Raw genomic sequence first — 55,918 nt, 5'->3', positions numbered from 1 at the left:
CGTGGGGGTGGCCTACGACGACGGGCGCCGGGGGACGGTCCGCTGCGACACGGCGGTGTTCACCGGGGACTGGATCCCCGAGCACGAACTGGCCCGGACGGGCGGGGTGCCGCTGGACCCGGCCACCCGGGGGTCGGCGGTCGACGGGTCCTTCCGTACCGCCACGACGGGGGTCTTCGCGGCGGGCGACGTCCTGCGGGGCGTGGAGTCGGCCGCCACGGCCGCGGCGGAGGGGCGCGCGGCGGCGGAGGCGGTGCTGCGGCGGCTGGCGGGCGAGCCGTGGTCGACGGGAGGGGTGCCGGTGGTGGCCGAGTCGCCGCTGAGGTGGGTGCTCCCCCACCGGATCGCGGACCCGCTCCCCGACCGGACCACGGACGGGTCGGACCGGCGGGCCGGCGACGGACCGGCCGCCCGGCCGGTCCTCGTGCGCGCGGAGACATCGCTGGAGAGCCCGGTGTTCCGCGTCGTCCAGGACGGGCGGCTCCTGCACCGGGTGGCGGTGCGGGGGGCGGTGGCGCCGTGGCGTTCCGTGCGGCTGTCCCCGGCGTGGACGCGGGACGTCGACCCGGCGGGCGGTCCGGTGGTGGTGGGGGTGGGGGCCTAGGGCGTGTTTCGCAGCCAGGCGTTCGCGGCCAGACGGGACTTTCGCAACGCGCCCTGGGCGTGTTGCGGAGCCAAGGCCCTTCGCCCTGCGCCTCGGAGGGCCGGTGCCGGGAGCCTCCGGCGTCAGAGGCCTGGTCCACTGGCATGTGCGACGGGCCGTTGACCACCCTCCCCGCACCCCTCATGCTCATGCCAGGAATCCCGTCTTCCGACACGGAGGTGTCATGGTCAGGCGCGCGATCAGATCCCTGCTCTCCCTCGTCCTACTGGTGGTCGCCGCGCTCGCGGGCACAGTGGCCACCGCGGGCACGGCGCACGCGGACGAGTGCTACACCTGGGGCCGCACACTGTCCTCCGGCATGTCCGGCGCGGACGTGACCCAGCTCCAGATCCGGGTCGCGGGCTACCCCGGCTACGGCGCCGTCCTCGGCGTCGACGGCTCCTACGGGCCGGCGACGAAGGCCGCCGTCACCCGCTTCCAGCAGGCGTACGGGCTCGGCGCGGACGGCGTCGCCGGCCCCGCGACCTTCGCCAAGCTGTACGCGCTCCAGGACGCCGACTGCACCCCCGTCCACTTCACCTACGCCGAACTCAACAAGTGCAACGGCGACTTCTCCGGCGGAGCCGTCAGCGCCGCCACCGCCAGGGCGAACGCCCTGCGCGCGATGTGGAAGCTGGAGGCGCTGCGCCACGCGCTCGGCGACGTGCCGATCTCGGTGAGCAGCGGGTTCCGCTCGAAGGCCTGCAACGCGGCCGTCGGCGGCGCCTCGGACAGCCGGCACCTGTACGGCGACGGCATCGACCTCACCGGGTCGCCGTCCCTGTGCACCCTGGCCAAGCAGGCGCGCAACCACGGCTTCAACGGCATCCTCGGCCCCGGCTACCCGGGCCACGGCGACCACGCGCACGTCGACACCCGGTCCGCGCGCTTCTGGTCGGCGAGCGGCTGCGGTATCTGACCGTTTCGGCCACACTGGGCGGCATGCCGGACAAGCGCAGTGCTGGACTCCTCCTCTTCCGCAGGACGCCGGAGCGTGGCGTCGAGGTGCTCATCGGCCATATGGGCGGGCCCTTCTGGGCGTCGAAGGACGTCTCGGCCTGGTCGATCCCGAAGGGCGAGTACGGTCCCGAGGAATCCCCCGAGGCCGCCGCCCACCGCGAGTTCGAGGAGGAGCTGGGCCTCCCGGCCCCGGACGGCGAGCGGATCCCGCTCGGCGAGGCGCGCCAGCGGAACGGAAAGACCGTCACGGTCTGGGCGGTCGAGGCGGACCTGGACCCGACCCGGGTCGTGCCGGGGACGTTCACCATGGAGTGGCCGCGCGGTTCGGGCGTCCAGCGGGAGTTCCCGGAGATCGACCGGGTCGGCTGGTTCACCCCCGCGGCGGCCGCTCCGCTGCTGGTGGCGGGGCAGCGGGTGTTCCTGGACCGCCTCGCCGCGCACCTCGACGGGCGGGGCGGACCCCCGTTGTCAGACCCATAGGAGAGGGTGGGAGTGCCAACCTGTCGAGAGGGAGCCCGACATGACCACCACCCCCGCCCGTGAGCGCGCCGCCGCCCAGGCGTACCTCCGTCTGCTGGAGTCCACCCAGGCGGTCCTGACCGACCCGCACCTCGCGCCGTACGCCGGGGTGATGCTCACCCACCCCATGGCGGAGGCCGACGCGGCCCTGCGCGCCGCGGGCCTGTCGGGCAACGAGGCCCACCTCCTCCACCTGGTCTCCGCGCTCCGCACCTCGCCGACACCGGCGGACCGCGGCCGGGGCTAGAACCCTCGGGGCCCGCTGCGGTCAGACCGGCCGGACCGGGAGGGTGCGGACGCTGTTGCCGACGAAGCTCGCGTGGCGGGGGAGGTCCGGCTCGGGGGTGGCGAGGGTGAGGTCGGGGAAGCGGGTGAAGAGGGACCGGAGGGCGATCGTGGCCTCCATGCGGGCGAGGGGGGCGCCCAGGCAGTAGTGGGGCCCGTGGCCCAGGGAGAGGTGCTTCGCCGCCGGTGCGCGGGTGAGGTCGAAGCGGCCGGCGTCCGGGCCGTGGGCCTTCTCGTCGCGCCCTGCCGCCGAGTAACCCGCCAGGACGGGTGTGCCCTTCGGGATCAGCGTGCCGTCGACGGTGAGGTCGCGGGTGGGGTAGCGGAACGGGAAGTAGCTCACCGGGCTGTCCCACCGCAGGGTCTCCTCGACCGCGTCCGCCCAGGCGGCCCGCCCGTCCAGGAGCAGGGCGAGCTGGTCCCGGTGCGCGCACAGGGCGCGGACGGCGTTGGTGATGAGGTTCAGGGTGGTCTCGTGCCCCGCGATGATCATCAGGATCAGGGTGCCGATGAGTTCGGGCTGGCTCAGCCGGTCGCCGCCGTCGTCGCGGGCGGCGATCAGGGCGCTGGTCAGGTCGTCGCCGGGTCGCGCCGTCCGGGCGGCGGCGACGGCGGCGAGGACCTCGACCAGCTCGCGGTTGGCCGCCAGGGCCTGCTCGGGGCCGATGTCGGTGGCGACGACCTGGTTGGAGAGGTGGTGCAGCCTGTCCCGGTACTCCGCGTCCACGCCGAGGAGTTCGCAGATCACCCCGAGGGGCAGCGGCAGGGCGTAGTGGCGGCGCAGATCGGCGACGCCGCCACCCTCCCGGGCGGCGGCCGCGAGCCCGTCGAGGAGTCCGGCGGTGACCGCCTCGACCCGGGGACGCAGCGCCTCCACGCGGCGCGCGGTGAACGCCTTGCCGACGAGGCCCCGCAGCCGCCGGTGGTCGGCGCCGTCGGCGGTGGTCATCCCCTGGACGGTGGCGAAGGTGCGCAGCGGCCACCCGTCCGGTATGCGCCCGTCGGCGAGGGCGGTGAAGTGGCGTGCGTCCTTGGCGACTTCGGGGTGGGAGAGGAAGTCGCGCAGCGCGTCGTGACCGAGGACGGCCATCCCCTCGACGCCGCCGGGCAGCAGCACCGGGGCCACGGCTCCCTGGGTGAGCAGCCGGGCGTTGGCGGCGTGCGGGCAGCCCCCGGCGGGGTCGAGGGGGTGGGGCGTGACGTTCACGGGGCACTCCTGACGGCGAGGCGGGCCGAACCGGCGTCCGAACGGTCAGAGCTGCAGAAGAGGCAGAGCTGCCGAACGGTCAGATCCTACGGTCGGCACCGCGTTCACCGAGAGGGGTCTGCGCGCTCAGCGGCCGGCTGCGCAGACCGCGGCGGGGAGGAGCCCGGCTGACCTGCCCGCGCTCAGGGAACCCCCGGGAGCCTCTCCTGTCCCCAAGCCGGGCTCAGCATCAGAGGTTTGTGTACTGGGCGGCGTACTGCTCGCTGGGCGGGACGATGGTGATGACGTCGATCAGTACACCGTCCGGTGCGGTGATGATGAAGTGGCGCTGGCCGAACTCTTCCGTACGCAGCGGCAGCACGACGGGCAGGCCCGCCTCGACCACGAGCCGCTGGTGCTCGGAGTCGACGTCGTCCACCTCGAAGTTCAGCAGCAGGCCCCCCTGGAGCGCGGCCCGGTGGCCTTCGGGGACGGTCGGGTGGGCGTGGTCGAGGAGGGCCAGTTCGTACTGCGGGGCGTCGGGGCGGCGCAGGCTGACGTACCAGTCCGCCTCGAAGGTCACGTCGAACCCGAGGTGGCGGGTGTAGAAGTCGCGGGACGCCGCCACGTCCCGGCTGGCGAGCACCGGGTAGAAGCCACCGAGCTTCGTCCTGGGCGTGGTCGTGGGCTCTTCGGTCATGACACTCCTCCAGCTCCAGTTCACATACCCTGGGTATGCGAATCGTGGCGTTAGCATACCCTCGGTATGCGGAAGAGAAAGGGCGGTGGGCTCGATGGCGGTCAGCCGGGCGGAGCAGCGGGCGGCCACGCGGCAGGCGCTGCTGGCCGAAGGGCGGCGGCAGTTCGCCGCCGACGGGTACCACCACGTGGTGCTGGCCGAGGTGGCGCGGGCCGCCGGGCTCACCAAGGGGGCCGCCTATCACCACTTCGACAGCAAGGCAGGGCTCTTCCGGGCTGTCGTCGGCGAGATCCAGCAGCAACTGGGAGAGCGGGTCGCGGCCGCGGCCGAGCGGCACGAAGACCTCTGGGAGCAGCTCCAGGCCGGCTGCCGGGCCTTCCTGGCCGCGGGAACCGATCCTGCGGTGCGACAGATCCTGCTGGTCGACGCGCCGACCGTGCTGGGCTGGGACGAGTGGCGGGCCATGGACGAGAAGTCCTCCGCCCGGCATCTCGCGGAGGCGCTGACGGCGCTCGCCGCGGCCGGGGTCATCGCCGATCAGCCGGTGGAGCCCCTGGCCCGGTTGCTCTCGGGGGCGATGAACGAGGCCGCGCTCTGGATCGCGCAGGGCGGGGACCCGCAGGCCGGGGAGCAGGCACTCGACCGGCTCCTGGCGGGGCTGCGCGCCCCGGCCTGACCTCTCCTGCGGGCGCATTGGCACCACGCGCGCCCGTGAGGGGCGGGGAAGAGCGGGCGCCGGGTACCGTCTGCCGGCCGACCGGCTGCCGCGCATGGAACGGCCGTCGCCGGATACACGTAGGCAACTGGCTTGAAAGCAGGGGTGGTCGGACCGGCCGCCCCCTTCCGTCCGGAGGAAGGCGAGACGTCATGCCGCTGACATTCCGCAAGAGCTTCAGGATCCTGCCCGGCGTCCGGCTCAACATCAACCGCAAGTCGTGGTCAATCACCACCGGGGGCGGCAAGCACGGCCCCCGGCACACCCACAGCAGCACCGGACGCCGCACCACCTCGATGGACCTGCCCGGCCCCTTCGGCTGGCGCAGGACCAAGCGCGGCTGAGCCGCGAGGTGCGCGGCGCGTCCAGGAGCCCCCGGCCGGGCGAGGCCGGGGGCTCTTCGGCGCGCGCTACGAGCCCGGTGCGGGCTCCCGGCGCGGGCGGCGGCCCAAGAGTTCGGCCAGGCCGCGGCGGGTGGCGGCGATGACGACCCGGTCGCCGGGTGCGAGGAGCCGGCCGGGGTGGAGCTGCCAGACCAGCCCGGCTCCCGGGCGGCCGAGCGGCGCGGAGCCGGTGGCGAGGGCGATCACCCGCCAGGCACCGGGCCGGAACGCCTCGGCGACCGTACGGCCGTCCAGGAGCGCGTTCCCCGCCACGTCCACGGCCGCGAAGAGCAGCACCCGGCGCTCCACCGGGATGGCGCCCAGGATCTGGCGGCCCATCATGGCCCCGGCGAAGGCCGGTGCGGCCAGGTGCGAGACGCTGCGGCTGCGGGTGAGGGCGTCCGGGTGGGCGGCGCGCAGGGTGCGGTAGACGGCGGTGGCGAAGTCGTCGTCGTACAGGCGCAGGGCGACGCGCAAGTCGGCCTTGACCGCGCGGGCGGAGAGCGCGGCCTCCAGGTTGGTGATGTCGACGCTGGTCAGGGCGAGCAGGGCGTGGGCGCGGTGGATGCGGGCGGCTTCCAGGACGCCCTCCTCGGTGACGTCTCCGATGACGGTCGGGACGCGCAGCCGGCGGGCCAGCGCCACGCCGCGCGCCTCGGGGTCGGACTCGACGCACACCACCGGGATGTTCAGTCGGCGCAGCCGGGCGAGGACCCGCGTGCCCACCTTGCCGAGTCCCAGGAGCACCACATGGCCGGACAGGGTCCGGGGCGGGCGGCGCAGCGAGGTCGCCGAGCGGAAGGTGCCGAGGGCTTCGAGGAGTCCGGCGATCAGGACGGGCAGCAGGAGCAGGCCGAGGAGTCCGGCGAGGAGCTGCAGCACCTGACGGCTGGTGGTCTCGTCGACGGCGGGGTCGCCGATGGCGAAGAGGTCCAGGAGCGTCAGGTAGGCGGCGTGCAGGGGGTGGTGGCGGGTGGTGAGCCAGGTGGCGAGGGCGATCGCGACGACGGCGGCGGTCACACCGGCGAGCGACCAGCGCAGCCGGCGGGAGAAGAGCGAGGCCACGGGCAGCGCGGAGGCGCCGAACCTGTTCGCCGAGAGGGTCGGTCCGGCGTACGTGACCGCCTCCAGGGCGACGGTGCCCCGGCCGGGCGCCGCCGCGACGGCCCGGTCGTCGGGCAGGAGCTGCGGGCCCGCGTCGCCGCTGCGCTCCGAGCCCTCGCAGCCGGCCGGGTCGTTGGTGGTCGCCGACAGCAGGGCGAGGGTGCACAGGCCGGGGTCGGCGACCTCGCCACGGGCCGGCGGCGTGCGTTCGACGGCGTGGAGGAGGAGACCGCCGGCCTGGACGACCTTGCTGGTGCCGGCGATCGCGGTGGCCGCGAGCGCGGGGGCGGCCGTGTCGGCGTCGGAGAGCACGGTCGTCGCGGCGTCGAGCAGCTTGGGGTCCGGGCAGGGCTCGACGACGGCCCCGGCCTGGTCGAGAAGGGTCTCCAGGTGCTGGCCGAGCTTGCGGTTGTAGAGCCGGATCACCAGTCGCAGGCGGGGATTGAGGCGGCGAGCGGCGAGCGCGGCGCGGATGTTGGTCTCGTCGTCGTCGTACACGAGGGCGAGGGCGGCCGCCTGTTCGACGCCCGCGTCCACGAGAACGGCGTCGTCCACCTCGGCCGTCTCCACGAGCCGTATCGATCGCGTGGGCGCCGCGCCCCGCTGCTCCCCCACGGCGCCCCGGGTGACGGCCGCGGTCACCCGGCCGAACAGCGCCTGGGCGATCCCCGGCCGGCCGGCCGACGGCCGCTCGGGCTCCCGCGGCGCGGGGACGAGCAGGGTGATCCGCTCGCCGTAGACGTCGTGCAGCTCCGCCGCGAGCCGGTGGGCGAGCACGTCGTCACCGCAGACGATCATGTGCCCGGCGACCACGGCCCGCTGCTGCCGCGGTGCGGACGCCCCCGCGGCGACGGGACCGCCGGTCCCCTGCGCCTCGGCGGGTTCCGGTGGAACGGGGCTGCTCTGATACGAAGGTGATGCCACGTCACCAGCATGCCCTGCCCCGCTGACACCGCTTCCCCGGGCCCCAGGCGGCGGTCTTCTTCAGGGCCTCTTCAGCGGAGCAGCGTGACGGGACCGCTCCCATGGGCCGTGATCACGAGCCGGACCCGGTCCCGGGCGCCCGAGTCGAGGGGGCCCTAGACGTGGTCGTCCTCGTCGAAGGTGGTCAGGACGAGGACGCGGGCCGTCGTCGGACCGGCGGTGATCAGGGGCGTGGCCTCGATGCCGCGCAGGGCCTCCCGCGGTTCCGCCGGCCCTGTCCGGACGACCCGGATCCGCACCCCGGCCTGGATGGCGATGATCCTGCCCCGCGGGGTTCGTACGCCGGTCGGCTCACTCCGACTGCGGGTGACGGTCAGGCTTCCTACGGTGGCTGAATGATCGTCACGTCCGCTGTCCGTCATGCCGCCGCCGGTGTCGCGGCGCTGCTGTTCGTGCTGCCGGCCCCCACCGCCACGGCCTCCTCCCTCACGGAACCCACGCCTCCCACCGCGCGTTTCGTCGACGCGGGCTTGCTGGACCGCGCCGGGACGCAGGTCCGGCCGTTGCGGGGGGCGCCCGAGTTGCCGGACTCGTCCGCGCGGTCGTGGCTGGTGGCCGATGCCGCCACCGGAGAGGTGCTCGCGGCGCGGAACGCCCATCGCCGGTTGCCGCCGGCCAGCACCCTGAAGGCGCTGTTCGCCCTCACCGCGCTGCCGCATCTCGAGCCCGAACGGCGGCACACGGTCGACGCGTGGGAGTTGGAGGGGATCGGGCAGGGCAGCAGCCTGGTCGGCGTCCGGCCCGGTTACACGTACAAGGTGTCGGATCTGTGGAACGGCGTCTTCCTCAGCTCGGGGAACGACGCCGTCCACGTGCTGGCGGCGATGAGCGGCGGCTGGGAGTCGATGGCCCGGCAGATGCAGGAGAAGGCGCGGGCTCTGGGCGCGCGCGACACGCACGTGGTGTCGCCGGACGGCTACGACGCACCGGGGCAGGTGTCCTCGGCGTACGATCTGGCGCTCTTCGGCCGCGCCGGGCTCCAGGACCCGGCCTTCGTCCGCTACTGCTCGACGCCGTACGCCGACTTCCCCTCGGGGTCGTGGTCGTACGGCATCCGGAACACGAACCGGCTGCTGACCGGGGCGGACGGGGTGGCGCGCTACCCGGGGCTCATCGGCATCAAGAACGGTTACACCAGCGGCGCGGGGAACACCCTGATCGCCGCCGCCCGCCGGGGCACCCGGACGCTGGTGGTGTCGGTGATGAACCCCAGCTCGGGCGGGCACTCCGTGTACGAGGAGGCCAGGTCGCTGTTCGACTGGGGCTTCGACGCCGCGGGCCGGGTCCAGGCCGTCGGCACCCTGGCCCCGGCGCCGGTGCGCGCACAGCGGCATCCGTCGCCCGAGACCGGACCGGCCGCCGCCGCGGCGGGCCCGGCCCCGCACGGCTACAAGAAGGCCGACGCGGCGAAGGAGGCCACAGCGGCGAAGGCCCCGGCGCGCCGGCCGGTGCCCGTGTCGGAGCGGGTCGCCGCCCTGACCGAGCCGCGCCCCGCCGAACGGGGAAACCCCGGACCGGAGGAGAACTCGCCGCACGGGTCCGTTCCCTCCGGCCCCTGGGCGGGTCTCCCGCTGGCCCTGGTGGGTTCGGCCCTCGGTGCGGCGCTCTCGCTGTGGCTGTGGCGGCGTCGGTCGGCCGGCCCGGGCGGTGACGGGCGCGCCTGACGGGCGCCGCCACCCGCTTGGCGCCGCGCTCCTCATCGTCGGGGCGCGGCGCTTACGTCGGTCACCACGGGGACCGGGTCTCGCGGCCCGGCACCGGCGGAACCGGGGTCACTTGCCGAGCGAGCGCTTCAGCTCCGCCTTGTTCATCGAGGACCGGCCGTGGACGTTCCGCTTCTGCGCCTCGGCGTAGAGCTGGTCGTACGTCGGCCCCTCGGCGCCGCTGTGCGAGCGCTTGCCGCCCCGCCGGGAGGACGACATGTCCTGCGTGGACGTCTTGCTCGCCGTCTTGGACTCGCCCGCGCGGGCCCGCTCCTTGTTGACGGTGCGCGCGGCGATCTCCTCGGCGCGCTTCTCGCCCTCACCTCGGTCGAGGGCGCTGTCCTTGATGTGCTCGTACTGCCGTTCCCGCTTCGGGCTCGATCCGCGAGGCATGGTCCGCTCCTTCCCTTCCACCGTCCGCGTGCGGCCTGTCGTGCTCGTCATGGCCGGTCGTCGGGCGGGGCCTGGCGACTCTCGTCGGGCCCCGCCCACGACACTTCTGCCCCTTTCGCCCCTTTTCATTCGCCCGTCTCGTCGAGCGGCCGGCGGAGCGCCGACCGGCCCTCGGACCAGGCGGCGACCAGGTCGTCCCCGAGGCGGTCCTCCAGGAGGCCGGTGGCCCGGATCCCGAAGGCGACGTCGGCCGCCAGATGCGGCTCGTCCTCCAGGAGGCCGTCGACGACCTCTCGCCGGACCAGCTGTTCGTGTACGGCGTCCGCCTCCACGTGCTCCTCGTAGAAGTGCACGGCCGCGGGCCCCGCACCGGCTCGTTCGAGGGCGAGCGCCAGCCGGGAGGAGCCGGGCGAGGAGGTGATCTCGACGGAGGCGAAGTGGCCCACGAGCGCCCCGCGCAGGGCCCGGTGCAGGCCGAAGAGCGACATGAGGTTGACGGTCGCCAGGGTCCGCGCCCCGGCCGACTCGACATAGCGGCCGTAGGTCGTGTCGAGGCCGAGGTCGGTCATCAGCTCCGCGTACAGGCGCGCGTGCATGCGCTCGGCCCGGCCGGAGCCGAACTCGTCGTACTCCACCGCCACCATGGACGCCTTGGCCCGGCCGCGAAGCCGGGGGATCACCCAGGCGTGGGGGTCGGCCTCCTTGAGGTGGTAGACGGAGCGCAGGGCCGCGTACTCCCTGAGCTGCCACAGTTCACCGTGCTCGACGAGGAAGTGGGAGGGGCCGGTGCCGTCCACCGGTTCGACCAGGATCGCGCCGAGGGCGTCGGCGACGTCGTCGGTCGTGCCGCACTCCTCGCGCAGGGCGGCCAGGAAGCGCGCTTCCAGACGGCCCCTCAGCTCCAGCAGGGCCGGATCCCACTCCCGCTCGTCCGCCACGCCGGCGAAGCCGCGGTAGTGGAGTTCGTAGCAGAGATGCAGGGCGAGGTGGAGGTCGTCGCCGTACGGGTCGAGCCGCTCGGTCGCGGCGGCGTCGGGCAGCACCGAGGCGTCGCCGCGCAGGTAGGCGCGCACGCCCTCGGACACCTCGCCGCGGGCGGAGGGCAGCCGGGGCGCGGCCGTGGTCGGCTCCACGGTCGCGGTGGCCGTATCGGTGGCACTGCTCATGTTCTCGTCCTCATCTTTCGCGACCAGCGGATCACCATGCGCAGCAGGCAGGTCAGGGCGACGACCCAGACCACCGCGAACACCCAGATCAGGACGGGCGCCGCGGTCACGACGGCGGAGACGAGCAGGGCGAGGGCCACGGCCCCCAGCAGGGCGGTTCCCCGCACTGCCCAGCGGTCGGGCGACCGGTACGGGCCACGCCACCGGGCCGGTCCGGGCGAGGCGTCCGTGCCGTGACGTCCGTCCGGGCCACGTGAACCCTCCGGGACGGACGGGCGGTCCGGCCGCTCGCCGGGGGCGTCGGTGGAGGGAGTGCGCCCGCCGTCCTCCGCCAGTTCCCTCTCCATCTCGGCCAGGATGCGCCGCTCGCGTGGTGAGAGCCGTACTTCCTCCATCGCCGACACCTCCCAGCGGTCCGGCGCCCCTCCGGTGTCCCAGAGAAACGGCCGGCCCTGCCCGTCATTCCTGCGCACGCGTGCCGTTCCCCGGAAGACCACCGCGCCCTTTCGACGCGGTCGGGCCACCGGATCCCGGCTCTGCCGCCGCGAGTACCCGCGGAACCGCTCTTCAGACACCTCGCCGGTGCTTCTCCGGTACGTCCCCCGGGCGTACACCCCTCTCGGGCCGCGAGGGAACGATCCCGTACAGATCATCAGAAGATCCACCAGAAGGCTCCAAAAGGTAGAATCCTGTGCGGACACCACGATTCCGGTCGACCGTGCGGTGGAGGGAACGAGGGAGCCGTGACGACCAACCCCGCCGCGAAGCCTCCAGGGGCCGGAGAGGCACGGTCCGGCCCCGACAGCGTCGCCAGGCTCACGGCGGAGATCGGGCGGCTGCGGGCCGAACGCGCCCGACGGCACCTCCTCGACCTGGCCACCGGTGTCCTCGCGGTCCAGCTGAACGCCTCCCCCGCGGACGCCGCCGCCCACCTCGACGCCCTGGCCCACGCCACCGGCCTGGACGTCGAAGACCTCGCCGCGGACGTCGTCAACGGCCTGGCCGGCTCCCCGCTCAAGCCGCCGACCGCACCGGGCCACGAGCAGACGGACGCCGGGCACACACCTCCCGAGCGGACGGACGAGGAGCGGGAGGAGGGTGCGGCGCCCGGCCACGAGGCCGGCGCGGCGCCGCCCGTCGCCGCGCGGGAGACCCCGGAGGAGCACGCCGCCCGGATCACGGCGCGCCATCTCGCCGAAGCGCGCCGGGCCCGGCGCGCGGTGTCGGCCGCCGAGACCGCCGACACGGTCGGCGAGGCGGCCCGCACCCTGCTGGAGGGCGGCCTCGCCCCTTACGGTGCGGAGAGCCTCTGGCTCTGGCGACGCGCCGACATGGGATGCCTGCGGCTCGCGGGACACGCCGGGGTGAGCGCGGCCGAGGCCGCGCTGTGGCAGTGGATCCCCCCGGCGGGCCCGCGGCTCTTCCGCGAGGTCCTCGCCGACGGCTCTCCCGCCTGGCTGGACGCGGGGCACGACGACGTCCTGCCGGGCCCGGGCCCGCGCGCCGCCCGGGCGCTGCTGCCGCTGCGCGTGCGCGGTACGACGGCCGGGCTCGCCCTGGTCTGCTGGCCGGGCCCGGTCACCCTGGAGACCCCGCTGCGGCGCGCCCTGATGGGCCTGATGGAGGTGGCGGGCACGGTCCTGGACGCCCAGGAGGCGGCCCCGGCCGCCACTCCCGTACTCGTCGACGTGCTGGACGCGCTGGTCCATCCGGCGATGCTGCTCCACACGCCGTCGGCCGGTGCCCCGCCGTCCGTCGAGCCCGCGCCCACCTCGTCGTCGGCCCCCGCTCCCCCGGCCCCCGGCCCGCCGGCCTCCACCCCACCGACGATCGAGCACCTGAACGAAGAGGCCGTGGAGGCGCTCGGCGCCGCTCCGCCGCGCGAGGACCGCTCCCTCGCCCTCGCCCTTCCCGCGGTCCACGCCGACCTGGCCCATCTCGCGCGCCGCGCCCACCGCAGCGCGCGCGTGCAGCGGGCGGCCCTGCTGCCCGTCACGGACACCGGCCCCAGCGGCTCCCCCCGGCTGTGCGACGTGCGGGTGCTGCCGGCCGGCGCCGAGCGGACGGTCGTGCTCTGGCACACCTCGAACGACCCCGGCCTGGCGACCGGACGCGCGGTGGCCCGGCTGCAGAGCGTGGCCACCTTCCAGGACAGCCTCACCGGCGGCGAGACCATCTGGTCGGAACAGGCGTTCGCGATCTTCGGGATGGCCCGCGACGAGACGCCCGTACCGCTGCTCGGTCTGCGGGGACGGGTCCATCCGGAGGACGGTGTGGCGCTGACCGCGCTGCTCACGACGCTGACCGAACGCCACACCGGCGCGCAGACGGTCCTGCGGGTGCTCCTCGGCGACGGGACGGTCCGTCATGTCCGGGTGGCGGCCGAGCCGCTGCTCGACGGGCGGACCGTCGGCGGCATCGCCGGTGTCTACCAGGACGTGTCCGCCAGCCGGCGCACCGAGGCGGCGCTCAACGCGACCTTCGACCACCTGACGGCCGTCCAGGGCCGTGCGGAGATCCGGCACCGACTGGCGCTCCAGCTCCAGCAGGCGATCGTGCCCGAGGTCCCCGACCTCCAGGAGGTGCCGGGGCTGCTGGTGGCGGCCCGCTACCGGCCGGCCGCCGAGGAGTACCGCGTCGGCGGCGACTGGTACGACGTGCTCCCGCTGCCCGGCGGCAAGGTCCTGGTGGCCGTCGGGGACATCGCGGGCCACGGCATCACGTCCGTCAACGGCATGGTCGCGCTCCGCAACGCCCAGCGCGGGCTCGCCTTCACCGGCAACTCCCCCCGGCACCTGATGCGCTGGCTCAACGAGCTGACGCTGCGCACCACCGACCACCCCACCGCCACGGCCGTCTGCGCGCTGTACGACCCCGAGGACCACGTCATCGTGTGGACGAGCGCCGGGCACCTGCCGCCCCTGCTCATCCGGGAGGGCCGGGCCCGGCTGCTCGACGCCCCGCACGACGTGCTGCTCGGCGCGGTTCCGGCGTACGAGTACAAGGAGCAGCGCACCCGGCTGCGGGCGGGCGACCGGCTGCTGCTGTACACGGACGGTCTGGTCGAGCGCCGCCACGACGGTCTGGACCGAGGGCTCGCGCACCTCGTCAGGGAGGCCGAACGGCAGAGCCGCCACCCGTTGGACCGACTGGTGGACGGGCTGCTGCGAGCGGCCGGCGGGGACACCGACGACGACACGAGCATCGTCGCCGTGCAGGTGCTCTGACGGCGCGCCGACCGATGCGTCAGGCGGTCAGGCGGTCACGTGTTCAAGTGGGGAGCCACTGGCGGACCTTGGTCATGAGTTCGTCCGCGTCGACCGGCTTCGAGACGTAGTCGGCGGCACCGGCCGCCAGGGCCCGGGCGCGGTCGCCGGGCATGGCCTTGGCCGTCACCGCGATGACCGGGAGGTCCGCCCGGCCCGGGAGCTCCCGGATCGCCTCCGTGGCGGCGTAGCCGTCCATGCCGGCCATCATGACGTCCATCAGGACGAGTTCGATCTCGGGGTGGCCGCCCAGCAGGTCGAGACCCGCGCGGCCGCCGTCGGCGCTGAGGACGTGGACTCCGTGGCGCTCCAGCACTTCGGTGAGCGCGAAGACGTTCCGTACGTCGTCGTCGACGACGAGGACGGTCCGGCCTGCCGTGCGGGGGTCGTGCGCGGGGCCGGGGTCGGCTTCGGGCTGCCCGGGGGCGGCCCGGCCGTCGTCGCCGGTGGCCGGTACGGCGTCGGGGTCCGCGGGGCCGCCGAGGCGCGGGTCGGGGAGGAAGAAGGTGAAGACGCTGCCGTGGCCGGGGGTGCTCCGGACGTCGAGGGCGCCGCCGAGGAGCCCGGCCACCTCGCGGCTGATGGAGAGCCCCAGGCCGGTTCCGCCGTAGCTGCGGGCGGTGGTGCCGTCGCCCTGCTGGAAGGCGCCGAAGATGCTCTCGAGCCGCTCGGAGGGGATGCCGGTGCCCGTGTCGCTGACGCGGAAGGCGAGGGCGGCGCCGGCGCCGCGCAGCCGGGGCGGCAGTCGGTCGCCCTCGGCGGTGCCGATGGCCAGCTCGACCCGTCCCTCCTCGGTGAACTTCATGGCGTTGGAGAGCAGGTTGCGCAGGATCTGGCGCAGCCGCGACTCGTCCGTGGTCAGCTCGTCCGGGACGTCGGCGGCCACGGTGACCGCGAACTCCAGCTCGCGTTCGTCGGCGACGGGGCCGAAGGTCGCCTCCAGATAGTCCAGCAGCTGGTGCATGGCGAACGGCTCGGGCCGGATCTCCATCTTGCCCGCCTCGACCTTCGACAGGTCGAGGATGTCGTTGATCAGCTGGAGCAGGTCGGAGCCGGCGGAGTGGATGACCTCGGCGTAGTCGACCTGTTTGGCCGTCAGGTTTCCGTCCGGGTTCTGGGCGAGCAGCCGCGCCAGGATGAGCAGGCTGTTGAGCGGGGTGCGCAGCTCGTGGCTCATGTTGGCGAGGAACTCGGATTTGTACATGGAGGTACGGGAGAGCTGCTGGGCGCGGGCCTCCAGTTCCTGACGGGCCTGTTCGATGACGAGGTTCTTGGACTCGATGTCCTGGTTCCGTTCGGCGAGCAGCGCCGCCTTCTCCTTCAGCTCGGCGTTGGAGCGCTGGAGTTCCTGCTGCCTCTCCTGCAACTCCCGGGAGCTGGTGCGTAGTTCTTCGGTCAGTCGCTGGGACTGGCCGAGCAGCTCGTCGGTGCGGAGGTTGGCCACGAGCGAGCTGACGACGGCTCCCGCGGTGTCCACGAACAGCTCGAGGAAGTCGCGGTGGATGGCGGTGAAGGGGTGGAGCGAGGCGAGCTCCACGGCGCCGAGGACCTGGTCCTCGACGACGATCGGCAGGATGACCAGCATGCCCGGTTCGCCGCGGCCGCCGCCGGAGGCGATGGTGGCGTACCCGGGCGGCACGCGCTCCGCCACGAGGGTGCGCCGGTCGCGTGCGGCCTGGCCGACGAGGGACTGGCCGAGCCGGAAGCTGCGGGGCGGGCCGGCGGGGTCGTCCGGCAGGCCGTACGCGGCCGTCATGACGAGTTCGGTGCCCCGCTCGTCGTGCCGGGCGAGGAAAAAGGCTCCGTACTGCGCGGAGACCAGGGGAGGCACCTCGGTCATGATCAGTTCGGCGATGTCGGGGAGGGCCCGGGTGCCCTGCATACGGGCCGCGATCCGCGCGATGTTGGTCTTGAGCCAGTCCTGGTCCTCGTTGGCCCGGGTGGTGGCGCGGAGCGACTCGACCATGGCGTTGATGTTGTCCCGGAGGTCGCCGACCTCGCCGGGGGCCTCGACGGCGATGGAGCGGGTGAGGTCCCCCTCGGCGACGGCGCTGGTGACCTCGGCGATGGCCCGGACCTGCCGGGTGAGGTTGCCGGCGAGTTCGTTGACGTTCTCGGTGAGTCGTTTCCAGGTGCCCGAGACCCCTTCGACCTCGGCCTGACCGCCGAGCTTGCCCTCCGTTCCGACCTCTCTCGCCACGCGGGTGACCTCGGCGGCGAACGAGGACAGCTGGTCGACCATCGTGTTGATCGTGGTCTTGAGCTCCAGGATCTCGCCGCGCGCGGAGACGTCGATCCGGCTGGTGAGGTCGCCCTGGGCGACGGCGGTGGTGACCTGGGCGATGTTCCGCACCTGGTTGGTGAGGTTGTCGGCCATGGAGTTGACGTTGTCGGTGAGGTCCTTCCAGGTGCCGGACACTCCGCGGACGGTGGCCTGGCCGCCGAGCTTGCCCTCGGTGCCGACCTCGCGGGCGACGCGGGTGACCTCCTCGGCGAAGGAGGAGAGCCGGTCGACCATCGTGTTGATAGTCTCCTTGAGCTCCAGGATCTCGCCGTCCGCGTCGACACGGATCTTGCGGGTGAGGTCGCCGCCCGCGACCGCCGTGGCGACCTGGGCGATGGACCTGACCTGCGAGGTCAGATTGTCGGCCATGGTGTTGACGCCCGACGTCAGCTCCTGCCAGACGCCGTGGACGCGCAGTTCGCGGGCGCGTCCGCCGAGCAGTCCCTGGCCCCCGACCTCGCGGGCCACCCGGGTTACCTCGGAGGTGACCAGCGACAGCTGGCCGACCATGTCGTTGTAGACCACGGCGATCTGCCCCTGGACGCCGCCGGCGGCTTCGGGCAGGCGCACCGACAGGTCGCCGTCCCGGACGGCGGTGAGGCCGGCGAGGAGCTCTCGGAGCCCGTCCTCGCCCGGCCCGGCCGGCCGGTCGGCCCCGGCGGCGGGGGGGCGGTTCCTGCGGGGGGATACGTCCATCACGGCCTCGCGGCGACGCGGGAGCGGTACGGGGTGCACCGCGGCGGCCCGGTTCGCACTCCCACCTTAGGTCGGGTCCGGAAAGGAGCGCCTGGCCGGCGGGCCCGGCGAGCGGACGGGCGCGTGCGGGCGCGAGGGGTCACGGCACCTCGCCGGGAAGGGTGCGGCCGGGAGTGTGCCCGGGATCCTCGGGCGGGATGTCGATCTCGAACCACACCGCCTTGCCGCGCGGGCGCGGCAGACAGCCCCACGCCGCGGCGAGCCGGTCCAGGAGGTACAGACCGTGCCCGGAGGACCGCGCCGGGCGATGGGGGCCGGACGGCCGGGGCCGTGCCGGGCTGGCGTCGCTGACCTGGGCCCGCAGGCGCCGGTCCGTGTGGTCCAGGCTCAGCTCGTACGGTCCGTCGGCGTGGCGGCAGGCGTTGCCGACGACCTCGGAGACGAGCAGGACGGCGTCCTCCACGGCGGTGCACCCTGCCGCCCCGGCCTGGCCGAACCACTCGCGCAGGGCCTGACGGGTGACCGCGCGGCACTCCGCGACCGTTTCCGGCCCGTCGGTCAGCGCGTAGTGCCGGGCACGCGATGTGTCCCTGTGCTGCCAGGTGGTCATAGCTCGCCGTTTCCCGGACAAATGGTGTTGATTCATCCCAAGGGGGAATCTTTGAGGAAGGACACTCGAAGGAGCTCTGCTCGCCGTCCTTCCAGGAGGGCGAGGAGCCGCGCCATCGGTCGAGGAGCATCATGTCCACTTCGCACATCTCCCGCCGTCAGACCTCCGCCTCCGCCACGGCGGTCCTTCCGGAGCCCCCGGAGCCGTACGGGCCGGACGCGCCACGCCGCTCGCGGGCGTCCTCGTCCCGCGGGGCGATCGCCGAGCCGGTCGAGGTACGGCGCCGCGCGCTGGACGGGCTGCCCGAGATCGACCGGCCCACCGAGGTGAGCACGGCCGACGCGCAGACCCTCTCCACGGCGCTCTTCACCCGACTGGAGTCGCTGGAGGAGGGCACGGCGGAGCACGCCTACGTACGGAACACCCTGGTCGAGCTGAACCTCAGCCTGGTGAAGTTCGCCGCGCGCCGCTTCAAGAACCGCGCCGAGCCGACCGAGGACATCGTCCAGGTCGGCACGATCGGCCTGATCAAGGCGATCGACCGGTTCGACACCAGCCGTGACGTGGAGTTCTCGGCCTTCGCGCTGCCCACCATCGTGGGCGAGATGAAGCGCTTCTTCCGGGACACCAGCTGGGCCGTTCAGGTGCCGCGCCGGCTCCAGGAGCTGCGCATCGAGCTGGCCAAGGCGATCGACACCCTGGAACAGGATCTGGGGCGCCGCCCGAGCCGGGCCGAGCTGGCGGCCCACCTGCGGGTCGACGAGGCGTGTGTGGCGGAGGGCGAGCAGGCCGCGAACGGCTATGTGGCGCGTTCCCTGGACACCCCGTCCGGCGACGAGGAGACGACGACGCTCACCGCCGGGGCGCGGCGCCTCGGTGAGGAGGAGCGCTCCTTCGACCTGATCGACTCCCTGGAGTCGCTGAAGCCGCTGATCGCCCGACTGGACGAGCGGGACCGGCGGATCCTGTCGCTGCGCTTCGGCGACGAGCTCACGCAGTCGGAGATCGGCGAGCGCCTCGGGCTCTCCCAGATGCACATATCCCGGCTCCTGGCCCGGATCCTCGACGAGCTGAGGACCGGTCTGCTGGAGGACACCACGGACGCGGACGCCGCGGCGGGACCGGCCACGCGCCGCGCCGCGGGAGCGCGTCACTGAGGGCGCGGGAGCGCGTCACTGAGTGGCCGCGGGAGCGCGTCACCGAAGGCGCGGGCCCGAGGCGCCACCGACGGGCGGGGCGCCGGGAACGCGGCACGGGACGGCTCAGGAAGCCACGGACGCACGCGTGAGGAAGCCACGGACTCGCGCGGCCGGGAGGCGTCGCCTCACGCGGCGGTGTCCGGGCGGCTGATCTCCAGCCACACCACCTTGCCGCCCTCGCGCCGCTCGGAGCCCCAGTCCCCCGCCAGGCGGTCCAGGACCATCAGCCCGTGTCCGCCGGGGAGGGACGCGGCGCGCGGTCGGCGCCGCGCCGGAGGTTCGGGGTTCCCGTCGGCGACTTCGACCCGCAGGTTCTCGCCGGACTGGCGCAGGACGATCTCCTCGGGACCGTCGGCGTGCAGGCAGGCGTTGGTCACCACCTCGGAGACCAGCAGCAGCACGTCGTCCACCCGCTCCTGCGCCTCCTCGGTCCGCGCGGGCGTCCAGCCCCAGTCGGCCAGGGCCGCCGCGGTGAAGTCACGGCACCGCGTCACGACTCCCCGCGTGTCGAAGAGCAACAGCCGCCGGATCTGGCCCTGTCGTGTCGGGGCCCCGGGCCCCTGACGCTCGTGCACCCCGCCGACAGCCCCACTGTCCGCGGCTTCCTGGTCCATGGGGTACCTCCGCCCTCGTCCGCCTGGCCGCCGCCCGGTTCGCCACCGCGCGGCGCCCGCCGCCCGGCCACTGCCCGGGCCCGGCCGTGTCGGTCGCGTCGGCCCGGGCGGTCGGCCCTATCCCGTCTTCCGCTCCGCCAGCGCCTCCTCGACGCTCTCGTGCACCCGGAACACGCTCCGTGCCCCGGTGATCTCGAACATCCGGGACACCGGCGGTCCCAGGCCCGCCAGCTCCACGCTCCGCCCCTCCTCCAATGCCTGGAGCCGGGCCCTCAGGAGCACGTTCAGCCCCGAGGAGTCGCAGAACGTCAGAGCCGAGCAGTCGAGCACGATCCGGTCCGCCCCCGTGCGGGGCCCGGACCCGTCCCCCGCGCCGGAACTCTTCTCCAGCGCGGCCCGCAGTGTGTCCGCGGTGTCGTGGTCCAGCTCGCCCCGCAACGCCAGCACCACCGCCCCGGGCCCCTGCCCGGTAACGGCTTCGACGGCGAACCGCTCGGCGTCCATGGGGTCACCGCCTTCCGCTCGCGCTCATTCGCGCTACGCCCGCGCTTCTACCCACCCCGGGCCCGGAAACTCGACGATCGGCACGAATCGCCCCGGATGCGGGCGCGGATCATTTTCGATCGACTGGGTACCCGTAAGGCTCCCGGCCCCCCGGCCCCCTCGACCTCAGCAGGACGGAGCATCCGGACATGAACCTGATGGAAGGACCGGCCCGGCGCGACGCCGACCGGACCGGCGAGAACAGCACGGCAGGCACTCCGACGAACGCCGTGCCGGCGAGCGCCACCGGCGGACACGAAGCGACGGGCCACGGAGCGACGGGTCATGTGCCGGGGACGCTCCCGCCCGACCACACGCAGGCGATCCTGGAGACCACCAAGCAGGTGGCGGCGCTGCTCAAGACGTCCGGGTGCCCCTTCGCCCTGGTCGGGAGCGTCGCGGCGTACGCCCACGGCATCCCGGTCAGGCTGCAGCACGACACGGACTTCGCCGTACGCCGGGAGGACGCGGACGCCGTCGTCGGCATCCTCGCGGAGAACGGCATCGAGATCGTCGAACCGCCCGAGGACTGGCTGGTGAAGGCGCGGGCCGGCGGCGAGCACATCGACCTGATCTTCGCGCTGGCGGACCGCCCGGTGACGACGGAGCTGCTGGAGCGGGCCACGCTGCTGCCCGTGGACTCCGTCCACATGCCGGTGCTCGCGCCCACCGACCTGATCAGCAGCCGGCTGGCCGCGCTCTCCGAGCACCACTGCGACTTCGGGGCGCTGCTGCCGGTCGCCCGGGGCCTGCGCGAGCGCGTCGACTGGGACCGCGTACGGCGCGAGCACGGGGACGACCCGATGCCGGACGCCTTCCTGTACCTGCTGGAGCGGCTGGACGTCATCCCCCGGAGGGAGGCGACCCGTGAAGGGCGCTGACGAGGGCGAGTACCGGATCGCCCATCTGCGGGACCGCCTCGCGGGTGACGAGGTGGCCGAACTCGGCGTGCGGATCGAGATGCGCGGCGGCTCGGTGCTCCTGTCCGGGACGGTGCCGACGGCCGAGCGGCGGGACGAGATCCTGCGGATCGCGGGCGAGGAGCTGGGCGGGGCACCCCTGCGCGCCGACCTCGTCGTGGTGTGCGCGGACGCCCCGGACCGATCCGAGGAGCTGCGGTGAGCGCGATGACGGGCGGGCGGAGCGATGTCGTACGCGTGGCGGCGGTCGGGGACATCCACCTCGGGCCGGACAGCCACGGTCTGCTGAGGCCCGCGTTCGAGACCCTGCACGAGCGGGCCGACGTGTTGCTCCTCGCGGGTGATCTGACGTGCCACGGGACGGTCGAGGAGGCGGAGGTCGTGGCCGGCGAAGTGGCCGGGATCGAGGTGCCGGTGGTGGCCGTCCTCGGCAACCACGACTACCACTCCGACCAGGAGGAGGGCGTCACGGAGACCCTGCGGGCCGCCGGCGTCACCGTCCTGGAGGGCTCGGCCGCGGTCCTGGAGATCGGCGGCCACCGAATCGGGGTCGCCGGTACGAAGGGGTTCTGCGGCGGCTTCGCGGGGCGCAGCGCCGGGGAGTTCGGCGAACCGGAGATGAAGTCGTTCGTGCGCTACACCCGGCGCAGCGCGGACGGCCTGCGCCGGGCCCTGGGAGAACTGGCCGACGACGGCTGCCGGGTGAGGATCGCGCTGACGCACTTCGCGCCCGTGCCGGACACCCTGGCCGGGGAGCCGCCGGAGATCTTCCCTTTCCTGGGCAGCTATCTGCTGGCCGAGGCCATGGACGAGGGCGGCGCGGACCTCGCGGTGCACGGCCACGCCCACATGGGCGTGGAGCACGGGATGACGGCCGGCGGCATCCGCGTGCGGAACGTGGCGCAGCCGGTGATCGGCCGGGCGTACGCCGTCTACCACCTGCCGCTCGACGGCAGGGCCCCGGCGGACGACCGGACAACGTCGGCCCGCGACCGTCTCGGGGCGGGAGCCTCGGCCGGGACCGGCGCGCTGACGCCCGCCGGATCCCGGACGTCGGCCGGAGACCGGGCGCCGTGACCACCGAGGCGAGGCGGGGCCCCGGCCCGGCGCGGTCAGGAGCCGGGCAGGCCTTCCAGCGCCTGCCGGGGTGCGGAGGCCACGGCGCCGACGTACCGCTCGGCCGCGCGCACCGCCTCGCGGGCGGTCCGCTCCCCCATCAGGACGCAGAGCGTGTACGCCGTGTCCTCGAAGCTCCTCCGCGTCGACAGGTCCCCCGGCATGGCCAGGACCACGCGCTCCTGGTCCCGGTAGTGCCGGAGCAGTCGGTCGATCGTCTTCTTGTCGGGCAGCAACATCGTGTCCTCCTGACGCGCCCCCCTTCCCTCGATTGCTCCATAGTCCGGTCGGACGGTCACCTGCGCGACCCGTTCGGGCACGATCTGTAACGGAAGGGCGGTCCCATGAACCCGAAGGCGAACCCGAGCGACGGTCTGAAGGTGGTCGTCACCGGCGCCACCGGCAACGTCGGCACGAGTCTGGTCCGGGCGCTCGCCCGTGAGCCGCGGGTCGCGTCCGTCCTCGGACTGGCCCGCCGGACCCCCCGGTTGACCTTGCCCAAGACCGAGTGGGCGGAGGTCGACCTCTCCCTGGAACGGGACGAGCCGAGGCTCGCCCAGTACGTCGAGGACGCCGACGCCGTCGTCCACCTGGCCTGGCGGTTCCAGCCGACCCACGACCCGGTCGAGACGTGGCGGTCCAACGTCCTCGGCTCGCTGCGCGTCTTCCAGGCGGTCGCCGCGGGGCGGGTGCCCGTGCTGATCCACGCCTCCTCGGTCGGGGCGTACTCCCCCGGCCCGAAGACGGGCGCGGGGGTCTCGGAGTCCTGGCCGACGCACGGCTGGCCCGGCGCCGCGTACACCCGGGAGAAGGCGTACCTCGAACGGGTCCTGGACACCTTCGAGCGCGATCATCCGCTGATCCGGGTGGTGCGGATGCGGCCCGGTTTCCTCTTCAAGGAGGAGTCGGCGAGCGAGCAGCGCCGGATCTTCGCCGGCCGCTTCTTCCCCGGCGGGCTGCTGCGTCCCGAACTCCTTCCGCTGGTGCCGGAGTTCGAGGGGCTGCGGTTCCAGACCCTGCACACCGACGACGCCGCCGATGCCTATCGGCGGGCGCTGCTGCGCGATGTCAGGGGCGCCTTCAACCTGGCGGCGGATCCGGTGATCGACGCCGAGGTGCTGGCGGGGCTGCTGGACGCGCGGACGGTGAAGGTGCCGAAGGGGGCGGTGCGCGGGGCGCTCTCGGCGGCCTGGAGGCTCCGGGTCGCCCCCGCCTCGCCGGACCTCTTCGACGCGGTCCTGCACCTGCCCCTGCTGTCCACGGACCGGGCGCGCCGGGAGCTGGAGTGGGAGCCGTCGATGACGTCGGTGGAGGCCGTGGAGGCGTTCCTGCGCGGGGTCCGGGCGGGCGGCGGCGACGCCACCGCCCCGCTCACCGGCCGTCGCATCGGCTGAGACCCGGTGCGGGGCCCGGCAGAACGGCCCCGCACCGGCGGGCACACGGCCGGCGGGGAATCGGCCGGCGGGGACACGGGCGTGCGCGGCGCCGGCGGAGGGTCGTTTCGCCGTACCGCTCCCGGGCACTCGCCGGGCACGACCGACAGTGCAGGTCCACCAGGAGGAGGTGTCCCATGCGGGCGCTGACTTGGCACGGCAGGCGCGACGTCCGTGTGGACACCGTGCCCGACCCGAAGATCGAGGAGCCCACGGACGTGATCGTGGGCATCACGTCGACCGGTATCTGCGGTTCCGATCTCCATCTGTACGAGACGCTCGGGCCCTTCCTCGACCCTGGGGACATCCTGGGCCACGAGCCGATGGGCGTGGTCGTCGAGGCGGGCCCGGGGGTCACGACGCTGGCGCCGGGCGACCGGGTGGTCGTCCCGTTCAACGTCTCCTGCGGGCAGTGCTTCATGTGCGGGCGCGGCCTGCACTCCCAGTGCGAGACGACGCAGGTCCGCAGCCACGGCAAGGGCGCGTCGCTGTTCGGGTACACCAAGCTGTACGGCCAGGTGCCGGGCGGCCAGGCCCAGTTCCTGCGGGTGCCGTTCGGGGACTGGCTGCCGGTGAAGGTGCCGAAGGGGCCGCCCGACGAACGGTTCGTCTATCTGTCGGACGTCCTGCCCACCGCCTGGCAGGCGGTGCGGTACGCGGACGTGCCCGCCGACGGCTCGCTCACCGTCCTCGGTCTCGGTCCGATCGGCGACATGGCCGCCCGGGTCGCGCTGCACGAGAGCTCCCGGCTGGTCATCGGCGTGGACCTCGTGCCCGAACGGCTCGAACGGGCCGCCGCCCGCGGGGTGACCGTCCTGGACCTGCGCGAACACGGCTCGGACCTCGCCGACGTCATCCGGGACATGACCGGCGGCCGGGGCACGGACGCGGTGATCGACGCCGTCGGCATGGAGGCCCATGGCTCGCCGGTGGCGAAGGCGGCGCAGCGGGCCACCGTGATGCTGCCCGACGCGGTCGCCCAGCGGCTGATGGAGTTTGCCGGGGTGGACCGCATGCAGGCCCTGAACACGGCGATCGACGTGGTCCGGCGCGGCGGCACGATCTCGGTCGTGGGGGTGTACGGCGGCATGGCGGATCCGCTGCCCATGCTCACCCTCTTCGACAAGCAGATCCAGCTTCGGATGGGGCAGGCCAACGTCCGGCGCTGGGTGGACGAGATCATGCCGCTCCTCTCGGACGGCGACCCGCTGGGCGTGGAGGGCTTCGCCACCCACACGCTGCCGCTGGAGGAGGGCCCGGCGGCCTACGCCACGTTCCAGACGAAGGGCGACGGGATGGTGAAGACGCTGCTGCGGCCGTGACCGGGAGCCGTGGCGGTCCGGCCTCGGCGCCGGGCAGTGGTACGGGTGCGGGGGGGGGGGGGGGGGGGGGGGGGGGGCGGGCGGGCCCCCCCCCCCCCCCCCCCCCCCCCGCCCCGGGGGCCCCCCCCCCCCCCCCCCCCCCGCCCGCCCCCCCCCCCCCCCGCCCCCCCCAGGACTCCGGGCCGGGCACGTCCTGCTCGCCGCCCTCGCTCCGCTCCCCGGCGCCGGCGCGGGGCTTCGTGCCCTCGCCGTTCTCGGTGGACCGCTTGTCGCGCCGGAAGCGGCTGCGATGGCTGGTGTCGCAGAACGGGGCGCGGAGCGTGCGCCGGCAGGTGCACAGCGCCACCACGGGCCGCTCGCACAGCGTCACGGTCCCGTCCGGCATGACGATCTCGACCGGCCCCTCCACCAGCAACGGGCCACCGGCGACCGGTGTCACCCGCGGAACGTCGGCGGCCGTCTCCTTCGGTCCGGACATGGACCCACCACCCTTCTCGGCTCTGTCACCCACGGGTGCCCGCTCGGCGCCCCCGCATGCGCCGGGGTGCCGCCGTACGGCTGACACGGCCGGGGGGGGCGGCGAGTGGTGCGGAGGGATCGGGGTAGCCGCCAGGCGACACCACCCGGCCCCGTACCGAAGGGGGCCCTGTCCGGAAGGACGACGTCATGAGCGAGGCGAAGGGCAAGGCCGAGGAGATGAAGGGCAAGCTGAAGAAGGGTGTCGGCGACGCCGTCGACGACCGGGAGATGCAGGCCGAGGGGCGCCGGGAAGAGGTGACCGGCCAGGCCAGGAGCAAGGCGGCCGAGGCCATGCGGCGCATGAAGAGGCACGACGCGTAGCGAGCACCCCATGGTCTCCCTCGCCGACGAGCCGAAGTCGCCGCAGTCCACGCCGGTCCGGGACGGACAGGTCGTGGAGCCGATGGGCTCGTCCTACCGCTGCGAGAGCGGAAAGACCTGGTGACCCCGGCCACCGCACGGGCCGCGGCGGCGGGACGAGCGTCATGGATGCGGCGCGGGCCCTCGGGACTCGCGCCGCATCCATGCGCACGGGGCGAGGGGTGCGGAGAGGCGCGAGGACGGGCGTACGAATCCGGTCACGTCCGTGCGGGATAATGCGGGCATGCGCATCTCAGCCAGAGCCGACTACGCGGTGCGTGCCGCACTCCAGCTCGCCGCCGCACAGAACTCGGCGCCGCTGAAGGCCGAGGCGATCGCCGACTCCCAGGACATCTCCCACAAGTTCCTCGAAGGCATCCTCGGCGACATGCGCCGGGGCGGACTCGTCATGAGCCAGCGCGGCGGGAACGGCGGGTACTGGCTGGCCAGGCCCGCGTCGGAGATCTCGCTCGCGGACGTGATCCGCTGCGTGGACGGCCCGCTGGTGTCGGTGCGCGGCGTCCGTCCGCCGGAGCTCGCGTACACCGGCCCCGCCGAGTCCCTGCTGCCGCTGTGGATCGCCCTGCGGGCCAATGTGCGCCAAGTGCTCGACGGTGTGTCGCTCGCCGACGTGGCGGCGGCGAAGCTGCCGCCGGAGATCATCACGCTGGCCGAGGACCCGGAGGCCTGGACCAACCCCTGACGGCCGGCCCACCGGCCGCCCGGCGCCGGGCCCGTCCCAGGTCACCTGGCCCTTGATCTCGCCGGTCGGAACGCGAACATCCGCCATATGGACGCCCCTTGGGCAACCGGCAACCCCTCTGCCACTATCCCTACTATTCCAGTGGGGAAACAGGGATCATTGTGAGGTGCCGTGAGAACGCCGAAGAAGTCAGCGACACGCCCCATCCCTCGGCCGGCCAAGCGCCCGGGACACGAAGAGATATGGCGTCGCGTCACCCGCGAACTCGCCGATGACCTCGCGGTCGACGCACTGGCCAGGGACCGGGCGGGCAAGAACCCCGACGACGAGGTCGCCCGCCTCCAGGAGGCCGGGCTGCCCGCCCTCCTCACCCCGCCGGGCCCCGCCCTGCGCGGCTCCGACTGGCAGGCCGCGTGCGGGGTGATCCGGGAGATCTCCGCCGCGGACAGCTCGATCGGCGAGCTGCTGGCCCACCACTACGTACTGTCCTGGAGCGGCCGCTTCCTCGGCGCCGCCGCGGCCCCCGACGGCGAGCGGGAGGCCCCCGAGGCACCGGACACCACCGACGCGCCCGAACGGCTCGACGTGCCCGGCGCCCTCGAAGTCCGTACGGCACGGGAACGCTGGCTGCTCGCCGGCGGCATCGAGCCGGCCGGGGGCGGCGGTCCCGGCCTCACCCTGACGCCGTCCGGCAGCGGGTGGCTCCTCGACGGCCGCCGGGCGTTCGACTCCGGCGTCACGGTCGCCGACCGCCTCGTCGTCGGCGCGCGATGTGCGGCGACGGGTGACGTCCTCGTCGTGCTGGTCGACCCGGCCCACCCCGGCGTGTTCACCGAGGCGGGCGGCGACCGCGTGGGACAGCGCCTCGCGGGCGCCGGGAACGTGAACTTCGACGGGGTCCCGGTCGAGCGCGGGCAGGTCCTCGGCACCCTCCCCCACGACGAGCACGCCGTGGCCCCCTTCACGACGCTGGCCCCGCTCGCCCTGCGGCTGGTCCTGGTCCAGGTCGGGCTCGGCATCGCCGAAGGCGCCCTCGCGGAGGCCCGCGACATCAGCCGCGCCACCGAAGCCGCCCCCTTCGCCCCCGGGCACTTCTCCGCCGCCGCGGCCTTCTCGACCGGCTCCTTCTCCGCCGGCCGGTTCACCCCCGGCTCCTACGCCGCCGACCCGGCCGTGGGCGCCGTCGCGTACCCGGCGGGCGCGGACCAGGATCCGTACCTCCTCCTGATGTACGGCGAGTTGGCGACCGCCACCCATGCCGCGGCCGCGGTCGTGGAGCGGGCCACGGACGCCCTCGCCCGGGGACTGCGCGCCGAGGGCTCCCTCGGGGTGGAGGAACGCGCCGACATCGCCGTCCTGGTCGCCGCCGCCGAGGCCGTGACGAGCAGGGCCGCGATCCTCGTCACGACCCGGATCCTCGAACTCGTCGACGCCGCCCGGGCCGCCGAGGAACCGGGCGGAGGGCCCGGCCTCGACCGCTTCTGGCGCAACGCCCGCGTCCTCACCGCCCACTCCTCCCCCTCCCACCGGCTCCGGGACATCGGCGACCACTACCTCCACGGCCCGCGGCCCCAGCTCACCACGCTGCCCTGACGGAGGCGGCGGGCCGGCGGCCGTCCTACGGTCGTGGCGACGGGCCCGGTCCGCACGCCGACGCGTCGACGGGGCCGGACGGGACAGGAGAGGGAAGAGGACGGGGGCCGGCCGGGAGGCCGTGCCCGTCGAGGCACGGAGCAGGTACGGAGGCATCCTGATGAGCCGTGAGATCGTCGTCGGAGTGGACGGTTCGCCGGAGAGTCTCGCCGCGGCCGACTGGGCCGCCCGCGAGGCGCTCCACCGCGGTCTCCCGCTGCGCCTGGTGCACGCCTGGCGCTGGGAACCGCTCGACATCCCGGTCGTCCAGGACCCCGAGAGCCTGGAGCGCTCCGCCCGGGAGGTGCTCCGCGCCGCGGAGTCGGCCGTCACCGCCCGGTATCCCCGGTCGGCGGTGACCGGCGAGATCGTGGCGGACAGTCCGGTGGCCGCGCTCCTCGGGGCGCAGGACCGGGCGGAGACCCTCGTCATCGGCTCGCGCGGCCACGGAGCGGTCGTCGGCTTCCTGCTCGGCTCGTACGGACAGCAGATCATCGCGGGCGCCACCCGACCGGTCGTCGCGGTGCGTTCACGTGACGGCGCCGACGAGAACGAGGGCGGCACCGGTCGGGGCGGCCGGATCGTCGTCGGCCAGCACGGCGGGGCGGAGGACAGCGCGCCCGCCCTGCGCTTCGCCTTCGAGACGGCGGCGGCCCGTGGGGCGTCCGTCCGGGCGGTACGGGCGTGGAGCCTGCCGCCCCTCTCCGCGTACACCCCCGGCTCGATGGCGCTCGCCGACGAGGCCGGCGGTCTCGTCCCGTACGAGGAGAAGGCGCTGCGCGAGGCGCTGGCGCCCTGGCGGGAGCGGTTCCCGGAAGTGCCGGTGACCGAGCACGTGGAGATCGGGAGCGCGGGCCAGGTGCTCCTCGCCTCGTCGGGCGATGCCGAACTCCTCGTGGTGGGGCGGCGGGCGCGGCGCGGGGCGATCGGGCCGCGGATCGGATCGGTGGCGCACGGAGCCCTGCACCTGGCCCCGTGCCCGGTGGCCGTCGTGCCCCACTAGGGCCTGTTTCGATAGTCCCGTCTGGCTGGGGGCGCCTGGCACGCACTCCGTAGCCCTTCGGGCGCGGACGGGCGCGGTGGTGCTCTTCCGGGTGACGGCCGGTCGGGTGACCCCGGCGGGCGTCAATGGCGGGTTGACCCGGCGGGTTGACGAGGTGTGTCGAAGGCGGTGCGGCCGGACAGTGTGAGGGACACCCTGCTGCCGTCGCCCCGGTAGCCCTCCCCTCCGCCGGACCGTCCGGCGGCCCCGGAAAAGAGAGCGGAGCCCATGCACCCCCACGAGGACCGTGTCCCCTACGACCAGCCGGCCCCCCGCGGAGGCCGTCATCGCAGAGGGGGCGGCACGACGGGGCGGCCCGCCCGTCGACTGCCGTCCTTCCGCGCCGCCGTGACCGTGGCCGGCACGGCGACGGCCGCCCTCACCGTGACGGCGGGGGCGTACGTGGCGTCCCTCGGGGGCCAGGCGGCCGCCGGAGCGCGGCTGGACCCGGCGGCCCAGATCCGTACGACCGTGACGCCGGCGGCCGGAGCCTCCGCCCCGCCGTCCGCGGCGCCCGGGGGCGCTCCGGCCGCCGTTCCGGTCACCCCTTCGGCCGAAGCCTCCCCCTCGGCTTCCGAGGCCGGGCCGGCCCCCACGCCCGAGGCCGCCCCGAGCACGGCCCCCGGCACGGGGACGGTGACGGACCCGTCGGCGCCGGCTCCCGGTACGGCTCCGCCCGCCGCTCGGGCGACGGCCGCCACGACCGCGCCCGCCTCGACGGCACCGGCGTCCGCGAGGGTGGTCCCGGGCTCCGGCAAGGCGGCGCCGTACATCGACCGGGTGATCTCGCTCGTCAACGCCGAGCGCGACCGGGCCGGCTGCGGGCCGCTCCGTCACGACCGCCGGCTGCGGTCCGCCGCGCAGGCGCACGCCGACGACATGTCCGCGCGGAACTACTACGGCCACGAGAACCCGGAAGGCCGGAACGCGGGCGACCGGATCACGGCGGCGGGCTACTCCTGGTCCGTCTGGGCCGAGAACATCCACCGCGGCCCGAAGACGCCCGCCGCGGCGATGCGCGAGTGGATGCGCAGCGACGGACACCGCCACAACATCCTCAACTGCGCCTTCAAGGACATCGGCATCGGGCTGTCGCTCAACGCCGACGGACCGTGGTGGGTGCAGAACTTCGCCGTCCGGCGCTGACCCGCCACCCCGCCGCGCGGCCACCGGCGTCAGGAGCCGGCGGCCAGCTTCTGCACCCACACCGTGCCGTCGGGGCCCCGGACCGCGGCGACGCCGGTGTCGCGGTAGCGGCAGTCCAGCATGTTCGCCTGGTGCCCCGCGCCGTCCATCCAGCTCGCGAAGGTGCCCGCGGGGTCGCTGTTCCCGCGCGCCAGGTTCTCGGCCCACCGGCTCCAGCGGTAACCGGCCGCCGTGATCCGGGCGTCCGCCTGCTCGCCCTCGGGGCTGCTGTGCGCGTAGTAGCCGCGCCGGACCATGTCGTCGGCGTACGCCTGCGCCGCCCTGGTCAGCCGCTCGTCCGTCCGCAGGGGGCCGCAACCGGCCTCGGCGCGCCGCTGGTTGACCAGCCGGGTGAGCCGTTCCTCGGCGCTGGGCTTCCGGCTCGGTTTCGGCGGGGCCGGGGAGGGCGTCGGGCGCGGGGAGGGCGGGGCGCTCGTCGGGGCCGGTGCGGCGGTCGTGGCGGCCGGGGACGGCGCGGCCACGGGCGGGACGGGGACGGGCCGCCGGTGCGACGGCTCCGGGGGTACGAGCAGGATGACGCCTCCGAGGACGCCCAGGGCCACCGCGCCGGCGGCGCAGGCCCGCCGAACCACGGAACCCCGGCCCGCACCGGCGTGGTGCCCGGAGGCCGTACCGTGGCCGGCCGCCGAGCCGGACGCGGAGTCGGGGGCGCCGCCCGGTGCCGCGAGCGCGTCCGGGGACGGCCACGGGGCCGAGCCGACGCCCGCGTCCGCACCCCCGGCGGCCTCCCCCGCCGGGCCGGAGCCCGCCCAGGTCTCCCCCGGCCCGGGGGCGTCGGTCCAGGCCGCGGTCTGGAGCGACGCCCCGGGCAGGGAGCGGCCCACGGCGAGGAGCGGCACGAGGCCGAGGCCGACGAGCAGCCCCTCGGCCGGGGCGAGACCCGATCGGGCGGGGGCGCAGACCCCGCAGCTCCGCAGATGGCGGGCGAGGCGCTTGCGCCAGAGCGGGGCGGGGTGCCCGTCCCATCCGGTGACGGCCTCCGCGAGGGCCGCGCACCGGGGCGTGGCGGCGAGGGCGCGGACGACGGTGCGGCCCGTCTCCAGCTGCTCCTTCATCCGCTGGACCCGGACCGCCGCGTGCTGCGGGGTGAGGGCGAGCGCTTCGGCGAGGTCGGCGCGGGTGAGTTCGCCGGTCGCCTCCAGCCACCACAGGGAGAGGAGTTCACGGTCGTCCTCGTCCAGCCAGCGGGTCGCCTCCGCCACCTCGCGGCGCTGTCCGGAGAGGCCGAGGCGCAGGATGGTGAGATCGACGAAGTCTGCGCCGGGGTCGGGGAGGTCGACGGCCCGGTCGAGGCCGGACACCGGACCCTGCTGCCGTTCGCGCCAGCGCCGGCGGATCTGGTTCATCGCGATGGCGACGAGCCAGGAGCGGAAGCGGAGTGGGTCGCGGAGGCCGGCCAGGCCGTCCAGGGCGCGCAGCAGGGTCTCCTGCACGATGTCGTCGACGTCGGCGTGGCCGTCGAGCGCGCGGGCCACGATGTTGTGGACGAGCGGGAGGTAGGCGCGTATCAGCCGTTCCCGGGCGTACGCGTCTCCGGCCGCGGCCGCCTCCACCAGCTCGGCCGTGGCCCACTCGTCGCTGTGCATGAACGTGCTCCCTCGTCCCGTGGTCCGTCCGTCCCCATGCAGAGGAGACCCGTGGGCGGGGGGCCGATAACGGTTATCCGCGCGGCGGCGGTGATCGCCATACCGATGACGCGGTGACGCCACTCGTGCGGGTGGTGCTCAGGGGGTGCCTTCGGGGGTGGTGGAGGGGGTGGCGCCTACGCGGGTGAGGGTGGGCGGTACGGCACGACGGCCGCGTTCCCCTCCCGTACCGCTTCGACCACCGCCTCGTGGATGTCCCGGCTCTCCGGCTCCGAGGAGCACGGCACCGGACTGCCCGACATGGTGAACCAGTCGGACGCGCCGCTGTACTGCACGGCCACGCGTGCCTCACCGTCCGCCCAGGTGGTGTGCACGGTCACATCGCCGGTGAGGGCGCCGGCCTCGTCGGTCAGCACCCCACCTCGCCCGGTATAGACCCCGGCGGTCGTCCATGATGCCCAGCTCATCCATCCAGGTTCACACCCGAACGGCGTAGGCGCCACCGACGGGCACGCCCCGGCCCGGACCGATGTCCGGGCCGGGGCGGCACCCGCGGTGCGCCGGGATCAGCCGAGGGTCGCGATGGCCTCGTTGAAGGTGGCGGACGGACGCATCACGGCCGAGGCCTTGGCGGCGTCCGGCTGGTAGTAGCCGCCGATCTCGGCCGGGGAGCCCTGGACGGCGACGAGCTCGCCGACGATGGTCTCCTCCTGCTCGGCCAGGGTCTTCGCCAGAGCGGCGAAGGCCTCGGCGAGCTGCGCGTCCTCGGTCTGCCGCGCCAGCTCCTGGGCCCAGTAGAGGGCGAGGTAGAAGTGGCTGCCGCGGTTGTCGATGCCGCCGAGGCGGCGGCTCGGCGACTTGTCCTCGTTGAGGAACGTGCCGGTGGCGCGGTCGAGGGTGTCGGCGAGGACCTGGGCGCGGGCGTTGCCCGTGGTGGTGGCCAGGTGCTCGAAGGAGACCGCGAGCGCGAGGAACTCGCCCAGGGAGTCCCAGCGGAGGTAGTTCTCCTTGACGAGCTGCTGGACGTGCTTCGGGGCGGAGCCGCCGGCGCCCGTCTCGAAGAGGCCGCCGCCGTTCATCAGCGGGACGACCGACAGCATCTTGGCGCTGGTGCCCAGCTCCAGGATGGGGAAGAGGTCGGTCAGGTAGTCGCGCAGGACGTTGCCGGTCACGGAGATGGTGTTCTCGCCGCGGCGGATCCGCTCCAGGGAGAAGGCCGTGGCCTCGACCGGCGAGAGGATCTCGATCCGCAGACCCTCGATGTCGTGCTCCGGGAGGTACTGCTTGACCTTGGCGATGAGCTGCGCGTCGTGGGCGCGGGTCTCGTCGAGCCAGAAGACGGCCGGGTCGCCGGTGGCGCGGGCGCGGGTGACGGCGAGCTTGACCCAGTCCTGGATCGGGAGGTCCTTGGTCTGGCAGGCGCGGAAGATGTCGCCCTCGGCGACCTTCTGCTCCAGGACGACGTCACCGGCGGCGTCGACGAGGCGGACGGTGCCGGCCGCGGCGATCTCGAAGGTCTTGTCGTGGCTGCCGTACTCCTCGGCCTTCTGCGCCATGAGACCGACGTTGGGTACGGAACCCATGGTCGACGGGTCGAAGGCGCCGTGGGCGCGGCAGTCCTCGACGACGGCCTGGTAGACGCCGGAGTAGCTGCTGTCCGGGAGGACCGCGAGGGTGTCGGCCTCCTCGCCGTCCGGGCCCCACATGTGGCCGGAGGTGCGGATCATGGCCGGCATGGAGGCGTCGACGATGACGTCGGACGGCACGTGCAGGTTGGTGATGCCCTTGTCGGAGTCGACCATGGCGAGGGCGGGGCCCTCGGCGATCTCGGCCTCGAAGGACGCCTTGATCTCCTCGCCGAGGTGCGGCACGGAGTCGAGGCCCTTGAGGATGGTGCCGAGGCCGTCGTTGGGGGAGAGACCGGCGGCGACGAGCGCCTCGCCGTACTTCGCGAAGGTCTTCGGGAAGAAGGCGCGGACGACGTGGCCGAAGATGATCGGGTCGGAGACCTTCATCATGGTGGCCTTGAGGTGCACGGAGAACAGCACGCCCTCCGCCTTGGCGCGGGCGATCTGCTCGCTCAGGAAGGCGCGCAGGGGCGCGACGCGCATGACGGAGGCGTCGACGACCTCGCCGGCGAGGACGGGGACCGACTCGCGCAGCACGGTCGTGGTGCCGTCGGCGGCCACGTGCTCGATGCGCAGGGTGCCGTCCTCGGCGATGACGGTGGACTTCTCGGTGGACCGGAAGTCGTTCTCGCCCATGGTGGCGACGTTCGTCTTCGAGTCGGCGGACCAGGCGCCCATGCGGTGCGGGTGGGCCTTGGCGTAGTTCTTCACCGAGGCGGGGGCGCGGCGGTCGGAGTTGCCCTCGCGCAGGACCGGGTTGACGGCGCTGCCCTTGACCTTGTCGTAGCGGGCGCGGACGTCCTTGTCCTCGTCCGTGCGCGGGTCGTCCGGGTAGTCCGGGAGGGCGTAGCCCTGCGCCTGGAGCTCGGCGATCGCGGCCTTCAGCTGCGGGATGGACGCCGAGATGTTCGGCAGCTTGATGATGTTGGCGCCGGGCGTCTTGGCCAGCTCGCCGAGCTCGGCGAGGGCGTCGTCGACGCGCTGACCCTCTTCGAGACGCTCGGGGAAGCCGGCGATGATGCGGCCGGCCAGGGAGATGTCACGGGTCTCGACATTGATCCCCGCGGTCGAGGCGTACGCCTGGATCACGGGCAGGAACGAGTGCGTCGCCAGGGCGGGCGCCTCGTCAGTGTGCGTGTAGATGATGGTCGAGTCAGTCACCGGGTGCTCCGCTCCACGTCTGCGTCTGCGAGATTGCTCGACATCAAGATATCTCGTGATCCTGCTCCGCGGGAAAGGGGCCCGTGATCTCGGCGTCGGGCTCGGGACCGGCGGGGGCCCGCCGGGGCGGGACGGCGGATTCGTCGAGGTCGACGTGGCGCAGCAGGGCGAGGAGGAGCAGGGCGGCGGCGAGCCCGGTGCCGGCGGCGAGCAGCTGTCCGGATTCGTACGCGAGCCTCGCGGTCGCCGGGTCGACGGGGAGCGGGGCGCCGACCGAGCGGGGCAGGAGGAGGAGGCCCGCGCCGAGCCCGGCGAGCGCGCCCAGGACGACGGGGACGGTCATCACGACGTGGCGGAGCGGGGCGCGGCCGCGGGGGGCGCGGCGGGCCTTGCCCTTGCGGGCGAGCAGGGCGACGGTCCCGCAGACGATGACGAGCGAGAGCAGCTCGGCGCCGATGAGGTCCCCGGGCCGGTGCCATCCGATGGCGAGGGTGTACGCGCCGAGGAACGTGGCCCAGAGGGCGCCGACGGTGACAACGAGCACCCGCAGGCGGTACGGCACGACCAGCGCGAGCGCGAAGGTGACGCTGAGGGCGAGCGTGGTGTGCCCGCTGGGGAAGCCTCCGTGCAGGAGGTGGCCGGGCGCTCCGGCGAGGTCGGGGCGGTGCAGCACGAAGCGCTGGAGCACTTCGGCGAGGGCGACGGAGCCGATCACCGAGCCGAGGGCGGCCACGGTCGGCGCGTACCGCCGGCGCAGCACGCCCACGACCGCGATGAGGAGCAGGGCGAGGCTGAGGGAGTAGAGGGCGAAGTGGTGGGGGACACGGCCGACGATCTGCTCGGCGGAGAGCGTCCCGTCCGTCAGCCGGCCGGCGGTCGCCGCGTTCTCCCAGCGTTGGCCGGTCGCGGTCAGGACGAGGCCGGCGTAGACCACGGCCAGCAGCAGGACGGCGGCGAGCGCCGCGTTGCGCAGCCGCTTGCGCACACGTCCGTTGAACGAGCCCGGAGCTTCGGCGGCCACCGCGGCGTACCACCAGGTGCCGGCCTCCAGCGGCGGTACGGCGCGGCTGTCCGTACCGATCCTGTCTATAGGAGCCATGCCCCGATTCGAACCCGTCGGGCCCTCGTGCGCGCGCTGGATGCACCCGAACGAATCGCCGAGATGAGGCGCCGGGTGTCCCGGCACAGCGCGACACGTCGCGGCGCCGGGCCGGGGTGTCGGGGCCGGGCGCCGGTACCCCCGGCTACAGGGCCCAGCGGCGGGTGCCGTCGGCGGTGGTGCCGGACGGGCGGACGGCGGGGGCGGCGGCGTCCAGGACGGCGGCGATCCGCTCCCACGTCTCGTCGTCGCGGGGCAGGGGCGGCAGGAGGGCGCCGTCGCCGGTGCCCCAGGCGGTGGCCCGGGCGACGGGATCGGTGCCGGTGGCGGCGGCCGAGGCGAGGGCGGCCGCGCCGAGGGCGACGAGTTCGGTCGCGGCGGGGACGACCACGGGGCGGCCGGAGAGCCTGCGGACGGTGCTCGTCCAGGCGCGCCCGCGCGCGCCGCCGCCGATCAGGCGCAGGGGACGGTCCCGTACCGCCGGGTCGTTCGGGTCCGTGCCGCAGGCGGTGAGCAGGTCGTCCAGGGCGCGCAGCACGGTGAAGACGGCGCCTTCGTAGGCCGCGCCGAGGATCGCGCGGGGGCCGGTGGTGTGGCGCAGGCCGGTCAGGAGGCCGGTGGCGTCCGGGAGGTCGGGTGTGCGCTCACCGTCGAGGTAGGGCAGGACGACGACGCCGTCGCCGGGCGTGGTGTCCTCGCGGTCCAGGCCGAGGAGGGCGGCGAACCGGTCGACGGCCAGCGTGCAGTTGAGGGTGCAGCCGAGGGGGAGGTACGTCCCGTCGGCGGCGGCGAAGCCGGCGAGCCCGGCGGCGGCGGGGCGGGTGCGGGTGGCGGCGAAGACGGTGCCCGAGGTGCCCAGGCTGACCACGGGATGGTCGAGGAGTCCGGCGCCGCCGAGGCCGAGTCCCACGGCGGCCGCCATGTTGTCGCCGGTCCCGGCCGCGACGACGACGGTGCCGGGCAGACCGAGCGCTTCGGCGGCGGCCGGGGTGAGCGTGGCGACGGGCGCCCCGCCCGTGGGGGCGACGACGGGCAGGAGGGCCGGGTCGAGACCGAGGAGGGCGAGGAGGCCGGGGTCGTAGGCGCGGTCGGCGGTGGAGTACCAGCAGGTGCCGGAGGCGTCGCCGGGGTCGGTGACGGCGACGCCGGCGAGACGTTCGGTGAGGAAGTCGTGCGGCAGCCGGACGGCCGCCGTGGCGTCGGCGACGGCCGGTTCGGTCGCGCACAGCCACCGCCACTTGGCGGCCGTCATGGAGGCGACCGGCAGCGATCCCGTCCTCCGCAGCCAGGCCTCGGCGCCCCCGTCGAGCGCGCCGGTGAGGCCGGCGGCCTGCGGCGCGGACCGGGTGTCGTTCCAGAGCAGCGCGGGGCGCAACGGGCGGCCGGCCGCGTCCAGGACCACGAGGCCGTGCTGCTGTCCGGCGACCGCGATGCCGGTGACGGCGGAGGCGGGCACCGCCGCCTCCTTCAGGGCCCCGCCGACCGCCTCGCGCAGGGCGGCCCACCACTCCTCGGGGTCGCTCTCGCGGGCGCCCCCGGCGCCGGAGACCGTGTGGGGGGCGCGGCCGACGGCAAGCACGGTGCCGGTCGTGGCGTCCACCACGGCGGCTTTGGTGGACTGCGTGGAGCTGTCCACTCCGATCACCACGGGGTGCTGCACGGGCATGCGCGTCGCCTCTCGTCGTCGGTCGTCCGGGCGGCCGGACCGGACCGACGCGGGCCCCGGGCGCCCGCGTCAAGGTCCGGGTCCGGATGACAGGTCCGGTCCGGACGCCGATCCCGGGTCCGGATCCCGGCTACCGGCTACCGGCTACCGGCTACCGGGCACCCACTCTGGCGCAGGACGTCCGGTTGCCGTATTAGTTATCGCACAAAACAAATAGGTCGCCCAGACCCCCGACCGAAAGGATCCGGACCATGTCGGTACGTTTCTCCCCCACCCCCGAGGACCGGTTCACCTTCGGCCTGTGGACGGTCGGCTGGCAGGGCCGCGATCCCTTCGGCGACGCGACCCGCCCGGCGCTGGACCCGGTCGAGTCGGTCGAACGGCTCGCCGCACTCGGCGCGTACGGCGTCACCTTCCACGACGACGACCTGATCCCCTTCGGCTCCTCCGACGCCGCACGGGAGACCGCCGTGAAGCGCTTCCGGGCCGCCTTGGACCGCACCGGTCTGAAGGTGCCGATGGCCACGACGAACCTCTTCACGCACCCCGTCTTCAAGGACGGCGGCTTCACCTCCAACGACCGCGACGTGCGCCGCTTCGCCCTGCGCAAGACGATCCGGAACATCGATCTGGCCGTCGAACTCGGCGCGGGCGTGTACGTCGCCTGGGGCGGCCGGGAGGGCGCCGAATCGGGCGCCGCGAAGGACGTCCGGGTGGCGCTCGACCGTATGAAGGAGGCGTTCGACCTTCTCGGGCAGTACGTCACCGAGCAGGGTCACGCGCTCCGCTTCGCGATCGAGCCCAAGCCGAACGAGCCGCGCGGGGACATCCTCCTGCCGACGATCGGGCACGCCCTCGCGTTCATCGAGCGCCTGGAGCGGCCCGAACTGGTCGGTGTGAACCCGGAGACGGGTCACGAGCAGATGGCCGGACTGAACTTCCCGCACGGCATCGCCCAGGCCCTGTGGGCGGGCAAGCTCTTCCACATCGACCTCAACGGCCAGTCCGGGATCAAGTACGACCAGGACTTCCGCTTCGGGGCGGGCGATCTGCGGCAGGCGTTCTGGCTGGTGGACCTCCTGGAGACGGCCGGGTACGACGGCCCGCGGCACTTCGACTTCAAGCCCGTGCGGACCGACGGCTCCGACGGGGTGTGGGAGTCGGCCCGGAACTGTATGCGCAACTATCTGATCCTCAAGGACCGCGCCGCCGCCTTCCGCGCCGACCCGGAGGTGCGGGAGGCGCTGGCCGCCTCCCGGCTGCCGGAACTGGCCGCCCCCACCGCGGCCGACGGCCTCGCGGGGCTGCTCGCGGACCGCTCGGCGTACGAGGACTTCGACGCGACGGCGGCGGCCGCCCGCTCGATGTCGTTCGAGCGCCTGGACCAACTGGCCCTGGAACACCTGCTGGCCGTCCGCTGACGCGCCGTCCCGCCACCGCCCGCCGAAAACGGGGCCTCGCGAGCCCCGAGGAATCCGCGAGCCCTTGCGGCCAGGCGAGCCCGAGGAGCCCGCAAGCCCTTGAGGCCACGCGAACCCCGAGGAGCCCGCAAGCCCTTGAGGCCACGCGAGCCCCACAAGCCCCCGAGGCCACCTCAGCCCCACACGCCTCGCGAGCCCCGCCACGCCCCCTTCTCGGAGCGCCTCAGGACGAGGCGCGTACCACCAGCTCCGTCGGCAGGATCCGGCGCGGCTGTTCCTCCGAGGCCTCCCCGATCTCCTGGAGCAGCAGCCGCGCCATGGTCCGCCCCATCTCCTCGATCGGCTGGCGCACGCTCGTCAGCGGCGGGTCCATGTGCCGCGCCACCGCCGAGTCGTCGACCCCGACCAGGGCCACGTCGTCGGGCACCCGCCGCCCCGCCTCGCGCAGCGCCCCGCGCGCGCCCGCCGCCATCACGTCCGAGGCCGCGAAGACCGCGTCCAGGTCCGGCCGTCGGGCGAGCAGTTCCCGCATGGCCCGCCGTCCGCCCTCCTCGGTGAAGTCGCCGGTCGCGACCAGCCGCCGGTCCGGGGCGAGACCCGCCTCGTCGAGGCCTTGGTGGTAGCCGTCGAGCCGGCACCGGGCGCCGTACATGTCGAGCGGCCCCGTGATCGTCGCGATCCGGCGCCGCCCCCGGCCGGCGAGATGGACGACGGCCGAGCGGCCTACGCCGACGTTGTCGGAGTCGACGTAAGCCACCGTCTCGCCCTCCGAGCGACGGCCGTTCAGCACCGCCGGCAGGCCGAGCTCCCGCACCTGGTCCGGCAGCGGATCGTCGCCGTGCACCGACACCAGCAGCACCCCGTCCACCCGCTGGGCGGCGAGATACTGCTCGAAGCGCTGCCGCTCCTTGTCGCTGCGGATCAGGGTGAGCAGCAACTGCTTGTCGGCGTCGGCGAGTTCGGCACTGACCCCGCGGATGATGTCGAGGAAGTACGGCTCGGCGAACAGCCGGGCCTCGGTCTCGGGGATCACCAGGGCCACCGCGTCGGTACGGCTGCCCGCGAGGGCCCTGGCCGCCCGGTTGGGTACGTACCCCAGCTCGGCGATGGCCCGGCCGACCGCGGCCTTGGCCTGCTCGCTGACGCGCGGGGAACCGTTGATCACGCGCGAGACCGTGCCCCGGCCGACACCCGCCCGCGCCGCGACCTCCTCCAGGGTGGGCCTGCCGGTCTGGCGCCCGCTCACCACCATCTGCCGTCTCCCCTCGCCGCCCTGTGCTCCCGCGACCCTATCAACAGTGGGAGCGCTCCCACGACTTCGTACCGGATTCGCGCAGACCTCTTGACACCCACCCCCACGGGGCCGCAACCTTCCGGCCAGATGGATGTGGGAGCGCTCCCACACCCCGCCTTGGACGAGGAGAGTCGCATGCGCACTTCCAGAACGAGAACCGCGATGGTCGCCGGGCTCGCGGCCTGCACGGTCCTGCTCACCGGCTGCGGTGACGGAGGGTCCGACGAGGCCTCCGGCGACGGAAAGATCACCCTGCGCATCGGGACGTTCGGTTCCTTCGGCTACGACGACAAGACCGGCGCCAAGCTCTACGCCGAGTACGAGAAGACGCACCCGGGCATCGAGATCGTCGAGTCCAACGTGGCCGACGGCCAGAAGTACTGGGACACGCTGAAGCTGCGCCTCTCGCGCAACAGCGGTCTCGCCGACATCCAGGCCCTGGAGGTCGGCTACATCGCCGAGGCCACCGGCCCGGCGATGGCCGGCAAGTGGGCGGACCTCGGCTCCACCGGGGGCGCCGACCTCGGCGCGTTCCTCGACTGGAAGGTCAAGCAGGCCACCACCTCCGACGGCAAGGTCATCGGCCTCGGCACCGACATCGGCCCCATGGCCATCTGCTACAACAAGGACCTCTTCGCCAAGGCCAAGCTGCCCACCGACCGCGCGAAGGTCGCCGAACTCTGGGCCGGGGACTGGTCGAAGTTCCTCGCGACGGGCAAGACCTACCAGAAGAGCGCTCCCGCCGGAACCGCCTTCCACGACTCCGCGAGCGGTCTCTTCAACGCCGTCGTCTCCAGCCAGCCGGTCCAGTACGCCGACACCGGCGGGCAGCTGGACTACGAGAACAGCCCCGGCGTGAAGAAGGCCTGGGACACCGCCGTCGAGGCGGCGACGAGCGGGATCACCGCCAAGCTGCGCCAGTTCGACGAGAAGGGCAGCTGGAACGCCGCCTTCAAGAACAACAAGTTCGCCACGGTCGCCTGCCCGAGCTGGATGACCGGCATCATCAAGGACCAGGCCGGCGCCGGCAACCAGGGCAAGTGGGACATCGCCGCGCCGCCCGTCGCCGGCAACTGGGGCGGCTCCTTCCTCGCCGTCCCCAAGTCCGGCAAGCACGCCAAGGAGGCGGCCGAGCTCGCCGCCTGGCTGACCGCCCCGGCCCAGCACGCCAAGGTCTTCGGGGTGAACGGAAACATCCCGTCCACCAAGGACACCCTCTCCTCCCCCACCGTCCAGAACGCCAAGCTGCCGTACTTCGGTGACACCCCGGTCGGGAAGATCTACTCCGACGCGGCGGCCGGCATCACCCCGGCCCCGATCAGCCGGTGGGACGGCCAGGTGAAGACCTTCATCACCGACAACGGCATCCTCGACATCGAGCAGCGCGGTACGGACCCGGCGAAGGCCTGGGAGAACGTCAGGAAGCTGGTCGCGGACAAGATCGCGCAGTAGGCGGGCGGCCCGGCACGGCCGGCCCGCCCCGAACCCCGCCCGTCCGAGGGCCCGCACACCCCGCGCGCGCCGCCCGGCGCTCCCCCGCCGGGCGGCCGACCGGCCGCTTCCGCCCCACCCCGCTTGGCCCCCTTGCCCAGCGCCCGCCTTGCCCGTCACGGCTCGCGCGGCCGATGACGCCCGCCGCCGTACCCCCGTACCGCCGTACCGAAGCAGCGACGTACCGACACCCGAAGGGACGCCCCTCGTGGCCACCTCCGTCCGGGCGGCGGCCGACGGCCCCCCGCCGCCCGCCCCGCACCCCTCCCCCGCCGCCCGCCCGAACAACCCCCGCCCGCCCGGACCGTGGCGCAGCAGGGTGTACCGGTGGGACCTGCGGCTGAGCCCGTACGCCTTCGTCGCCCCGTTCTTCCTCACCTTCGCGGCCTTCGGGCTCTTCCCGCTGCTTTACACGGGCTGGCTCTCGCTCCACCGCGTGGAGCTCGGCGGCGACGCGCAGTGGAGGGGCCTCGACAACTACACCGCCCTCACCGACAGCGAGTTCTTCTGGAACGCGCTCGGCAACACCTTCACCATCGGTGTCGTCTCGACCGTCCCGCAGCTCCTGATGGCGCTGGGCCTGGCCCATCTGCTCAACTACAAGCTGCGCGGCCGCGGTTTCTTCCGGGTCGCGGTCCTCGCCCCGTACGCCACCTCGATCGCGGCGGCGACCCTCGTCTTCGCCCAGCTCTTCAACACCGACTACGGCCTCATCAACACCGTGCTCGGCTGGGTCGGCTTCGACCCCGTGGACTGGGAGTCGTCCAAGTGGCCGTCGCAGATCGCCATCTCGACGATCGTGACCTGGCGTTGGACCGGATACAACGCGCTCATCTATTTGGCGGCCATGCAGGCTGTCCCGCAGGACCTCTACGAGGCCGCGGCGCTCGACGGCGCCTCGCGCTGGCGGCAGTTCCTCAGCGTGACCATCCCCTCGATCCGTCCGACGATCCTGTTCACGATCATCGTCTCCACCATCGGCGCCACCCAGCTCTTCGGCGAGCCGATGATCTTCGGAGGCAGCCTGGGCATCAGCGGCGGCAGCGGCAACCAGTTCCAGACCCTCAGCCTGCTGATGTACGAGAAGGGCTGGGTGACCGGTGCGCTGGGGCAGGCGTCCGCGATCGCCTGGGTGATGCTGCTGCTCCTGCTGCTGATCGGGGCCGTCCAGAGGCTCGTGTCCCGGGCCAACCGCAAGAAGCTGGGGGCATGACCTCATGACGCACACCCTCGACAGGACACCCGCCGGCGGCGGGCCCTCCGCCCCCGGCCGGCCGCGCGGGAGGCGTCTCGGGGCCCCGGGCGCCGGGCGCCAGCACCACGCCGGGCCGCTGACCTACGTCCTCCTCGGCCTGGCCGCCCTGGTCTCGCTCTTCCCGCTGTACTGGAACCTGGTCGCCGCCTCCCACTCGGGCGAGCGCGTGGTCGAGGCCCCCGCCCCGCTGCTGCCCGGCCCCCGGCTCCTCGACAACCTCTCCTTCGCCTGGAACCAGGTCGACATGGGCGAGGCGCTGGTCAACACCACCGTCGTCGCCGGTCTGGTGGCCGTCTCCACCGTCCTTTTCTCGACCCTCGCCGGCTTCGCCTTCGCCAAGCTGCCCTTCAAGGGCCGGGGCGCCATGCTCGCCCTGGTGGTCGCCACCATGACGATCCCGCCGCAGCTCAGCGTGATCCCGCTCTACCGGATCATCACCGACCTGGGCTGGGTCGACCAGCTCCAGTCGGTGGTCCTCCCCTCCCTGGTCGCCGCCTTCGGGGTGTTCTTCATGCGGCAGTACCTCGTCGAGGCGCTGCCGGTGGAACTCGTCGAGGCCGCCCGGATGGACGGCGCGCACAGCCTGCGGATCATCTGGCACGTGGTCTTCCCGGTGGCCAGGCCCGCGATGGCGGTCCTCGGGATGCTCGTGTTCGTGCAGGCCTGGAACGACTTCTTCTGGCCGTTCATCGCGCTGACCCCGGACGGGAACCCCACACTGCAGGTCGCCCTGGCCGGGCTCGGGTCGGGCAACCACACCGTCGACCAGGCCGTGGTGCTGACCGGCGCGCTGATATCGACCGTGCCGCTGCTGCTCGTCTTCGCCGTGCTCGGCAAGCACATCGTCGGCGGCATCACCTCGGGCGCGGTCAAGAACTGACGGCCGCCGACGGCATCGGGCCGGCCGCCTCCGCGGCCCCCGCCCCCGTGCCCGGCCCCCACCCCCATTCCTCTCACTCGGGAGCACCCCCGCATGACCGCGACAGACCCCCGCCCCCTCACCTCGGTCCGCCGGTTCCCCGCCGGATTCCTCTGGGGCACCGCCACCGCCGCCTACCAGATCGAGGGCGCCGCGGCCGAGGACGGCCGCACCCCGTCGATCTGGGACACCTTCTCCCACACGCCGGGGAAGGTGTTCGAGGGCCATACCGGCGACGTGGCGGTCGACCACTACCACCGGTTCCGCGACGACGTGCGGATGATGGCCGACCTGGGCCTGAGCGCCTACCGCTTCTCGGTGTCCTGGCCCCGGGTCCAGCCCACCGGCCGCGGCCCCGCCGTCCAGAAGGGCCTCGACTTCTACCGTCGGCTCGTCGACGAGCTGCTCGGCGCCGGCATCGAGCCGGTCGTGACCCTCTACCACTGGGACCTCCCGCAGGATCTCGAGGCGGCCGGCGGCTGGCCGGAGCGGGCGACCGCCGAGCGTTTCGGCGCGTACGCATCCCTGGTCGCCGACGCGCTCGGCGACCGGGTCAGCCGCTTCACCACGCTCAACGAACCGTGGTGCAGCGCCTTCCTCGGCTACGGCTCCGGTGTCCACGCCCCGGGCCGTACGGACCCGGTGGCCGCCCTGCGCGCCGCCCACCACCTCAACCTCGGCCACGGTCTGGCCGTGCAGGCGCTGCGTGCGGCGCTGCCGGGCCGGGCGAAGCCGTCCATCAGCCTGAACCTGCACGAGGTCCGGCCGCTGACCTCTTCGGCCGCCGACCGGGAGGCGGCCCGCCGGATCGACCGGGTGGGCAACGAGGTCTTCCTCGGCCCGCTGCTCGACGGCGCGTACCCGCCGGAGCTGCTCGCCGACACGGCGGCGCTGACGGACTGGGCGTTCGTCCGGGACGGCGACACGGCGACCATCCGGCAGCCGCTGGACTCGCTCGGCATCAACTACTACACGCCGACGGTGGTCTCGGCGGTCGCCGAGGGCGCGGAGAAGCCGCAGGACGACGGGCACGGGGCGAGCGAGCACTCCCCCTGGCCGGGCGCGGACGACGTCGCGTTCCACCAGGCGCCGGGCGAGCGCACGGCGATGGGCTGGGCGGTGGACCCGAGCGGGATGTACGACCTGCTGACCAGGGTCTCGGCCCGCCGGCCCGGTCTTCCGCTGCTGATCACGGAGAACGGCGCGGCCTACGAGGACGTGGTCGGCGCGGACGGCACCGTCCACGACCCGGACCGGATCGCCTATGTGCACGCCCACCTGGCGGCGGTGCACCGGGCGATCGCCGCCGGGGCGGACGTCCGGGGCTACTTCCTCTGGTCGCTCATGGACAACTTCGAGTGGGCGTACGGCTACGCCAAGCGCTTCGGAGCGGTCCACGTCGACTACGCGACACAGCGGCGCACGCCGAAGTCGAGCGCCCACTGGTACGCGCGCGTGGCGCGGGCCGGCGAGCTGGTCGACCCCGCGGAGGGCTGACCTCCGGGGGGAAGCCCGGGGGACAATTGCATCGATGCAGGTCAGCGGGGCGCATTGTGCATCGGACGTCCGTTCGACGTACCGTCTCGGGTGTAACCGGGACCTCGACTGCACGGGAGGGTGTGTGCGTCCCTCGACGACAGGTGAGGTCGCGCCCCCCTCACCCCACCGCCCGCGTGAGGGCAGGAGCCCGGGCCGAGGCATACGCATCGCGGCGACGGCGGCCGGAGCGGCCGTCGTCGCCGCGGGCGGTCTGTACATCGCCGGTCTTGTGGCCACCGGGGACGACATATCCGACGGCACGCGCGTCGCCGGGGTCGACATCGGCGGGATGAGCCGCGAGGAGGCCCGGGCGAAGCTGACCGCCTCGGCCCCCGCCTCGTGGACCGCTCCGATCCCCCTCCGGGTCGGCGACCGGACCGGCAGCGTCGATCCCGTCTCCGCCGGTCTGGCCGTCGACGCGGCGAAGACCGCCGAGCGGGCCGCCGACCCCGCCCGGGACCCGGTGACGGTGATCGGGCGGCTCTTCTCCTCCGGGAACCGCGACGTCGAGCCGGTCGTCGCCTTCGACGAGGCCGCGGCGCGGACGGCGATGGAGCGGGTGGCCGCCACCTACGACCGCCCGGTGGTCGAGGGCGCCGTGGCGTTCAAGGACGGCAAGGCCGTCGCGACGCCGCCGCGCGACGGCGTGAAGCTGGACACCGACGCGGCGGTCGCCGCGATCCGCGCCGGCTATCCGGCCGCCGGCGGATCCACGGCGGCCCCCCTGACGCTGCCGGCGGCCGTGTCCCGGCCCGCCGTGGGCGAGGCCGAGGTGACCCGTTTCCTGAAGGATTTCGCGAACCCCGCCATGTCGGGACCGGTCACGGTCACCGCGGCGGGCAAGCCGCTGCGGATCGCTCCGGCGACACTCGGCGACCACCTGAAGGTCAAGGCCGACGCCCGCGGGCGGCTGGCCGCCACGCTCGACGGCCCGGGCCTGCTGCGCGACCCGGAGGTCGCCCGTCCGCTGGACTCGATCGCGGACGGCCCCGTCGAGGCGGAGCTGGGCGTACGGAACGGCCGGGTCGTCGTGGAGTCGGACGGCCGGCCGGGCCACGAGGTGTCCGGCAAGGCGCTCCAGGAGGCGGTGCTGCCGCTGCTGCCCAGGACGGGCGCCGCGGCCCGCACGGGGCCCGTCGCCACCCGGCTGATCCAGCCGGAGCTGACCGGAGCGTCGGTGGGGAAGCTGGGGATCACGGAACGGATGTCGACCTTCACCGTCGACTTCCCGACCGCGCCCTACCGCACGACCAACATCGGCCGCGCGGTCGAGCTGATCAACGGTTCGCTGGTGCGGCCGGGCGAGCTGTGGAGCTTCAACCGGACCGTCGGCGAGCGCACGAAGGCCAACGGCTTCGTGGACGGCACGATGATCCTGGACGGGCAGTACCGCTCGGCTCCCGGCGGCGGTGTCTCCGCCGTCGCCACCACCGTCTTCAACGCGATCTTCTTCGCGGGGGTCAAGCCCGTCGAGTACGGAGCGCACTCGTTCTACATCGAGCGCTACCCGGCCGGCCGGGAGGCGACGGTCGCCTGGGGCTCGCTGGACCTGAAGTTCCGCAACGACTCCGGACACGGCATCTACATCGAGGCGACCTCCACGGACTCCTCGGTGACCGTCACGTTCTACGGCACGAAGAAGCACGACTCCGTGGAGGCGGTGGCGGGGCCGCGCACCCGCCTCAAGGAGCCGGCCGAGCGGACGGGCAAGGGCCCGACGTGCGAGCCCCAGACGCCGCTGGAGGGCTTCGACATCGCCGTGGACCGGGTCTTCCGCGACGGCGGGGCGGAGGTCGGGCGGGAGACGTTCCGCACGCACTACACCCCGCGCGACCGCGTCACCTGCGAGTGAGGCGGGCCGGGGCGGGCCCGCGTCAGCCGGTGGCGATGCCGGGGTCGCTGACCCCGGTGGAGCCGGTCTCCACGTGCCCGGCGAAGCGCCGAAGGAAAGCGGCGTCCCGGTCGGAGACGACGGAGAGGTCGTACCAGCGCCGGCTGCCCCGCAGGTCGACGGTGTGCCGCACCGTGGCGCCCTTGGCGACCTTGAAGGTCTGCGCCTGACCGCCGTACGCCCTGGCCTGGGTGACGGTCAGGTGGACGTCGGCGGCGCCGGGGTTGGTCATGGTCAGCAGCAGGCTTCCGGTCGCCGCGTCGTGCCGGGCCGTCACCTCGGGTCCCGCCGTCCTGCCCGGCCCCTTGAAGCCGCGCAGGAAGCCGTTGGGGCCGGTGACCGTCAGGTCGTAGACGCCCTGGGAGTAGGCGGTGTTCCAGGTGTCGGAGATGGTCTTGCCCGCTCCGGCCGTGTACGTCCAGGGTCCGTCGGTGCGGCCCCGGGCGGTGACGTAGAAGAAGGCGCCCGCACCGGCCCCCGCGCCGAAGGCGAGGGTGAAGCGGCCGGTCGAGGGGGTGGCGGTGCCGTCGACGACCAGTTCGTAGGGCAGCGCGCGGGTGGGGCGGGCGCCCGGCTCCTGCCGGGGCAGCGCCGGCCGGGCGGGCGGTTTGGGCACGTAGCTGGGGTGCCGGTCGCCGTCCGGCGGGCGGTAGCCGCTGGTGTCCGGCAGCGTCGCCGGCGCGGTGTTCTCGAGGCCGAAGTCGAAGGCGGAGGTCAGGTCGCCGCAGACGGCCCTGCGCCAGGGGGAGATGTGCGGTTCGGCGACGCCGAAGCGGCGCTCCATGAAGCGGATGACGGAGGTGTGGTCGAAGACCTCGGAGCAGACGTAGCCGCCCTTGCTCCAGGGCGAGACGACGAGCATCGGGACGCGCTGGCCGAGGCCGTAGGCGCCGGCGGCGTAGCGGGAGTCGCCGGGGAAGAGGTCGGCCGTCGTGTCGGCGGTGGAGAGCCCCTGGGCGGCCGAGGCCGGCGGGTAGGGCGGCACGACGTGGTCGAAATAGCCGTCGTTCTCGTCGTAGGTGATGAAGAGGGCGGTCCTGCTCCAGACCTCGGGGTTGGAGGTCAGCGCGTCGAGGACCTGGGCGATGTACCAGGCGCCGTAGTTCGCGGGCCAGTTGGGGTGCTCGCTGAACGCTTCGGGGGCGGCGATCCAGGAGATCTGCGGCAGCCGGTCCGCGGCGACGTCGGCGCGCAGGACGTCGAAGAGCCCGTCGCCGGCCTTCACGTCGGTGCCGGTGCGGGCCTTGTCGAAGAGGGGGGTGCCGGGCTGGGCGTTGCGGAAGCTGTTGAAGTACAGCAGGGAGTTGTCGCCGTAGTTGCCGCGGTAGGCGTCGTCGATCCAGCCCCAGTGCCCGGCGGCGTCCAGTCCGTCGCCGATGTCCTGGTAGATCTTCCAGGAGACGCCCGCCCGTTCCAGTCGCTCGGGGTACGTCGTCCAGCCGTAGCCCAGCTCGTCGTTGCCGAGGACGGGTCCGCCGCCGGTGCGGTCGTTCCCGGTGTAGCCCGTCCACAGGTAGTAGCGGTTGGGGTCCGTGGCGCCGATGAAGGAGCAGTGGTACGCGTCGCAGACGGTGAACGCGTCGGCGAGGGCGTAGTGGAAGGGGATGTCGTCCCGGGTCAGGTAGGCCATCGTGCCCGCGGACTTGGCGGGGATCCACTGGTCGTACCTGCCGTTGTTGAAGGCCTTGTGCCCGCCGGCCCAGTCGTGGTTGAGGCCGGCGATGAACTGCATGCCGAGGTCGTCGGCGGTCGGGTGGTACGGCAGGACGTCCTTGGCGCCGTCGGGCTGGTACCAGACCGGTTTTCCGCTGGGGAGGGTGATCGGGCGGGGGTCGCCGAAGCCGCGGACACCCTTCAGCGAGCCGAAGTAGTGGTCGAAGGAACGGTTCTCCTGCATCAGGACGACGATGTGCTCGACGTCGGCGATGGTGCCGGAGGTCCGGGCGGCGGGGATGGCGGCCGCCCTGGCGATGCTGCCGCCGAGCGCGGCGAGCCCTGCGGTGGAGCCGACGGTGGCACTGGCGGTCGCGCCTGCGATTTGGAGGAAGCGGCGCCGGTCGAGATCGGTCATGGGTCCGAGCACCTCTGCGGGTTGGGGGGACGTCGGTCCGAGCGAGCCCAAGATCAGCGGGAGAGGGGACGGGGGCGTGTCGTCGACGCGTGGGGGCGCGGTACAGGTCGTGAACGCGGGGCCACGAGGGCGTCCGCACGGCCGGAATCACGGTAGGGCGCGTTCCGCTCCCCGCGGCGGGGGTCGGCGAAGAGTCCATGGAGTCGTACGAGAAGTCCATGCCGGGCCCGGGCGGCGGGAGGCCGTCTTCGCGGGGCGCGTGGCGGGTGATCCGCGATGCGCGTGCCGGTCGGCGGAGATCTGCGCGCCGGGCGAGGGGGACCAGTCCTCTACGACGGCAGCGGGCCCTCCGGTTCAAGGCCCGGGCAGGGGCCGGCTGCGGATTCCCGACCTCATGGCGTCGGGGCCCGGACGAACTGCCTCCCGACGGGCCCCGCCTGGCCTTACTCATCGCCCTGCGCGAGACGCCGTGCTACGGGCCCGCGCTGCTGGGCGTCGCCCCGGAGGCCGCGGAGCCCGGCCACGGGGCGAGGGCGGGGACGATCCCGCGCCCGGTGGTCCGGGTCGCGGGCGCGGGGCCCCGCTCGGGGAGGTGTTCAGGCGCCCCGGCGGACGCGGGCGGCCTGGCGGGCCTCGGCCGTACGGCGGGCGTCGGCGGCGCGACGGGACTCGTTCTTGGCACGGCCGGGGCGTCCGGGGACGGTTCCCATGCCGCGGAAGGCGGCGCCGCCGCGCTGGGAGGCGTCCTTGGCCGGGGCGTTCTTGCCGAGGGGGACGCCGGACGGGGCCTGGGCACCCGTGATGCGGCTCAGTTCGGCCTCGCCGGAGCGGACCGTGGTGGTCCGCGCCCGGATGCCGGCCTCGGACAGGAGGCGCGCCATGTCCTTGCGCTGGCTCTGGGTGACGAGCGTGACGACGATGCCGGACTCGCCGGCGCGCGCGGTGCGGCCGCCGCGGTGCAGATAGTCCTTGGCGTCGGCGGGCGGGTCGACGTTCACGACGAGGTCCAGCCGGTCGACGTGGATGCCCCGGGCCGCGACGTTCGTGGCCACCAGCACGGTGAGTTCGCCGGTCTTGAACCGCTCCATGGTCTGGCTGCGCTGCGGCTGGGACTTTCCGCCGTGCAGGGCGGCGGCGCGGACGCCGCTGCCGAGGAGGTGGCGGGTGAACTGGTCGACCGCGTGCTTGGTGTCCAGGAACATCAGGACCCGCCCGTCGCGGGCGGCGATCTCCGTGGCGGTGGCCCACTTGTCCGGGCCGTGCACCTGGAGGACGTGGTGGTCCATGGTGGTGACGGCGCCGGCCGAGGGGTCGACCGAGTGGACGACCGGGTCGGTGAGATAGCCGCGGACCAGCAGGTCGACGTTGCGGTCGAGGGTGGCCGAGAACAGCATCCGCTGACCGTCGGGGCGTACGAGGTCGAGCAGGGAGGTGACCTGCGGCATGAAGCCCATGTCGGCCATCTGGTCGGCTTCGTCCAGGACGGTGACGGCCACCTGGTCCAGGCGGCAGTCCTTGCGCTCGACGAGGTCCATGAGGCGGCCCGGGGTGGCGACGAGGACTTCCGCCCCGGTGCGCAGCTCGCCCGCTTGGCGTCCGATGGACAGGCCGCCGACCACCGTGGCGGTCCGCAGCTTCAGCGCCCGGGCGTAGGGGGTGAGCGCCTCGGTGACCTGCTGGGCCAGCTCACGGGTGGGGACGAGGATCAGGGCCAGCGGCTTCTTGGCGTCCGCGCGCCGTCCCGCCGTACGCGCGAGGAGGGCGAGGCCGAAGGCGAGCGTCTTGCCCGAGCCGGTGCGGCCGCGGCCCAGGACATCGCGTCCCGCGAGGGCGTTCGGCAGGGTGGCGGCCTGGATCGGGAAGGGCCGGTCGACACCCTGATCGGCGAGCGTCTTCAGGAGCGCGGCGGGCAGGCCGGTGTCGGCGAATGCGGCCGCGGCGGGAAGGGCCGGGGTGACGGGGTCCGGAAGGGCGAACTCGTTCGTTCCCTCCGGGCGATTCCCGGCGGAACTGTCGGTGGTCGGGGGATTCATGGATTCCTTCCTCGACGGGGCGGATGGCGAGGGAAGTCGATCCGGCCACGCGTCGAAATGCGGGGCGACAAACGGCACCCGTGCACAATGCGAGGAAGTCACCGGTGCGGCAGAGCGGGGCGAAAGCCCCTGGAGACGCCAACGAGCCGGGGCCCTCACCTCACGGTGGGGGCCCCGACTGCGTCAGTCACGCCTCGACGTTCAACGTCAGGCGGGGACGATGTTCTCCGCCTGGGGGCCCTTCTGGCCCTGCGTGACGTCGAAGTTCACCTTCTGGCCTTCCTGAAGCTCACGGAAGCCCTGGGTGGCGATGTTCGAGTAGTGGGCGAAGACGTCGGGGCCGCCACCCTCCTGCTCGATGAAGCCGAAGCCCTTTTCCGAGTTGAACCACTTCACGGTGCCAGTAGCCATGTCATATCTCCTTCGGGGCACTACCCGGGCCCGCACTGTGCGGATCCCGGCGTCGCCGCGATGATTACCCCGTCCGGAAAAAGCCCGAAAATACAAAAGTGCCCGACGGCGAGAACCGTCATCGGGCACTTGAAGTCTTATGGGAACCACAACTGCAACTGCTATCGACTGTAGCACGGAAATGGCCTTCCGTGTTTGTGAACCGGACGGGAATATCCGGTGTCCGGTGCCCGACCACCGTGTGGACGGCGGCCGGACACCGGGAGGACGGCCCTCGGACCGGTGCGGCACCGGACCCTCGGGCCGGTGTGGCTCAGACGGAGACGTCCCTGCGGAACCAGCCGCTGAAGGCCTCTTCCCGGGCCTCCGCGGCGCGCCGCTCGGCCCGGGCGAGGACCTTGGTGGCCTCGGCGCGCCACGCCGCCGCGTCCGCGCGGGGCGGCGGCAGGAACGGTCCGCGCTCGCCCGCTTCGGCGGCGGCGCCGAAGAAGTCGCCGCCCTTGCGCTTGAAGTCGTCGGTGCCCCAGGCGCGGCTGCCGCCCTGGGCGGGCATCTTCTGCAGGTGCGGGATGTGCTTGGCGCAGTGGATGTACGCCTCCTCGACGGTGACCTGCACCCACACCAGGGCGCGGCGGCCGGGGACGGGGTCCTCGGGCAGCCCGGGGTGGGCGCGGCGCATCTCGTCGTCGGCGACGATCCGGGCGGCGCCGTTCACGTGGAGTCCGATGCGGTCCTGGACGAAGTCCACCATGAGGATGCCGACGTGCGGGTTCTCCTCGATGTTGCCGAGGCTGGCGTGGACGCCGTTGCCGCGGTACTCCGGGTAGGTGAGGGTCAGGTCGTCAAGGACCCGGAGGAAGCCGGCCGGGCCGGCCCGGAAGGTGTTGTCGCACTCGCCGTGCCGGTCGGAGGTGGCCAGGAAGAACATCTCCTGGCGCGTCACGAACTCCCGCATGCGGTCGTTGAGCCGGTCCAGGACCTGGTCGGCGTAGAACCTGTCGGCGCGTTCGGTCGTCCCCATGCGCTGCTGGACGTGGTGCTCGCCCTCGCTGCCCGGGCGCGTCGTCCGTACCGCCACGGCCGGCTGCGGCCCGGCCTGCTCGAATGTGCTCAATTCCTTGCTCCGACCAGTTCTTCGATGGAGTCGTGCCGTATCCGGTGGGACGGGATGCCGAAGCCGACCAGGGTGTCGACACTGCGGCGGATCATGGCCGGCGGGCCGGACAGATAGGCGTCGTAGGTGTGCCAGGGGCCGTACTGCGAGACGGCGTCGGGGAGTTGGCCGCACAGGTCGCCGCCCGGGCCGTCGTCGACGATGGGGCGGACCGACAGCCAGGGGTGCGACTGCTGCATGCGGAGCATGGTGTCGATGTCGTACAGGTCGTGGTCGCTGCGGGCGCCGTAGAAGACCTGGACGGTGCGGCGGCGGCCGTGCTCGACCACGTCCTCGATCAGCGCCTTGATGGGCGCGATGCCGGTGCCGCCGCCCAGGCACAGCAGGCCGTTGTCGGTGCTGTGGTCGACGGTCATGGAGCCGGCGGGGGCGCCGAGGCGGATGACGTCGCCCGGGCGGGCGCGGTGGACCAGGGCGTTGGAGACCCAGCCGGCCGGTACCGCCTTGACGTGGAAGGAGAGCAGGCCGTCCGAGCGGGGGGCCGAGGCGAAGGAGTAGTGCCGCCAGACGCGCGGCCACCAGGGCGTCTCCAGGGCGGCGTACTGCCCGGCACGGAAGGGGTAGGGCTGCCCGGGCCGTACGGTCACGACCGCGATGTCGGAGGTGCGCATCTCGTGCGCGACGACCTCGGCGTCCCACCACGGGGGTGCGCGCAGCTCGTCCTCGGCGGCGGCGTCGATCATGATCTGGGAGATGGCGGTGTAGGCGCCGACCCAGGCCGCCTCCGCCTCCGGGCCCCAGGTCCGCGGGGCGTAGCGGGCGAGGGCTCCGATGAGGCACTCGCCGACGGCCGGGTAGTGCTCGGGCCGGGTGCCGTATTTGCGGTGGCCGCGGCCGAGGTGGGACAGGTAGGTCGTGAGGGTGGCGGTGTCGTCGACGTGTCTGGCCGCGGTGAGCAGGGCCTTGAAGAGGCGGTCGCGCTGGGCGTCCATCGCGGCGGGGAAGAGGCTGCGCAGCTCGGGATGGCGGAGGAAGAGCAGCGCGTAGAAGTACGACGTGACCTTGTCCGCGATCGGCTCGGTCTCGGCCATGGTGCGACGGATGAGGTCGGCCTCGGGCGAAACGTCTCTGCCGGGGGCGGTGGACGTGCCGGAAGGGCTCGGAGCCGCATGCGGCGGGGCGGCGGCACCGGCGCGGCCGGGTATCGGGCGCTCGGGGCCCGCAGGGCCGGGCCGTCCGCCGGGACCGGCGGTCGTGCCGGGTATCGGGCCCTCTTCCGTCCGAATCCCCTGCCCCGTCTCGGTCGCTTTCCTGTTCGGGCTTGGACTGAACCAGCCCCCGCCCCCACTGCTGCCGTCCATCGGTGTGCCTCGCCTCGAACGTCTTTCGGTCGCTCTTCGCGGGCTCGACCCTACCCCGCCCGCCGAAATCCATGACGGCGATCCTCTACCGCCTGAACCACCCTCGTATCCACGTTGTCAGGACTTCACGCACGTGAGAACCCGTCCCGAATGGAAAGTTACCTATGGGTTCGACGGATGACACGAGTCGCCCGCTTTGTTTCGGTACTTCTTCCGCCACCGAAATACCCGAACACCCATCCGAACTCCGCAGTTTCTTCACTTGTCCTCTTCACTTTCCCGCCCTCGCATTTCCGTGGGTAACGGGCAGAGGGGGCGTCTTACCGGCACCGGCGGTGGCTCCGAAGGAGTGGACTCGCCGCACCGCGTCCGCGCGAGGGCTCTCCACCCCGGGCACGGGTGGTGACCTGACCCTCCGACACCCCGAAAAGGAAGAGGCACCCGCCATGCGACGTCCATCCCGCCGCCGTGCCTTCGCCGCGGCCCTGCTCGTGGCGTCCGTCCTCGCTCCGGTGGCGACGAGCCCCGCCACGGCCGGGCCCGTCCGCGCCATGGGCGGCGACGCTCCCGGTCCGAACGACGACGCGCGGCACGGCCTCGGCCCCGAGCTGACCGCACGGCTGGACAAGGCCGTCGAGGACGTCCGCCGGCAGGCCGGGATCCCCGGCGTCGTGGTGGGCCTCTGGATGCCCGGCCAGGGCAGCTACGTCCGCGCGAGCGGTGTCGCCGACACGGCGACCGGCGAGCCGATGACCACCGACACCCACATCCGGATCGGCAGCGAGACCAAGACCTTCACCGTCACCGCACTGCTCGAGCTCGTCGACGACGGCCGGCTCCGGCTCGACGACCCGGTCTCCACCTACATCCGGGGCGTCCCGAACGGCGACGACATCACGCTCCGCCATCTCGCCGAGATGCGCAGCGGCCTGTTCTCCTACACCGCCGACCCGGAGTTCATCGAGGACCTGGAAGGCGACCCGACGCGCCCGTTCACCCCGTACGAAGTGCTCTCCTACGCCTTCCGGCACGCGAACACCGCCGAGCCGGGCACCCGGTTCGACTACTCCAACACCAACCTCGTCCTGCTCGGCCTGGTGATCGAGAAGGTCAGCGGCGTCAAGCTGCGCCGCTTCATCCACGAGCGGGTGCTCCGCCCGGCGCGCCTGGACCACACGCTGTTCCCGAAGGGCGCGGAGTTCCCCGAGCCGCACCCGCGCGGCTACACCGACCAGACCCCGACCGGCGCCCGCGCGGACGCCACCGACTGGGACCCCGGCTGGGCGTGGGCGGCCGGCGCGATGATCTCGGACCTGCAGGACCTGCGGCGGTGGGCCGGGATCGTCGCCACCGGCACGCTGCTCCGTCCGGAGACCCAGCGGGAACGGCTCCGGACGCTGCCGACCGGCTTCCCCGGTACGAACTACGGGCTCGGCATCCTGGAGTCGGGCGGCTGGATCGGGCACAACGGCTCGATCCCGGGCTACGAGAGCGTGACGGTCTACCTGCCGTCACGGAAGGCCACCCTCGTGCTCATGCTGAACACCGACATCTTCTCCCAGGGTCAGGAGCCGTCCACCCTCCTCGCCCGGGCGATCACCCGGATCGTGACCCCGGACAACGTCTACGACCGCCCCGTCCCGCCGCGCTGAGCCGACGGACCGCGCGGAACGAAGCGGCCCGGGCGCGCGGGCCCCCGGGCGGGCGGCCGGGCCGCGGGGCGGGGCCGCGGGGGCGCGCCCCCCCCCGCCCCCCGGGGGGGCCGGCGCCGC

General features: G+C 73.7%; 49 protein-coding genes and 1 pseudogene (1 of these 50 running past the window's edge). 26 read left to right on the top strand and 24 right to left on the bottom strand.

Going from position 1 to position 55,918, the window contains the following annotated elements:
• The 4 genes from ACZ6RC_RS17035 to ACZ6RC_RS17020 all read left to right on the top strand — a co-directional run.
• Positions 1–604 carry the 3' portion of an FAD-dependent oxidoreductase gene (locus tag ACZ6RC_RS17035; protein ID WP_469583624.1) on the top strand. Its footprint begins 749 nt before the window's first position, so only the last 604 of its 1,353 coding nucleotides appear in the window; its start codon lies beyond the left edge, outside the window; the stop codon is at positions 602–604.
• Positions 605–827: 223 nt separating this feature from the next.
• Positions 828–1,562, top strand: a complete 735-nt coding sequence (locus ACZ6RC_RS17030; RefSeq protein WP_469583621.1) for a D-Ala-D-Ala carboxypeptidase family metallohydrolase — start codon at positions 828–830, stop codon at positions 1,560–1,562.
• Positions 1,563–1,585: 23 nt separating this feature from the next.
• On the top strand, positions 1,586–2,083 hold the full coding sequence (locus tag ACZ6RC_RS17025) for an NUDIX hydrolase (RefSeq protein ID WP_469583619.1): 498 nt from the start codon (positions 1,586–1,588) through the stop codon (positions 2,081–2,083).
• A 40-nt stretch (positions 2,084–2,123) separates the two neighbouring features.
• Complete coding sequence (locus tag ACZ6RC_RS17020) at positions 2,124–2,369, top strand: hypothetical protein (protein ID WP_453617061.1); 246 nt, start codon at positions 2,124–2,126, stop codon at positions 2,367–2,369.
• Between the two features lie 21 nt (positions 2,370–2,390).
• Here the strand turns inward: ACZ6RC_RS17020 and ACZ6RC_RS17015 are convergent, their stop codons facing one another.
• Positions 2,391–3,614: a cytochrome P450 family protein gene (locus ACZ6RC_RS17015; protein ID WP_469583615.1), complete on the bottom strand. Its 1,224-nt coding sequence runs from the start codon at positions 3,612–3,614 to the stop codon at positions 2,391–2,393.
• Between the two features lie 229 nt (positions 3,615–3,843).
• Positions 3,844–4,293, bottom strand: coding sequence for a VOC family protein (locus tag ACZ6RC_RS17010; RefSeq protein WP_469583612.1), 450 nt, complete (start codon positions 4,291–4,293; stop codon positions 3,844–3,846).
• 94 nt (positions 4,294–4,387) lie between these two features.
• Here ACZ6RC_RS17010 and ACZ6RC_RS17005 point away from each other — a divergent pair, with 94 nt between their 5' ends.
• Together ACZ6RC_RS17005 and ACZ6RC_RS17000 are read left to right on the top strand one after the other, a co-directional pair.
• Positions 4,388–4,969: a TetR/AcrR family transcriptional regulator gene (locus ACZ6RC_RS17005; protein WP_469583610.1), complete on the top strand. Its 582-nt coding sequence runs from the start codon at positions 4,388–4,390 to the stop codon at positions 4,967–4,969.
• A 191-nt stretch (positions 4,970–5,160) separates the two neighbouring features.
• Entirely contained in the window at positions 5,161–5,352 is a 192-nt protein-coding gene (locus tag ACZ6RC_RS17000) for a DUF4236 domain-containing protein (protein WP_391137573.1), read from the top strand.
• A gap of 66 nt (positions 5,353–5,418) precedes the next feature.
• Here the strand turns inward: ACZ6RC_RS17000 and ACZ6RC_RS16995 are convergent, their stop codons facing one another.
• Both ACZ6RC_RS16995 and ACZ6RC_RS16990 read right to left on the bottom strand, forming a co-directional pair.
• On the bottom strand, positions 5,419–7,293 hold the full coding sequence (locus ACZ6RC_RS16995; RefSeq protein ID WP_469584356.1) for an NAD-binding protein: 1,875 nt from the start codon (positions 7,291–7,293) through the stop codon (positions 5,419–5,421).
• 281 nt (positions 7,294–7,574) lie between these two features.
• Positions 7,575–7,718 carry a hypothetical protein gene (locus tag ACZ6RC_RS16990; RefSeq protein ID WP_469583607.1) on the bottom strand — a complete coding sequence of 48 codons (144 nt, stop codon included), beginning with the start codon at positions 7,716–7,718 and terminating at the stop codon, positions 7,575–7,577.
• Between the two features lie 96 nt (positions 7,719–7,814).
• Here ACZ6RC_RS16990 and ACZ6RC_RS16985 point away from each other — a divergent pair, with 96 nt between their 5' ends.
• On the top strand, positions 7,815–9,143 hold the full coding sequence (locus ACZ6RC_RS16985) for a D-alanyl-D-alanine carboxypeptidase family protein (RefSeq protein ID WP_469583604.1): 1,329 nt from the start codon (positions 7,815–7,817) through the stop codon (positions 9,141–9,143).
• Positions 9,144–9,251: 108 nt separating this feature from the next.
• Here ACZ6RC_RS16985 and ACZ6RC_RS16980 read toward each other — a convergent pair whose 3' ends face one another.
• The 3 genes from ACZ6RC_RS16980 to ACZ6RC_RS16970 all read right to left on the bottom strand — a co-directional run bounded on the left by ACZ6RC_RS16980 (position 9,252) and on the right by ACZ6RC_RS16970 (position 11,136).
• Entirely contained in the window at positions 9,252–9,575 is a 324-nt protein-coding gene (locus ACZ6RC_RS16980) for a plasmid stabilization protein (RefSeq protein WP_453617074.1), read from the bottom strand.
• A 125-nt stretch (positions 9,576–9,700) separates the two neighbouring features.
• A complete protein-coding gene (locus ACZ6RC_RS16975) occupies positions 9,701–10,741 on the bottom strand; it encodes an iron-containing redox enzyme family protein (protein ID WP_469583601.1) in 1,041 nt (346 codons plus the stop codon).
• Complete coding sequence (locus ACZ6RC_RS16970) at positions 10,738–11,136, bottom strand: hypothetical protein (protein ID WP_469583596.1); 399 nt, start codon at positions 11,134–11,136, stop codon at positions 10,738–10,740. The genes ACZ6RC_RS16975 and ACZ6RC_RS16970 overlap by 4 nt, the downstream gene beginning before the upstream one ends.
• Before the next feature lie 348 nt (positions 11,137–11,484).
• Between ACZ6RC_RS16970 and ACZ6RC_RS16965 the strand changes: the two genes are divergently transcribed.
• The gene (locus ACZ6RC_RS16965; protein ID WP_469583593.1) at positions 11,485–13,968 is read left to right on the top strand and encodes a PP2C family protein-serine/threonine phosphatase; all 2,484 of its coding nucleotides are present in this window, start codon (positions 11,485–11,487) and stop codon (positions 13,966–13,968) included.
• Between the two features lie 43 nt (positions 13,969–14,011).
• On the opposite strand, the gene ACZ6RC_RS16960 is transcribed toward ACZ6RC_RS16965, so the two are convergent.
• Positions 14,012–16,987 (bottom strand): HAMP domain-containing protein, encoded by a 2,976-nt coding sequence (locus tag ACZ6RC_RS16960; protein WP_469583590.1) that lies wholly within the window; start codon positions 16,985–16,987, stop codon positions 14,012–14,014.
• A 139-nt stretch (positions 16,988–17,126) separates the two neighbouring features.
• On the bottom strand, positions 17,127–17,597 hold the full coding sequence (locus ACZ6RC_RS16955; RefSeq protein WP_469583587.1) for an ATP-binding protein: 471 nt from the start codon (positions 17,595–17,597) through the stop codon (positions 17,127–17,129).
• Between the two features lie 131 nt (positions 17,598–17,728).
• On the opposite strand from ACZ6RC_RS16955, the gene ACZ6RC_RS16950 reads away from it, so the two are divergent.
• Positions 17,729–18,754, top strand: coding sequence for a SigB/SigF/SigG family RNA polymerase sigma factor (locus ACZ6RC_RS16950; RefSeq protein ID WP_469583584.1), 1,026 nt, complete (start codon positions 17,729–17,731; stop codon positions 18,752–18,754).
• Between the two features lie 167 nt (positions 18,755–18,921).
• Here the strand turns inward: ACZ6RC_RS16950 and ACZ6RC_RS16945 are convergent, their stop codons facing one another.
• Together ACZ6RC_RS16945 and ACZ6RC_RS16940 are read right to left on the bottom strand one after the other, a co-directional pair.
• The gene (locus tag ACZ6RC_RS16945) at positions 18,922–19,410 is read right to left on the bottom strand and encodes an ATP-binding protein (protein ID WP_469583580.1); all 489 of its coding nucleotides are present in this window, start codon (positions 19,408–19,410) and stop codon (positions 18,922–18,924) included.
• Between the two features lie 117 nt (positions 19,411–19,527).
• Positions 19,528–19,914, bottom strand: a complete 387-nt coding sequence (locus ACZ6RC_RS16940; protein WP_469583578.1) for an STAS domain-containing protein — start codon at positions 19,912–19,914, stop codon at positions 19,528–19,530.
• Between the two features lie 188 nt (positions 19,915–20,102).
• On the opposite strand from ACZ6RC_RS16940, the gene ACZ6RC_RS16935 reads away from it, so the two are divergent.
• Genes ACZ6RC_RS16935 through ACZ6RC_RS16925 form a run of 3 tightly spaced genes read left to right on the top strand, consistent with a single transcriptional unit; the run spans position 20,103 to position 21,950 of the window.
• A complete protein-coding gene (locus ACZ6RC_RS16935) occupies positions 20,103–20,834 on the top strand; it encodes a nucleotidyltransferase family protein (RefSeq protein WP_453617095.1) in 732 nt (243 codons plus the stop codon).
• Positions 20,821–21,075, top strand: a complete 255-nt coding sequence (locus tag ACZ6RC_RS16930; RefSeq protein WP_391137611.1) for a BON domain-containing protein — start codon at positions 20,821–20,823, stop codon at positions 21,073–21,075. The genes ACZ6RC_RS16935 and ACZ6RC_RS16930 overlap by 14 nt, the downstream gene beginning before the upstream one ends.
• Before the next feature lie 5 nt (positions 21,076–21,080).
• Positions 21,081–21,950, top strand: a complete 870-nt coding sequence (locus ACZ6RC_RS16925) for a metallophosphoesterase family protein (RefSeq protein WP_469584353.1) — start codon at positions 21,081–21,083, stop codon at positions 21,948–21,950.
• Between the two features lie 35 nt (positions 21,951–21,985).
• Here the strand turns inward: ACZ6RC_RS16925 and ACZ6RC_RS16920 are convergent, their stop codons facing one another.
• A complete protein-coding gene (locus ACZ6RC_RS16920) occupies positions 21,986–22,228 on the bottom strand; it encodes a DUF5133 domain-containing protein (RefSeq protein WP_391137614.1) in 243 nt (80 codons plus the stop codon).
• A gap of 105 nt (positions 22,229–22,333) precedes the next feature.
• On the opposite strand from ACZ6RC_RS16920, the gene ACZ6RC_RS16915 reads away from it, so the two are divergent.
• A complete protein-coding gene (locus tag ACZ6RC_RS16915) occupies positions 22,334–23,383 on the top strand; it encodes an NAD-dependent epimerase/dehydratase family protein (protein WP_469583574.1) in 1,050 nt (349 codons plus the stop codon).
• Between the two features lie 176 nt (positions 23,384–23,559).
• On the top strand, positions 23,560–24,744 hold the full coding sequence (locus ACZ6RC_RS16910) for an alcohol dehydrogenase catalytic domain-containing protein (RefSeq protein WP_391137625.1): 1,185 nt from the start codon (positions 23,560–23,562) through the stop codon (positions 24,742–24,744).
• 298 nt (positions 24,745–25,042) lie between these two features.
• On the opposite strand, the pseudogene ACZ6RC_RS16905 reads toward ACZ6RC_RS16910, so the two are convergent.
• Positions 25,043–25,222, bottom strand: a pseudogene (locus ACZ6RC_RS16905) (CDGSH iron-sulfur domain-containing protein); the annotation flags it as partial.
• A 188-nt stretch (positions 25,223–25,410) separates the two neighbouring features.
• Here ACZ6RC_RS16905 and ACZ6RC_RS16900 point away from each other — a divergent pair.
• The 5 genes from ACZ6RC_RS16900 (at position 25,411) to ACZ6RC_RS16880 (ending at position 30,146) form a co-directional block, all read left to right on the top strand.
• The gene (locus ACZ6RC_RS16900) at positions 25,411–25,584 is read left to right on the top strand and encodes a CsbD family protein (protein WP_391137632.1); all 174 of its coding nucleotides are present in this window, start codon (positions 25,411–25,413) and stop codon (positions 25,582–25,584) included.
• Positions 25,585–25,867: 283 nt separating this feature from the next.
• Positions 25,868–26,326 (top strand): RrF2 family transcriptional regulator, encoded by a 459-nt coding sequence (locus tag ACZ6RC_RS16895; protein ID WP_391137635.1) that lies wholly within the window; start codon positions 25,868–25,870, stop codon positions 26,324–26,326.
• A gap of 171 nt (positions 26,327–26,497) precedes the next feature.
• Positions 26,498–27,919, top strand: a complete 1,422-nt coding sequence (locus ACZ6RC_RS16890) for an acyl-CoA dehydrogenase family protein (protein ID WP_391137638.1) — start codon at positions 26,498–26,500, stop codon at positions 27,917–27,919.
• A 160-nt stretch (positions 27,920–28,079) separates the two neighbouring features.
• On the top strand, positions 28,080–28,961 hold the full coding sequence (locus ACZ6RC_RS16885; protein WP_469583568.1) for a universal stress protein: 882 nt from the start codon (positions 28,080–28,082) through the stop codon (positions 28,959–28,961).
• 267 nt (positions 28,962–29,228) lie between these two features.
• The gene (locus ACZ6RC_RS16880) at positions 29,229–30,146 is read left to right on the top strand and encodes a CAP domain-containing protein (RefSeq protein ID WP_453619983.1); all 918 of its coding nucleotides are present in this window, start codon (positions 29,229–29,231) and stop codon (positions 30,144–30,146) included.
• Positions 30,147–30,175: 29 nt separating this feature from the next.
• On the opposite strand, the gene ACZ6RC_RS16875 is transcribed toward ACZ6RC_RS16880, so the two are convergent.
• From ACZ6RC_RS16875 to xylB, 5 genes are all read right to left on the bottom strand, one after another.
• A complete protein-coding gene (locus tag ACZ6RC_RS16875) occupies positions 30,176–31,792 on the bottom strand; it encodes a sigma-70 family RNA polymerase sigma factor (RefSeq protein WP_469583564.1) in 1,617 nt (538 codons plus the stop codon).
• A 176-nt stretch (positions 31,793–31,968) separates the two neighbouring features.
• The gene (locus ACZ6RC_RS16870) at positions 31,969–32,259 is read right to left on the bottom strand and encodes a hypothetical protein (RefSeq protein WP_391137650.1); all 291 of its coding nucleotides are present in this window, start codon (positions 32,257–32,259) and stop codon (positions 31,969–31,971) included.
• 99 nt (positions 32,260–32,358) lie between these two features.
• Positions 32,359–34,581: an NADP-dependent isocitrate dehydrogenase gene (locus ACZ6RC_RS16865; protein ID WP_469583560.1), complete on the bottom strand. Its 2,223-nt coding sequence runs from the start codon at positions 34,579–34,581 to the stop codon at positions 32,359–32,361.
• Between the two features lie 43 nt (positions 34,582–34,624).
• Complete coding sequence (locus tag ACZ6RC_RS16860) at positions 34,625–35,680, bottom strand: phosphatase PAP2 family protein (protein WP_469583553.1); 1,056 nt, start codon at positions 35,678–35,680, stop codon at positions 34,625–34,627.
• Positions 35,681–35,825: 145 nt separating this feature from the next.
• Positions 35,826–37,346: a xylulokinase gene (gene xylB, locus ACZ6RC_RS16855; RefSeq protein ID WP_469583551.1), complete on the bottom strand. Its 1,521-nt coding sequence runs from the start codon at positions 37,344–37,346 to the stop codon at positions 35,826–35,828.
• A 251-nt stretch (positions 37,347–37,597) separates the two neighbouring features.
• Between xylB and xylA the strand changes: the two genes are divergently transcribed.
• Positions 37,598–38,767: a xylose isomerase gene (xylA, locus tag ACZ6RC_RS16850; protein WP_469583548.1), complete on the top strand. Its 1,170-nt coding sequence runs from the start codon at positions 37,598–37,600 to the stop codon at positions 38,765–38,767.
• Between the two features lie 223 nt (positions 38,768–38,990).
• On the opposite strand, the gene ACZ6RC_RS16845 is transcribed toward xylA, so the two are convergent.
• Positions 38,991–40,019: a LacI family DNA-binding transcriptional regulator gene (locus tag ACZ6RC_RS16845; RefSeq protein WP_391137666.1), complete on the bottom strand. Its 1,029-nt coding sequence runs from the start codon at positions 40,017–40,019 to the stop codon at positions 38,991–38,993.
• A 177-nt stretch (positions 40,020–40,196) separates the two neighbouring features.
• Here ACZ6RC_RS16845 and ACZ6RC_RS16840 point away from each other — a divergent pair, with 177 nt between their 5' ends.
• From ACZ6RC_RS16840 to ACZ6RC_RS16820, 5 genes are all read left to right on the top strand, one after another.
• Positions 40,197–41,513 (top strand): ABC transporter substrate-binding protein, encoded by a 1,317-nt coding sequence (locus tag ACZ6RC_RS16840; protein WP_469583543.1) that lies wholly within the window; start codon positions 40,197–40,199, stop codon positions 41,511–41,513.
• A 247-nt stretch (positions 41,514–41,760) separates the two neighbouring features.
• Positions 41,761–42,765, top strand: a complete 1,005-nt coding sequence (locus ACZ6RC_RS16835) for a carbohydrate ABC transporter permease (protein WP_469583541.1) — start codon at positions 41,761–41,763, stop codon at positions 42,763–42,765.
• Positions 42,766–42,769: 4 nt separating this feature from the next.
• Complete coding sequence (locus ACZ6RC_RS16830) at positions 42,770–43,687, top strand: carbohydrate ABC transporter permease (RefSeq protein ID WP_469583539.1); 918 nt, start codon at positions 42,770–42,772, stop codon at positions 43,685–43,687.
• Positions 43,688–43,780: 93 nt separating this feature from the next.
• Positions 43,781–45,223 (top strand): GH1 family beta-glucosidase, encoded by a 1,443-nt coding sequence (locus ACZ6RC_RS16825; RefSeq protein ID WP_391137679.1) that lies wholly within the window; start codon positions 43,781–43,783, stop codon positions 45,221–45,223.
• Between the two features lie 124 nt (positions 45,224–45,347).
• Positions 45,348–47,117, top strand: coding sequence for a VanW family protein (locus ACZ6RC_RS16820; RefSeq protein WP_469583536.1), 1,770 nt, complete (start codon positions 45,348–45,350; stop codon positions 47,115–47,117).
• A 22-nt stretch (positions 47,118–47,139) separates the two neighbouring features.
• Here ACZ6RC_RS16820 and ACZ6RC_RS16815 read toward each other — a convergent pair whose 3' ends face one another.
• The 5 genes from ACZ6RC_RS16815 to ACZ6RC_RS16795 all read right to left on the bottom strand — a co-directional run bounded on the left by ACZ6RC_RS16815 (position 47,140) and on the right by ACZ6RC_RS16795 (position 54,146).
• Positions 47,140–49,227 (bottom strand): phosphocholine-specific phospholipase C, encoded by a 2,088-nt coding sequence (locus ACZ6RC_RS16815; protein WP_469583533.1) that lies wholly within the window; start codon positions 49,225–49,227, stop codon positions 47,140–47,142.
• Positions 49,228–49,823: 596 nt separating this feature from the next.
• Positions 49,824–51,260, bottom strand: coding sequence for a DEAD/DEAH box helicase (locus ACZ6RC_RS16810; protein ID WP_469583530.1), 1,437 nt, complete (start codon positions 51,258–51,260; stop codon positions 49,824–49,826).
• Between the two features lie 207 nt (positions 51,261–51,467).
• Entirely contained in the window at positions 51,468–51,671 is a 204-nt protein-coding gene (locus tag ACZ6RC_RS16805) for a cold-shock protein (protein ID WP_100598391.1), read from the bottom strand.
• 313 nt (positions 51,672–51,984) lie between these two features.
• Positions 51,985–52,692 carry a pyridoxamine 5'-phosphate oxidase family protein gene (locus ACZ6RC_RS16800; protein ID WP_469584351.1) on the bottom strand — a complete coding sequence of 236 codons (708 nt, stop codon included), beginning with the start codon at positions 52,690–52,692 and terminating at the stop codon, positions 51,985–51,987.
• Between the two features lie 89 nt (positions 52,693–52,781).
• Entirely contained in the window at positions 52,782–54,146 is a 1,365-nt protein-coding gene (locus tag ACZ6RC_RS16795) for a globin domain-containing protein (RefSeq protein WP_391137690.1), read from the bottom strand.
• Between the two features lie 446 nt (positions 54,147–54,592).
• Between ACZ6RC_RS16795 and ACZ6RC_RS16790 the strand changes: the two genes are divergently transcribed.
• Positions 54,593–55,798, top strand: coding sequence for a serine hydrolase domain-containing protein (locus ACZ6RC_RS16790; RefSeq protein ID WP_469583525.1), 1,206 nt, complete (start codon positions 54,593–54,595; stop codon positions 55,796–55,798).
• Positions 55,799–55,918 lie beyond the last annotated feature (120 nt).

The sequence above is a fragment of the Streptomyces sp. NPDC048353 genome (genome assembly GCF_055587165.1).
The sequence above is the reverse complement of the archived record's forward strand: the minus strand, read 5'-3'. Positions and strand labels throughout refer to the sequence as shown.

Coding starts and splice junctions, on each gene's coding strand:
- ACZ6RC_RS16960 (WP_469583590.1), bottom strand. CDS start 16,987: ATGGACGTATCCCCCCGCAGGAACCGCCCCCCCGCCGCCGGGGCCGAC.
- ACZ6RC_RS17000 (WP_391137573.1), top strand. CDS start 5,161: ATGCCGCTGACATTCCGCAAGAGCTTCAGGATCCTGCCCGGCGTCCGG.
- ACZ6RC_RS16830 (WP_469583539.1), top strand. CDS start 42,770: ATGACGCACACCCTCGACAGGACACCCGCCGGCGGCGGGCCCTCCGCC.
- ACZ6RC_RS16815 (WP_469583533.1), bottom strand. CDS start 49,227: ATGACCGATCTCGACCGGCGCCGCTTCCTCCAAATCGCAGGCGCGACC.
- ACZ6RC_RS16950 (WP_469583584.1), top strand. CDS start 17,729: ATGTCCACTTCGCACATCTCCCGCCGTCAGACCTCCGCCTCCGCCACG.
- ACZ6RC_RS17010 (WP_469583612.1), bottom strand. CDS start 4,293: ATGACCGAAGAGCCCACGACCACGCCCAGGACGAAGCTCGGTGGCTTC.
- ACZ6RC_RS16970 (WP_469583596.1), bottom strand. CDS start 11,136: ATGGAGGAAGTACGGCTCTCACCACGCGAGCGGCGCATCCTGGCCGAG.
- ACZ6RC_RS16885 (WP_469583568.1), top strand. CDS start 28,080: ATGAGCCGTGAGATCGTCGTCGGAGTGGACGGTTCGCCGGAGAGTCTC.
- ACZ6RC_RS16840 (WP_469583543.1), top strand. CDS start 40,197: ATGCGCACTTCCAGAACGAGAACCGCGATGGTCGCCGGGCTCGCGGCC.
- ACZ6RC_RS17030 (WP_469583621.1), top strand. CDS start 828: ATGGTCAGGCGCGCGATCAGATCCCTGCTCTCCCTCGTCCTACTGGTG.
- ACZ6RC_RS16925 (WP_469584353.1), top strand. CDS start 21,081: ATGACGGGCGGGCGGAGCGATGTCGTACGCGTGGCGGCGGTCGGGGAC.
- ACZ6RC_RS16955 (WP_469583587.1), bottom strand. CDS start 17,597: ATGACCACCTGGCAGCACAGGGACACATCGCGTGCCCGGCACTACGCG.
- ACZ6RC_RS16975 (WP_469583601.1), bottom strand. CDS start 10,741: ATGAGCAGTGCCACCGATACGGCCACCGCGACCGTGGAGCCGACCACG.
- ACZ6RC_RS16995 (WP_469584356.1), bottom strand. CDS start 7,293: ATGATCGTCTGCGGTGACGACGTGCTCGCCCACCGGCTCGCGGCGGAG.
- ACZ6RC_RS16940 (WP_469583578.1), bottom strand. CDS start 19,914: ATGGACGCCGAGCGGTTCGCCGTCGAAGCCGTTACCGGGCAGGGGCCC.
- ACZ6RC_RS16795 (WP_391137690.1), bottom strand. CDS start 54,146: ATGGACGGCAGCAGTGGGGGCGGGGGCTGGTTCAGTCCAAGCCCGAAC.
- ACZ6RC_RS16825 (WP_391137679.1), top strand. CDS start 43,781: ATGACCGCGACAGACCCCCGCCCCCTCACCTCGGTCCGCCGGTTCCCC.
- ACZ6RC_RS16860 (WP_469583553.1), bottom strand. CDS start 35,680: ATGGCTCCTATAGACAGGATCGGTACGGACAGCCGCGCCGTACCGCCG.
- ACZ6RC_RS16915 (WP_469583574.1), top strand. CDS start 22,334: ATGAACCCGAAGGCGAACCCGAGCGACGGTCTGAAGGTGGTCGTCACC.
- ACZ6RC_RS16980 (WP_453617074.1), bottom strand. CDS start 9,575: ATGCCTCGCGGATCGAGCCCGAAGCGGGAACGGCAGTACGAGCACATC.
- ACZ6RC_RS16945 (WP_469583580.1), bottom strand. CDS start 19,410: ATGGACCAGGAAGCCGCGGACAGTGGGGCTGTCGGCGGGGTGCACGAG.
- ACZ6RC_RS16935 (WP_453617095.1), top strand. CDS start 20,103: ATGAACCTGATGGAAGGACCGGCCCGGCGCGACGCCGACCGGACCGGC.
- ACZ6RC_RS17025 (WP_469583619.1), top strand. CDS start 1,586: ATGCCGGACAAGCGCAGTGCTGGACTCCTCCTCTTCCGCAGGACGCCG.
- ACZ6RC_RS16895 (WP_391137635.1), top strand. CDS start 25,868: ATGCGCATCTCAGCCAGAGCCGACTACGCGGTGCGTGCCGCACTCCAG.
- ACZ6RC_RS16870 (WP_391137650.1), bottom strand. CDS start 32,259: ATGAGCTGGGCATCATGGACGACCGCCGGGGTCTATACCGGGCGAGGT.
- ACZ6RC_RS16985 (WP_469583604.1), top strand. CDS start 7,815: ATGATCGTCACGTCCGCTGTCCGTCATGCCGCCGCCGGTGTCGCGGCG.
- ACZ6RC_RS16805 (WP_100598391.1), bottom strand. CDS start 51,671: ATGGCTACTGGCACCGTGAAGTGGTTCAACTCGGAAAAGGGCTTCGGC.
- xylB (WP_469583551.1), bottom strand. CDS start 37,346: ATGCCCGTGCAGCACCCCGTGGTGATCGGAGTGGACAGCTCCACGCAG.
- ACZ6RC_RS16875 (WP_469583564.1), bottom strand. CDS start 31,792: ATGCACAGCGACGAGTGGGCCACGGCCGAGCTGGTGGAGGCGGCCGCG.
- ACZ6RC_RS16920 (WP_391137614.1), bottom strand. CDS start 22,228: ATGTTGCTGCCCGACAAGAAGACGATCGACCGACTGCTCCGGCACTAC.
- ACZ6RC_RS16845 (WP_391137666.1), bottom strand. CDS start 40,019: ATGGTGGTGAGCGGGCGCCAGACCGGCAGGCCCACCCTGGAGGAGGTC.
- ACZ6RC_RS16810 (WP_469583530.1), bottom strand. CDS start 51,260: ATGAATCCCCCGACCACCGACAGTTCCGCCGGGAATCGCCCGGAGGGA.
- ACZ6RC_RS16790 (WP_469583525.1), top strand. CDS start 54,593: ATGCGACGTCCATCCCGCCGCCGTGCCTTCGCCGCGGCCCTGCTCGTG.
- ACZ6RC_RS16900 (WP_391137632.1), top strand. CDS start 25,411: ATGAGCGAGGCGAAGGGCAAGGCCGAGGAGATGAAGGGCAAGCTGAAG.
- ACZ6RC_RS17020 (WP_453617061.1), top strand. CDS start 2,124: ATGACCACCACCCCCGCCCGTGAGCGCGCCGCCGCCCAGGCGTACCTC.
- ACZ6RC_RS16910 (WP_391137625.1), top strand. CDS start 23,560: ATGCGGGCGCTGACTTGGCACGGCAGGCGCGACGTCCGTGTGGACACC.
- xylA (WP_469583548.1), top strand. CDS start 37,598: ATGTCGGTACGTTTCTCCCCCACCCCCGAGGACCGGTTCACCTTCGGC.
- ACZ6RC_RS16800 (WP_469584351.1), bottom strand. CDS start 52,692: ATGGGGACGACCGAACGCGCCGACAGGTTCTACGCCGACCAGGTCCTG.
- ACZ6RC_RS16880 (WP_453619983.1), top strand. CDS start 29,229: ATGCACCCCCACGAGGACCGTGTCCCCTACGACCAGCCGGCCCCCCGC.
- ACZ6RC_RS17005 (WP_469583610.1), top strand. CDS start 4,388: ATGGCGGTCAGCCGGGCGGAGCAGCGGGCGGCCACGCGGCAGGCGCTG.